This window comes from Aliiroseovarius halocynthiae, from assembly GCF_007004645.1.
Lineage (GTDB): Bacteria > Pseudomonadota > Alphaproteobacteria > Rhodobacterales > Rhodobacteraceae > Aliiroseovarius > Aliiroseovarius halocynthiae.
Window position 1 is genome coordinate 390,202 of sequence record NZ_ML660019.1, and the last position, 55,744, is coordinate 445,945.

At 56.5% G+C, this 55,744-nt stretch carries 57 protein-coding genes, 1 tRNA gene and 2 pseudogenes (2 of these 60 running past the window's edge); 30 read left to right on the top strand and 30 right to left on the bottom strand.

All coding sequences use genetic code 11. The features are described from left to right. Both FIL88_RS02050 and hisN read left to right on the top strand, forming a co-directional pair. On the top strand, positions 1-125 hold the end of the coding sequence (locus FIL88_RS02050) for a helix-turn-helix domain-containing protein (protein ID WP_142852150.1). 244 nt of this gene lie to the left of the window's left edge; the window shows 125 of its 369 coding nt (coding positions 245-369); its start codon lies off the left edge, out of view; it ends in the stop codon at positions 123-125. A 58-nt stretch (positions 126-183) separates the two neighbouring features. Further along, on the top strand, positions 184-987 hold the full coding sequence (gene hisN, locus FIL88_RS02055; RefSeq protein ID WP_142852151.1) for a histidinol-phosphatase: 804 nt from the start codon (positions 184-186) through the stop codon (positions 985-987). A 3-nt stretch (positions 988-990) separates the two neighbouring features. On the opposite strand, the gene guaD is transcribed toward hisN, so the two are convergent. Beyond that, positions 991-2,274, bottom strand: coding sequence for a guanine deaminase (gene guaD, locus FIL88_RS02060; RefSeq protein WP_142852152.1), 1,284 nt, complete (start codon positions 2,272-2,274; stop codon positions 991-993). A gap of 128 nt (positions 2,275-2,402) precedes the next feature. Between guaD and mgtE the strand changes: the two genes are divergently transcribed. Beyond that, entirely contained in the window at positions 2,403-3,788 is a 1,386-nt protein-coding gene (gene mgtE, locus FIL88_RS02065; protein ID WP_142852153.1) for a magnesium transporter, read from the top strand. Positions 3,789-3,809: 21 nt separating this feature from the next. Next, the gene (locus FIL88_RS02070) at positions 3,810-4,370 is read left to right on the top strand and encodes a 5-formyltetrahydrofolate cyclo-ligase (RefSeq protein WP_142852154.1); all 561 of its coding nucleotides are present in this window, start codon (positions 3,810-3,812) and stop codon (positions 4,368-4,370) included. 59 nt (positions 4,371-4,429) lie between these two features. Here FIL88_RS02070 and FIL88_RS02075 read toward each other — a convergent pair whose 3' ends face one another. Together FIL88_RS02075 and FIL88_RS02080 are read right to left on the bottom strand one after the other, a co-directional pair. Further along, positions 4,430-5,746, bottom strand: coding sequence for a PepSY-associated TM helix domain-containing protein (locus tag FIL88_RS02075; RefSeq protein ID WP_142852155.1), 1,317 nt, complete (start codon positions 5,744-5,746; stop codon positions 4,430-4,432). A gap of 35 nt (positions 5,747-5,781) precedes the next feature. Next, positions 5,782-6,150 (bottom strand): hypothetical protein, encoded by a 369-nt coding sequence (locus FIL88_RS02080; RefSeq protein WP_142852156.1) that lies wholly within the window; start codon positions 6,148-6,150, stop codon positions 5,782-5,784. Between the two features lie 100 nt (positions 6,151-6,250). Between FIL88_RS02080 and FIL88_RS02085 the strand changes: the two genes are divergently transcribed. Together FIL88_RS02085 and FIL88_RS02090 are read left to right on the top strand one after the other, a co-directional pair. Then, complete coding sequence (locus FIL88_RS02085; RefSeq protein WP_142852157.1) at positions 6,251-7,075, top strand: TIGR00282 family metallophosphoesterase; 825 nt, start codon at positions 6,251-6,253, stop codon at positions 7,073-7,075. An 83-nt stretch (positions 7,076-7,158) separates the two neighbouring features. Then, complete coding sequence (locus FIL88_RS02090; protein WP_142852158.1) at positions 7,159-8,937, top strand: SLC13 family permease; 1,779 nt, start codon at positions 7,159-7,161, stop codon at positions 8,935-8,937. Between the two features lie 64 nt (positions 8,938-9,001). On the opposite strand, the gene FIL88_RS02095 is transcribed toward FIL88_RS02090, so the two are convergent. Both FIL88_RS02095 and FIL88_RS02100 read right to left on the bottom strand, forming a co-directional pair. Continuing rightward, the gene (locus FIL88_RS02095) at positions 9,002-10,783 is read right to left on the bottom strand and encodes an SLC13 family permease (protein ID WP_142852159.1); all 1,782 of its coding nucleotides are present in this window, start codon (positions 10,781-10,783) and stop codon (positions 9,002-9,004) included. Positions 10,784-10,814: 31 nt separating this feature from the next. Beyond that, on the bottom strand, positions 10,815-11,408 hold the full coding sequence (locus FIL88_RS02100; RefSeq protein ID WP_142852160.1) for a LysE family translocator: 594 nt from the start codon (positions 11,406-11,408) through the stop codon (positions 10,815-10,817). A 72-nt stretch (positions 11,409-11,480) separates the two neighbouring features. Here FIL88_RS02100 and FIL88_RS02105 point away from each other — a divergent pair, with 72 nt between their 5' ends. From FIL88_RS02105 to FIL88_RS02115, 3 genes are all read left to right on the top strand, one after another. Continuing rightward, positions 11,481-11,933, top strand: a complete 453-nt coding sequence (locus FIL88_RS02105; RefSeq protein ID WP_142853417.1) for an Lrp/AsnC family transcriptional regulator — start codon at positions 11,481-11,483, stop codon at positions 11,931-11,933. 81 nt (positions 11,934-12,014) lie between these two features. Further along, on the top strand, positions 12,015-12,755 hold the full coding sequence (locus FIL88_RS02110; RefSeq protein WP_142852161.1) for a YebC/PmpR family DNA-binding transcriptional regulator: 741 nt from the start codon (positions 12,015-12,017) through the stop codon (positions 12,753-12,755). A gap of 91 nt (positions 12,756-12,846) precedes the next feature. Beyond that, positions 12,847-13,755, top strand: a complete 909-nt coding sequence (locus FIL88_RS02115; RefSeq protein WP_142852162.1) for a DMT family transporter — start codon at positions 12,847-12,849, stop codon at positions 13,753-13,755. Here the strand turns inward: FIL88_RS02115 and FIL88_RS02120 are convergent. Together FIL88_RS02120 and FIL88_RS02125 are read right to left on the bottom strand one after the other, a co-directional pair. Next, a complete protein-coding gene (locus FIL88_RS02120) occupies positions 13,745-14,488 on the bottom strand; it encodes a leucine-rich repeat domain-containing protein (RefSeq protein WP_142852163.1) in 744 nt (247 codons plus the stop codon). The genes FIL88_RS02115 and FIL88_RS02120 overlap by 11 nt on opposite strands. 62 nt (positions 14,489-14,550) lie before the next feature. Then, the gene (locus FIL88_RS02125) at positions 14,551-16,020 is read right to left on the bottom strand and encodes an ABC transporter substrate-binding protein (RefSeq protein WP_185960813.1); all 1,470 of its coding nucleotides are present in this window, start codon (positions 16,018-16,020) and stop codon (positions 14,551-14,553) included. Between the two features lie 153 nt (positions 16,021-16,173). Here FIL88_RS02125 and panB point away from each other — a divergent pair, with 153 nt between their 5' ends. Together panB and panC are read left to right on the top strand one after the other, a co-directional pair. Beyond that, positions 16,174-17,001: a 3-methyl-2-oxobutanoate hydroxymethyltransferase gene (gene panB / locus FIL88_RS02130; RefSeq protein WP_142852164.1), complete on the top strand. Its 828-nt coding sequence runs from the start codon at positions 16,174-16,176 to the stop codon at positions 16,999-17,001. Beyond that, positions 16,998-17,834 carry a pantoate--beta-alanine ligase gene (gene panC, locus FIL88_RS02135; protein WP_142852165.1) on the top strand — a complete coding sequence of 279 codons (837 nt, stop codon included), beginning with the start codon at positions 16,998-17,000 and terminating at the stop codon, positions 17,832-17,834. Before panB ends, panC begins: the two co-directional genes overlap by 4 nt. 9 nt (positions 17,835-17,843) lie before the next feature. On the opposite strand, the gene FIL88_RS02140 is transcribed toward panC, so the two are convergent. From FIL88_RS02140 to FIL88_RS02185, 11 genes are all read right to left on the bottom strand, one after another. Further along, complete coding sequence (locus FIL88_RS02140) at positions 17,844-18,305, bottom strand: DUF1203 domain-containing protein (protein WP_142852166.1); 462 nt, start codon at positions 18,303-18,305, stop codon at positions 17,844-17,846. Positions 18,306-18,430: 125 nt separating this feature from the next. Then, complete coding sequence (locus FIL88_RS02145; protein WP_142852167.1) at positions 18,431-19,147, bottom strand: ZIP family metal transporter; 717 nt, start codon at positions 19,145-19,147, stop codon at positions 18,431-18,433. Further along, positions 19,144-19,923: a succinate dehydrogenase iron-sulfur subunit gene (locus FIL88_RS02150; protein ID WP_142852168.1), complete on the bottom strand. Its 780-nt coding sequence runs from the start codon at positions 19,921-19,923 to the stop codon at positions 19,144-19,146. The genes FIL88_RS02145 and FIL88_RS02150 overlap by 4 nt, the downstream gene beginning before the upstream one ends. A gap of 9 nt (positions 19,924-19,932) precedes the next feature. Continuing rightward, positions 19,933-20,766 carry a glycosyltransferase family 32 protein gene (locus FIL88_RS02155; protein ID WP_142852169.1) on the bottom strand — a complete coding sequence of 278 codons (834 nt, stop codon included), beginning with the start codon at positions 20,764-20,766 and terminating at the stop codon, positions 19,933-19,935. A gap of 216 nt (positions 20,767-20,982) precedes the next feature. Next, on the bottom strand, positions 20,983-21,378 hold the full coding sequence (locus tag FIL88_RS16820) for a hypothetical protein (RefSeq protein ID WP_221931119.1): 396 nt from the start codon (positions 21,376-21,378) through the stop codon (positions 20,983-20,985). Beyond that, the gene (gene sdhA / locus FIL88_RS02160) at positions 21,378-23,183 is read right to left on the bottom strand and encodes a succinate dehydrogenase flavoprotein subunit (protein ID WP_142852170.1); all 1,806 of its coding nucleotides are present in this window, start codon (positions 23,181-23,183) and stop codon (positions 21,378-21,380) included. Before sdhA ends, FIL88_RS16820 begins: the two co-directional genes overlap by 1 nt. 18 nt (positions 23,184-23,201) lie before the next feature. Then, positions 23,202-23,573: a succinate dehydrogenase, hydrophobic membrane anchor protein gene (sdhD, locus tag FIL88_RS02165; protein WP_142852171.1), complete on the bottom strand. Its 372-nt coding sequence runs from the start codon at positions 23,571-23,573 to the stop codon at positions 23,202-23,204. A gap of 10 nt (positions 23,574-23,583) precedes the next feature. After that, positions 23,584-23,967, bottom strand: coding sequence for a succinate dehydrogenase, cytochrome b556 subunit (gene sdhC, locus FIL88_RS02170; protein WP_142852172.1), 384 nt, complete (start codon positions 23,965-23,967; stop codon positions 23,584-23,586). Positions 23,968-24,254: 287 nt separating this feature from the next. Next, positions 24,255-25,289: a MaoC family dehydratase gene (locus tag FIL88_RS02175; protein WP_142852173.1), complete on the bottom strand. Its 1,035-nt coding sequence runs from the start codon at positions 25,287-25,289 to the stop codon at positions 24,255-24,257. 86 nt (positions 25,290-25,375) lie between these two features. Beyond that, positions 25,376-25,924, bottom strand: coding sequence for an NnrU family protein (locus FIL88_RS02180; protein WP_142852174.1), 549 nt, complete (start codon positions 25,922-25,924; stop codon positions 25,376-25,378). A 23-nt stretch (positions 25,925-25,947) separates the two neighbouring features. Beyond that, complete coding sequence (locus tag FIL88_RS02185) at positions 25,948-26,796, bottom strand: HpcH/HpaI aldolase/citrate lyase family protein (protein ID WP_142852175.1); 849 nt, start codon at positions 26,794-26,796, stop codon at positions 25,948-25,950. 304 nt (positions 26,797-27,100) lie between these two features. Between FIL88_RS02185 and FIL88_RS02190 the strand changes: the two genes are divergently transcribed. After that, positions 27,101-27,424, top strand: coding sequence for a hypothetical protein (locus FIL88_RS02190; RefSeq protein WP_142852176.1), 324 nt, complete (start codon positions 27,101-27,103; stop codon positions 27,422-27,424). Between the two features lie 41 nt (positions 27,425-27,465). Here FIL88_RS02190 and FIL88_RS02195 read toward each other — a convergent pair whose 3' ends face one another. Both FIL88_RS02195 and FIL88_RS02200 read right to left on the bottom strand, forming a co-directional pair. After that, entirely contained in the window at positions 27,466-27,882 is a 417-nt protein-coding gene (locus FIL88_RS02195; RefSeq protein WP_142852177.1) for a DUF5360 family protein, read from the bottom strand. Between the two features lie 35 nt (positions 27,883-27,917). Beyond that, positions 27,918-28,676, bottom strand: a complete 759-nt coding sequence (locus FIL88_RS02200; protein ID WP_142852178.1) for a sulfite exporter TauE/SafE family protein — start codon at positions 28,674-28,676, stop codon at positions 27,918-27,920. 158 nt (positions 28,677-28,834) lie between these two features. Here FIL88_RS02200 and mdh point away from each other — a divergent pair, with 158 nt between their 5' ends. The 11 genes from mdh (at position 28,835) to FIL88_RS02255 (ending at position 40,594) form a co-directional block, all read left to right on the top strand. Continuing rightward, positions 28,835-29,797, top strand: a complete 963-nt coding sequence (mdh, locus tag FIL88_RS02205; RefSeq protein WP_142852179.1) for a malate dehydrogenase — start codon at positions 28,835-28,837, stop codon at positions 29,795-29,797. Positions 29,798-30,079: 282 nt separating this feature from the next. Then, positions 30,080-31,273 carry an ADP-forming succinate--CoA ligase subunit beta gene (gene sucC / locus FIL88_RS02210; protein WP_142852180.1) on the top strand — a complete coding sequence of 398 codons (1,194 nt, stop codon included), beginning with the start codon at positions 30,080-30,082 and terminating at the stop codon, positions 31,271-31,273. A 5-nt stretch (positions 31,274-31,278) separates the two neighbouring features. Then, entirely contained in the window at positions 31,279-31,758 is a 480-nt protein-coding gene (locus FIL88_RS02215; protein ID WP_142852181.1) for a hypothetical protein, read from the top strand. A gap of 12 nt (positions 31,759-31,770) precedes the next feature. After that, positions 31,771-32,652, top strand: a complete 882-nt coding sequence (sucD, locus tag FIL88_RS02220) for a succinate--CoA ligase subunit alpha (protein ID WP_142852182.1) — start codon at positions 31,771-31,773, stop codon at positions 32,650-32,652. A gap of 1 nt (position 32,653) precedes the next feature. Continuing rightward, the gene (locus FIL88_RS17085; protein ID WP_142852183.1) at positions 32,654-33,175 is read left to right on the top strand and encodes a DUF805 domain-containing protein; all 522 of its coding nucleotides are present in this window, start codon (positions 32,654-32,656) and stop codon (positions 33,173-33,175) included. Next, complete coding sequence (locus FIL88_RS02230) at positions 33,172-36,150, top strand: 2-oxoglutarate dehydrogenase E1 component (protein WP_142852184.1); 2,979 nt, start codon at positions 33,172-33,174, stop codon at positions 36,148-36,150. The genes FIL88_RS17085 and FIL88_RS02230 overlap by 4 nt, the downstream gene beginning before the upstream one ends. A 3-nt stretch (positions 36,151-36,153) precedes the next feature. Beyond that, entirely contained in the window at positions 36,154-37,644 is a 1,491-nt protein-coding gene (odhB, locus tag FIL88_RS02235; RefSeq protein WP_142852185.1) for a 2-oxoglutarate dehydrogenase complex dihydrolipoyllysine-residue succinyltransferase, read from the top strand. Positions 37,645-37,657: 13 nt separating this feature from the next. Beyond that, entirely contained in the window at positions 37,658-38,026 is a 369-nt protein-coding gene (locus FIL88_RS02240) for a hypothetical protein (protein WP_142852186.1), read from the top strand. 304 nt (positions 38,027-38,330) lie between these two features. Next, positions 38,331-38,630: a hypothetical protein gene (locus tag FIL88_RS02245; RefSeq protein ID WP_185960814.1), complete on the top strand. Its 300-nt coding sequence runs from the start codon at positions 38,331-38,333 to the stop codon at positions 38,628-38,630. A gap of 34 nt (positions 38,631-38,664) precedes the next feature. Continuing rightward, positions 38,665-40,050: a dihydrolipoyl dehydrogenase gene (gene lpdA / locus FIL88_RS02250; RefSeq protein WP_142852188.1), complete on the top strand. Its 1,386-nt coding sequence runs from the start codon at positions 38,665-38,667 to the stop codon at positions 40,048-40,050. A gap of 58 nt (positions 40,051-40,108) precedes the next feature. Next, positions 40,109-40,594: a GNAT family N-acetyltransferase gene (locus tag FIL88_RS02255; protein WP_142852189.1), complete on the top strand. Its 486-nt coding sequence runs from the start codon at positions 40,109-40,111 to the stop codon at positions 40,592-40,594. A 9-nt stretch (positions 40,595-40,603) separates the two neighbouring features. Here FIL88_RS02255 and FIL88_RS02260 read toward each other — a convergent pair whose 3' ends face one another. Together FIL88_RS02260 and FIL88_RS02265 are read right to left on the bottom strand one after the other, a co-directional pair. Beyond that, positions 40,604-41,254, bottom strand: coding sequence for a GntR family transcriptional regulator (locus tag FIL88_RS02260; protein ID WP_142853419.1), 651 nt, complete (start codon positions 41,252-41,254; stop codon positions 40,604-40,606). A gap of 32 nt (positions 41,255-41,286) precedes the next feature. Continuing rightward, positions 41,287-42,018: a M48 family metallopeptidase gene (locus tag FIL88_RS02265; protein ID WP_142852190.1), complete on the bottom strand. Its 732-nt coding sequence runs from the start codon at positions 42,016-42,018 to the stop codon at positions 41,287-41,289. A 126-nt stretch (positions 42,019-42,144) separates the two neighbouring features. On the opposite strand from FIL88_RS02265, the gene FIL88_RS02270 reads away from it, so the two are divergent. After that, entirely contained in the window at positions 42,145-42,465 is a 321-nt protein-coding gene (locus FIL88_RS02270; RefSeq protein WP_142852191.1) for a TIGR02300 family protein, read from the top strand. A gap of 98 nt (positions 42,466-42,563) precedes the next feature. Then, a tRNA-Ala gene (locus FIL88_RS02275) sits at positions 42,564-42,639 on the top strand. Between the two features lie 321 nt (positions 42,640-42,960). On the opposite strand, the pseudogene FIL88_RS02280 reads toward FIL88_RS02275, so the two are convergent. Together FIL88_RS02280 and FIL88_RS02285 are read right to left on the bottom strand one after the other, a co-directional pair. Next, positions 42,961-43,893, bottom strand: a pseudogene (locus FIL88_RS02280) (transposase); the annotation flags it as partial. A 65-nt stretch (positions 43,894-43,958) separates the two neighbouring features. Then, entirely contained in the window at positions 43,959-44,585 is a 627-nt protein-coding gene (locus FIL88_RS02285) for a hypothetical protein (protein WP_142852192.1), read from the bottom strand. Positions 44,586-44,684: 99 nt separating this feature from the next. On the opposite strand from FIL88_RS02285, the gene FIL88_RS17090 reads away from it, so the two are divergent. Together FIL88_RS17090 and FIL88_RS02295 are read left to right on the top strand one after the other, a co-directional pair. Beyond that, complete coding sequence (locus tag FIL88_RS17090) at positions 44,685-44,954, top strand: arginase family protein (RefSeq protein WP_142852193.1); 270 nt, start codon at positions 44,685-44,687, stop codon at positions 44,952-44,954. 435 nt (positions 44,955-45,389) lie between these two features. Then, positions 45,390-46,620, top strand: a pseudogene (locus FIL88_RS02295) (IS3 family transposase). Between the two features lie 5 nt (positions 46,621-46,625). Here FIL88_RS02295 and tnpB read toward each other — a convergent pair. The 4 genes from tnpB to FIL88_RS02315 form a co-directional block, all read right to left on the bottom strand. Next, positions 46,626-46,850, bottom strand: a complete 225-nt coding sequence (gene tnpB, locus FIL88_RS02300) for an IS66 family insertion sequence element accessory protein TnpB (RefSeq protein WP_142852194.1) — start codon at positions 46,848-46,850, stop codon at positions 46,626-46,628. Positions 46,851-46,901: 51 nt separating this feature from the next. Then, positions 46,902-47,279: a hypothetical protein gene (locus tag FIL88_RS02305; RefSeq protein WP_142852195.1), complete on the bottom strand. Its 378-nt coding sequence runs from the start codon at positions 47,277-47,279 to the stop codon at positions 46,902-46,904. 278 nt (positions 47,280-47,557) lie between these two features. Next, the gene (locus FIL88_RS02310) at positions 47,558-49,477 is read right to left on the bottom strand and encodes an ATP-binding protein (protein WP_142852196.1); all 1,920 of its coding nucleotides are present in this window, start codon (positions 49,475-49,477) and stop codon (positions 47,558-47,560) included. Beyond that, on the bottom strand, positions 49,458-50,297 hold the full coding sequence (locus tag FIL88_RS02315) for a phosphate/phosphite/phosphonate ABC transporter substrate-binding protein (protein WP_142852197.1): 840 nt from the start codon (positions 50,295-50,297) through the stop codon (positions 49,458-49,460). The genes FIL88_RS02310 and FIL88_RS02315 overlap by 20 nt, the downstream gene beginning before the upstream one ends. A 289-nt stretch (positions 50,298-50,586) precedes the next feature. Here FIL88_RS02315 and FIL88_RS02320 point away from each other — a divergent pair, with 289 nt between their 5' ends. Both FIL88_RS02320 and chrA read left to right on the top strand, forming a co-directional pair. After that, entirely contained in the window at positions 50,587-51,561 is a 975-nt protein-coding gene (locus tag FIL88_RS02320; protein ID WP_281281296.1) for a sulfotransferase family protein, read from the top strand. After that, a complete protein-coding gene (gene chrA, locus FIL88_RS02325; protein ID WP_142852199.1) occupies positions 51,551-52,771 on the top strand; it encodes a chromate efflux transporter in 1,221 nt (406 codons plus the stop codon). The genes FIL88_RS02320 and chrA overlap by 11 nt, the downstream gene beginning before the upstream one ends. A 181-nt stretch (positions 52,772-52,952) precedes the next feature. Here chrA and FIL88_RS02330 read toward each other — a convergent pair whose 3' ends face one another. Continuing rightward, positions 52,953-53,777: a LysR family transcriptional regulator gene (locus tag FIL88_RS02330; RefSeq protein WP_142852200.1), complete on the bottom strand. Its 825-nt coding sequence runs from the start codon at positions 53,775-53,777 to the stop codon at positions 52,953-52,955. 221 nt (positions 53,778-53,998) lie between these two features. Here FIL88_RS02330 and FIL88_RS02335 point away from each other — a divergent pair, with 221 nt between their 5' ends. Then, positions 53,999-54,817 carry a TlpA family protein disulfide reductase gene (locus FIL88_RS02335; RefSeq protein ID WP_142852201.1) on the top strand — a complete coding sequence of 273 codons (819 nt, stop codon included), beginning with the start codon at positions 53,999-54,001 and terminating at the stop codon, positions 54,815-54,817. A 481-nt stretch (positions 54,818-55,298) separates the two neighbouring features. Here FIL88_RS02335 and FIL88_RS02340 read toward each other — a convergent pair whose 3' ends face one another. Then, on the bottom strand, positions 55,299-55,744 hold the 3' portion of the coding sequence (locus FIL88_RS02340) for an ABC transporter permease (RefSeq protein ID WP_142852202.1). 289 nt of this gene lie beyond the right edge of the window; only the last 446 of its 735 coding nucleotides appear in the window; its start codon lies beyond the right edge, outside the window — the gene reads right to left on this strand; it ends in the stop codon at positions 55,299-55,301.

The window sequence follows — 55,744 nt, forward strand, 5'->3', positions numbered from 1 at the left end:
CTATTCCTGGTGATATTCTTGCGGATAAGGAAGCGCTTGAGCTGGTTCGAAGCTACTATGCCATCCCTGAAAACCAGCGCCGCCGTCTGTTTGAATTGGCGCGCGTGCTGTCCGATGTCGCCTGACGCTTGACGTAACTGACCCAACGCTGATACCGCGCTTTAGACAGCAGGGAGATCAGCGATGCAGGCGTTAAGCACAGAGACTAAGACCGAACTAATTCGCGTTGCGAACGTTTTGGCGGACGCGGCGCGAACTGCTGTGCTTCCACATTTTCGATCAGATGGTCTGACGGCGGATAACAAGCTGGATGAAGGGTTTGATCCCGTCACGGAAGGTGACCGCGCAGCCGAGAAAGCAATGCGCGCTCTGCTGGCAGAGATGCGCCCTGAGGATGCAATCGTCGGCGAAGAGTTTGGTGCGAAAGAGGGTGCAAGCGGTCTGACTTGGGTACTAGATCCGATCGACGGCACGCGCGGTTTTCTGTCCGGCACCCCCACATGGGGAGTGCTGATTGCCGTCGGACCTGAAACGGGCCCGCAGTTGGGCGTCATCGACCAACCCTACATCAAAGAGCGTTTTTTGGGCGGATTTGGTGAAGCTTGGGTGGACGGGCCAATGGGGCGACGCGAACTGAGAACGAGGGTGACCTCAGAACTGTCTGACGCGATCCTCTTTACGACGTTCCCGGAAGTCGGCACCTCTGCGGAAGGCGAGGCGTTTCATGCTGTGTCGCGCCAGACCAAGCTGACGCGCTATGGGATGGATTGTTATGCCTATGGGCTAGTCGCCGCAGGGCAGGTCGATTTGGTAATTGAAGCGGGTCTGCAATCCTATGACGTTCAGGCCCCGATTGCGGTGATCGAGGCAGCGGGTGGGATTGTCACCGACTGGCAGGGCGATCCAGTTCATCAGGGTGGCCGTGTCTTAGCTGCCGCGAATGCGAAACTGCATGCGCAGGCGCTTGAGATTTTGTCGCAGGTCTGACGGTTATTTGATCTTCTGACCGCCGGCCCAAACCGCCGAGATTGCGCGATCATCCCCCATCATGATGGTGGGAAAAAGGGCTTCCCAGATCGTCGCGGCCCGGTCCGTACGCTGTGCAATCGCTGGCGTCGATTTAAGGTCAACCGCAATGATGTCGGCCTCGTACCCTTTGGCCAGACGCCCGATCCGATCACCCATGTGGATGGTTTGTGCTGATCCGGCGGTTGCAAGCCACCACAGCTGCGCGGGGTGCAAAGCTTTGCCCGACAACTGTCCAACCTCATAGGCCGCTGCCATCGTGCGCAACATCGAGAAACTGGATCCGCCGCCGGTGTCCGTGGCCAGACCGATCCTGTGCCCCTGCGCCACCAACCCCTGCATGTCAAAAAGACCCGAGCCAATAAACATGTTCGACGTAGGGCAGTGGATCAAGCTTGCGTCCAGTTCGCGGATCCGGTCACGTTCGCGTTCCGTCAGGTGGATTGCGTGGCCCAGAAGCGCGCCTTTACCTACCAGACCGAACTGCTCGTAGACATACAGATAGTCCTCGGCGTCAGGAAAAAGGTCCGCGACCCATGCAATTTCCTCGTGTTGCTCGCTGATATGGGTTTGCATCAGAACGTCGGGATGTTCGGCCCAAAGCGCACCCAAGGCCTCCAGCTGTTCCGGGGTTGATGTCGGCGCAAAACGCGGCGTGATCACGTAAGATAGGCGGTCTTGCCCGTGCCAGCGATCCAGCAGCATCTTGCTGTCGTCATATGCAGATTGCGCTGTGTCGCGCAGGTTGTCCGGCGCGTTGCGATCCATGCAGGTCTTGCCGCCCAGAACACGAAGCCCACGTTTCTGCGCGGCCGTGAAATAGGCATCCACGCTTTCGGGATGGATGGTGCAATAGCTGACGGTCGTTGTCGTGCCCGCCGCTGTCACCAGATCGAAATAGGTTTCGGCAATTTGGGTCGCGTGATCTGCATCACCAAACCGGCTTTCTTCCGGGAACGTATAGCTGTTCAACCAGTCGATCAGTCGCTTGCCCCAAGATGCAATGATGGCTGTTTGCGGGTAATGCACATGCGTGTCGACGAAACCGGGGGACAGAAGGGCATCCCTCATATCGGTCACCTGCGCCGTGGGATACTGGGCGCGTAGGGTATCCGCGTCACCCACATCGGCAATTGTCCCATCGTGCACCAGAACCGCACCGTGGCGGATATGCGTGGCCGCATCCTCGGGCCGTCCGTCGAAAGGTGTGTTCGTAAACTGAAGCACTTGTCCCAAAATCAGTTCCATTGGCCTCTCCGTTTTTCGCCGTCGTTTAAGGTAGGCTGCGAAATTCACAGGTTCAATGTCTTTCTGCCGGTTCACTTGCCTGTCTGTCTGTCCTATTGTCGGGCCAAGAAACGGACGGAGGGCGCGCGATGCTGGATGACCAACAAATCGACGATACGCCCGAAGAAGGTGACTACGAGCTGGATCGCCAAACCTTTGGCCCGGTTCGTGATGCGCTGGTCGCCGAAGATGCCCTTGCGCTTCAGACCCTTTTGGATCCTCTGCACGCCGCAGACATTGCCGACCTTGTTGAACAGCTGCCCGAGGACGAGCGCGATACGTTCGTGCGTTTGTACGGCACCGAGTTTGACGGCGAGGTGTTGTCCGAACTGGACGAGGGTCTGCGCGAAGACGTGGTTGGCGCGATGGAGCCCGCCGTTCTGGCCGAGGCCGTGCGCGATCTGGAAACAGATGACGTTGTTGACCTGATCGAGGATTTGGACGACCCGCAGACCAAAGCTGTTCTGGATGCTCTGGATGATGATGACCGGGTGGTTGTCGAACAATCCCTGACTTATCCCGAGGAATCGGCAGGCCGTCTTATGCAGCGCGAACTTGTGGTCGCGCCGGATCACTGGAATGTCGGGCAGACCATCGATTTCTTAAGATCGCAAGACGATTTACCCGAGCAGTTCTATCACGTGATTTTGGTTGATCCACGCATGCGCCCGACCGGATACGTCACATTGGGCCGCTTGATGGGAAGCGCACGCGACATCGCGTTGACCGCGATTACCGAAGACAGCTTCCGCATCATTCCGGTTCTGCAGGACGAGGGCGAAGTGGCCTATGCCTTCAACCAGTACCACCTGATCTCGGCCCCCGTTGTGGACGCGGATGAACGTCTGGTTGGCGTCATTACCATCGACGATGCGATGGCCATTCTGGATGAAGAGCACGAAGAAGACATTCTGCGTCTGGCAGGTGTGGGTGAAGAAAGCTCTCTGTCGGATAAGGTTGTGGAAACCACCAAGCGCCGCTTTCCGTGGTTGGCCGTGAACCTTGTGACCTCGATCTTGGCGTCGCTGGTCATCGCCCAGTTTGACGCAGTGATTGCCCAGTTCGTGGCTTTGGCTGTCTTGATGCCGATCGTTGCTTCGATGGGCGGGAATGCAGGCACACAGTCCCTGACCGTGGCGGTGCGTGCGATTGCCACGAAAGACCTGACCTCGGCCAACTTGTGGCGCGTGATCTGGCGGGAAGCGGCCGTTGGGTTGGTGAACGGGATCATCTTTGCGGTGGTCATGGGGATTGTTGGTGTCATCTGGTTTGGCACGCCCCTTTTGGGTGTCGTGATCGGCGTGGCGATGGTCGTGAACCTTGTGATCGCAGGGCTTGCAGGCGTTATCATTCCAGTGGTGCTGGATCGGTTGGATATCGACCCGGCACTGGCCTCGGGCGCGTTCGTGACTACGGTCACGGATGTTGTGGGGTTCTTTGCCTTCCTTGGCCTTGCCGCCGTATTGCTGACTTGACCACCCTGACTGGATTTCGACATGACTGATCTGACTGCCGTGAAAGCGGCTGCCCGCAAAGCTGCCTTTGCCCGCCGAAAAGAGGCGCATTCTGAAGCGCGGTCTGCGCTGGGCGTGGCGCACTTGATTTCGGTTCTGAACGACCACAAAGGCAAAGCGATTGCTGGCTATATGCCGATCCGGACCGAGATCAATCCCTTGCCCGCGATGGCGGCGATGGCCGCGTGGTCCACAATCGGCGTGCCGTATATCGTGGGGGAAGGGCAGGCGCTGAACTTCGCCAATTGGCGCCCCGACAGTGACATGGTGGATGGCCCTTTTGGCGCACAAGTGCCCGCCGAGCTTGAGTTCATCACACCCGAGGTCGTTGTGGTCCCCTTGGTGGGCTTTGACCGAAACGGCGGGCGTCTGGGCTATGGCGGCGGTTTCTATGATCGTACGCTGGAAGGGCTGCGGGCCGCGCGTCCGACATTAGCAATCGGCTATGCCTACAGCGCACAAGAGGCAGAAGGGCTGCCGCTTGAACCCACTGACCAGCCCTTGGACGCGATTGTGACTGATGAAGGCGTGACTTGGTTCTAGCGCCCAACAGCAAACGGGCCCACTTTTGTCAGCGGGCCCGAAGGTTTTCAGATCAAGCTTTACTCGGCGGGCATCGGTTCGCGGTTGCGGAACCATCCCAATCGGCGAAACAACATCCAATCCAACAGCAATGCAAGGATCAGGCTAGCGCCCATCAACGGCAGCAGGATCATCAAAACAATTACGGTAAGGCCCATGCCCCAGCCTAGCTTGGCTTCGGGTGCACGTGGCACGCCCAGCTCGCCCTCTGGGCGGCGTTTCCACCACGCGACAAAACCGGACACGGCCAGCAAAACGCCCAAACCCGCGGCCAGCGTGTTCAGCGCAAGGTTAAGTGGGCCGAACAGCTCGCCCTGATGCAGGCTGATGCCGTAGGAGACGGTTCTGGCAATGATCGGATTGTCACTGAAGTCGATCCGTTTCAGGACGTCGCCAGAATACTGGTCCACCACAAGCTCTGTCTGCTCCGACCGGACGCGTGAGGCTGAGTGCATCCAATAAGACGCGTCGGGTTTGCGCGGTGGCTTGATCTCCATCGGGAAGGCCAGCCCTTGGTTGCGCCCGATTGCGACGATCTGTGCGATGGGCAGTGTCTCTCCGCTATCCATTGTGGATTTCGGCGCGCCCCCACCAAAGCGCAGCGACACGCTTTTCTGTCCGGTTTGTGTTTGCACATAGCTTAGCCCGCCGCCCCAGGCATCCGTCCATGGCAGGCCCGAAATCAGCAGCGGCGTGATCAGTAAGGCTGCAAGCATCCCTGTGAACATATGCGTCTCGCGCCACCATGCCCGACCGTTCGAGCGGGGCAGTGAAACCGCGTCGCGCAAGCTGCGCTTTCCACGTGGCCACCACAGGATGACGCCAGTGATCATTAAAACGATGGCCCAATGGGCGGCGAGTTCGACAAACTTGGTGCCGATCTTTCCGCCCAGAAGTTCTCCGTGGAACTTTTTGACCATGCGCATGAACAATTTGCCGCGCGGAACCGAGGCCAAGACCTCGCCCGTATATGGGTTCACCCATGCGACCGAGCGTACATTGTCGCCGGTGTTGTACTCGATCTGGGTGGATCGGGTCGGGTCCTCATACACGGTGATCAAGCGAAGGCGCTTCATGCCATGTGCATCGGTCAATGCATCGATTTGGTCGGCATAGCTCAGCTTTGGTCCGGTGATGTCGACATGGGTGCGGTCGGCGTAAAGCCAGCTTTCGATTTGAGGTTTGTAAAGATAAAGCCCGCCGGAAAGGGATAGGATCAGCATGAAGGGCAGCACATAAAGCGCAGCCAGAAAATGCCATTTCCATACGAGGCGATAGAAGGCGCCGCCCGATAGGCGCGCCTGTGCGACCGGGGCCGCAGTTTCCTGAAGTGTCATAGGTATATCCTTGAAAATCTGAGATGTGGTGTGTGTCAGACAGTCAGGATTGGAGGGGCACGCGCAGGTCTACGCCGCAAGTATGGGGGATCTGTCCGGGCGGTGTGTCGAAAAAGGCCCGCAACCTGTCCGTGGTTTCGCGACAGAGTTTGCCACAGGGGTACGGCGCGCGCGTCAGCTTGAAGGATGTCACCCATGATACAGGGTGCGCTGTTCGCGTCTTCGGCCGTTTCAACTGGGTTGCCTTGCGCGTCCAGCCTGATGGTCACAATCCCATCGCCGGTACACAGGACCACGACCTGAAGATCCCCAAGCAGCACCATTTGCACAGCCGATCCGACCTTGGGCAAGATAATCGCAAGGCTTAGGACAAGGACCAATATGATGCGGTGTGCTGCATTCATGGCGTGTATGTGCCCCAGCGCGATCGAAACCGCCAGAAGATTGTGCAGGGCCCCTGCTGGGTCTTGCCCTTTCGGGCCGAGCCGCCTAGGGCTGTTGGGTATGAAGATACTCTTTCTTGGCGATATTATGGGGCGTGCCGGGCGGCGCGCAGTGACGGAGCGGCTGAAGACGCTGCGTGAGGAATGGAAGCTCGATTTCGTGGTCGCGAATGGCGAAAATGCCACCAGCGGTCATGGGCTGAACGCGGGGCACGCGAAGACGCTGCTGGATGCAGGTGTGGATGTGATCACCCTTGGCGATCACGCGTTTGATCAGCGCGATATGCTAAGCTTTTGCGAGCAGGAAAAACGCATTATCCGCCCGTTGAATTTTGCCAAGGATTGTCCCGGAGTGGGCGCGCGTGTCTTCACAGATGTGCGTGGCCGCAAGATCCTTGTGACACAGGTTTTGGGGCAAGTCTTTATGAAGCGGGCTTATGATGATCCGTTCTCGGCCGTTGATCTGGTGTTGAAGCGGCACACGCTGGGCGGGGCTGTGCAGGCGTCTTTGGTGGATATCCACTGCGAAGCCACGTCCGAGAAGATGGGCGTGGGTCATTGGTGCGACGGACGCGCCAGTGTGGTAGTGGGCACGCATACCCACATCCCGACCGGCGACGCGCAAATCCTGCCCAAAGGCACTGCGTTTATGGCGGATGCTGGGATGTGCGGCGATTATGACAGTGTGATTGGCATGCAGAAGGAAGAGCCAATGCGCCGCTTTGTCACGGGCATGGCAAAAGGGCGTTTCACCCCAGCGGAAGGCGAGGCAACGCTGTCTGGCCTTTACATCGAAACGGATGACCGGACCGGCAAGGCCACGCGCGTTCAGATGGTGCGAAACGGGGGGCGTTTGGTGCCATCCTCGCCCTTGGATGCGGGCTGATTTCCCAACCGCCCTAAAACCGCGCTTGCCCCTGTGCATTCGGCAGGGCAAAACTGGTCCAAGTGATTAAATGGGGACAGTGCATGGGTTTATTCGAGTTCAGTGCCAACACGCAGGCTGTGATCGCCCTGATGACCGTGGCCGGGATGTTCGTGCTGTTTCTGCGCGAAAGCTTCCCAACTGAAGTTGTCGCCATTGGCGGTGTCTCGATCATGCTGGTCATGGGCATTCTGGACTATGAAAGCGCGCTTGAAGTGCTGTCAAACCCAGCTCCATGGACCATCGCCGCCATGTTTATCGTGATGGGCGCGCTGGTACGTACAGGCGCGCTTCAGTGGTTCACGCAGATTGCGGAAAAGAAAGCCGAGCACAGTCCAATGATGGCTCTGGCCGCGTTGATGGGATTCGTCGTAATCTCGTCTGCTGTGGTGTCGAACACACCTGTTGTTGTGGTGATGATCCCTGTTTTCATACAGCTTGCCAAGAAAATCGGACGTTCGGCGTCAAAGCTGCTGATCCCGCTGAGTTATGGGGCCATTTTAGGGGGCACGCTTACGCTGATCGGCACCTCGACCAACCTGCTTGTGGATGGTGTGGCGCGCGAAGGCGGGTTGGAGCCCTTCACGATTTTCGAGGTCACGCCCCTGGGCATCGTGCTGGTTGCGTGGGGCATGATTTACCTGCGTTTCATCGCGCCAAAGATCCTGCCAGATCGCGACAGTATGGCCACGCTGTTGACGGATAAGTCCCGCAAAAAGTTTTTTACCGAGGCCGTGATCCCGCCGGAAAGCAACCTGATTGGCCGCGAGGTGAACGGGGTGCAACTGTTCAAACGCGAAGGCGTCCGACTGGTCGACGTGGTGCGCGGTGATACCTCGCTGCGCCGTGATCTAACCGGTGTGACACTTCAGGTCGGCGACCGCGTTGTTTTGCGCACAGCAATGACCGAGCTTCTAAGCCTTCAGCGCGACAAAGGCCTGAAGCGCGTGGATCAGGTGTCGGCAGTCGAAACCACGACGGTCGAGGTTCTGATCTCGCCCGATTGCAAGATGGTGGGCAAGCGGTTGGGAAAAATGCGCCTGCGTCGGCGCTATGGTGTCTATCCGTTGGCGGTGCATCGCAAGAACCAGAATATTGGCCGACAGCTGGACGATCTGGTGGTCCGCGTCGGTGATACGCTTTTGCTGGAAGGGGCACCTGAAGATATCCAGCGCTTGGCGCAGGACATGGATCTGGTGGACGTCACCGCCCCATCGGATCGCGAATACCGTCGCGGTCACGCCCCTATTGCAGTGGCGGCGCTGATTGGGCTTGTCGCCTTGGCAGGGTTCGGGGTCGCTCCGATATTCCTGCTGGCTGTCTTGGCGGTGGCCGTTGTGCTGTTGACCCGCTGCATCGACGCGGACGAGGCTTTCGGGGCAGTGGATGGGCGCCTTTTGGTTCTTATTTTCTCGATGCTTGGAATTGGCGCCGCACTTGAAAGCTCGGGCGCAGTGGCGCTGATCGCGGAAGGGATTGCACCGATTTTGGGCAAGCTGCCACCCTTCCTGATTGTCTGGGCGATTTACCTGCTGACGTCTGTATTGACCGAACTGGTCTCGAACAATGCGGTCGCTGTGGTGGTCACGCCGATTGCCATTGGGTTGGCAACGGCACTGGGCCTTGATCCGCGCCCGTTGGTAGTGGCCGTGATGGTGGCCGCATCTGCCAGCTTTGCGACGCCGATTGGGTATCAGACGAACACGCTTGTTTACGGTCCGGGGGGCTATAAGTTTTCGGACTTCCTGAAGGTTGGTATCCCGTTGAACCTGTCCGTGGGCATTTTGGCGTCGGCTCTTATCCCGGTCTTCTGGCCGCTCTGATGACCTTTTTCTTGTCAGAAATATCCTGGGGTGAGCGCGGCAGGCGCGAGGGGCAAAGCCCCTTTTACAGCGGCCAGAACACCAAAATTGCCGGGATCGACACGGCCACAACCAAGATTTCAAGCGGCAGCCCCATACGCCAGTAGTCTCCGAACTTATAACCGCCGGGGCCAAGGATCAGAGTGTTGTTTTTGTGCCCAATGGGCGTCAGGAACGCACAAGATGCTGCGATTGCGACGGCCATAAGGAAGGGGTCCGGGTTTTTTCCAAGGGCTTGTGCCATCTGGATGCCAACCGGGGCTGCGACGATGGTGGTTGCGGTGTTGTTCAACACATCTGACAGGGTCATGGTCACGATCATCAACACGGTTAGGACGGCCCAGGCGGGAAGCCCCTGCGTGATCCCCACCAGTGTTCCGGCAATCAGCTCTGTCCCGCCCGAAGATTCCAATGCGGCACCCAATGGGATCATCGAGCCCAGAAGGACCACCACGGGCCATTCGATATGGGTATAAAGCTCGGAAAGCGGGACGATCTTGGCCAGCACATATCCAACCACAACAAGCCCAAGTGCGACGGGCAGATAGATCAGGCCAAGACTTGCGGCAGCAACGGCAGCAGCAAACAGTCCGATGGCCAGCCAGACTTTTTCGTCGCGCGTCACGGTCAATCCGCGTTCCGCCAAAGGCAGGCAGCCCAGCCATTCGGTGACGTCGGCCTCGGACCCTTGTGGCACCAGAAGTAGCAAAATGTCGCCCGGTTGGACTTCGGTCTTGCGAACCTGTTTGTTGATCTTTTTGCCCGCACGCGAAATGCCCATCAGGACCGAGCGTTGCCGCCAATTCAGCCCGATGGCCTGCGCGGTTTTCCCGGCGATGCGGGCGTTTTCTGGAACGACCACTTCAATCTTGGACAGGCCATCACCCTCGGCCTTCAGCTTTTCTTCGCGGGTTTCTTCCGCGAAAGCCAGACCGGTGGCGGCACGAAATTCATCCAGCGCCTCGGGCGTGGCTTCAAGCACCAGCGCGTCATCTGCCTGAAGTTTCGTTGCGCGCTGGGTGCCATAGCGGCGCGTACCACTGCGTACCAGTCCAAGGATCGCAACGTCGTTCTTTTCGGCGATTTCAAGCAGTTCTTTTACACGCTTGCCGATATGCTTTGAGCCCTCCGGAACGGTCAGTTCAGCAACATATTGGCCAAAGTCGTCCATCGGGTTGGACCCATTCTTGCCGGCATCAGGCTGTGGGATTAGCCGCCAGCCGATCAAAGCGACGAAAATCAGGCCCGCGATGGCTGTTACGCCGCCGACCGGCGCAAAATCGAACATCTTGAACGGCTCGCCCAATGCGTCCTCGCGGATCGAGGCGATGATGATGTTGGGGGGCGTCCCGATTAGTGTGACCATGCCACCAAGGATGGTAGCAAAGGACAACGGCATCAAACTGAGGCCCACGGGCCGCGCGGCCTTGCGCGCGGTCTGGATGTCGACGGGCATCAAAAGCGCCAGCGCGGCCACGTTGTTCATGAAGGCAGACAGGACCCCGCCAATGGCTCCCATCAAGGCGATATGTGCGCCCAGTGAGCGCGACGCGTCAACAAGTGTGCGGGTGATCAAAAATACCGCCCCTGACCGTACCAGCCCGGCAGACACGACCAGCACCAATGCCACAACCAGTGTGGCGGGGTGGCCGAAGCCGGAAAATGCCTCTTTCGTGGGGACAACGCCAAGCACGACCCCCAGCATCAGCGCAGAAAAGGCTACGATATCATAGCGAAAACGGCCCCAAAGAAGCAGGCCGAAGACGGCCCCGAAAAGCGAAAACAGGATGATCTGATCAGTTGTCATGCCCAAGGCTTACCGCGTGGACGTGGGCGCGTCACCCGTAGATTACGGGGAAAAGTGTGGCAACAAGCAGCAGGGCCATGGTGATGTTGAAGGCGCGCAGCCGTGTTGGGTTGGTCAGGATGACGCGTATTTTCTGGCCCAGAATCGTCCAGGTTGACACTGAAGGTAAGTTCACTGCTCCAAATATCAACGCCACCAGCACGACAGCCCCCAAATCGCGCGAGGGTGCATAGGCGCTGATTGCTGTAAGAGCCATGGCCCACGCTTTGGGGTTTACCCACTGAAAGGCTGAGGCCTGCAAAAACGTCATCGGTGTGCCGCCGGTTTTGCCCGTTCCTGGCTCGGAGGCGCGGGCGATTTTCCACGCAAGCCAAAGCAAATACAGCACACTGCCTGTCTTCAGTGCCAAATAGCTGACCGGGTAGGCGTCAAAAAGCTGCATCAGCCCCGCGCCCACAAGCACCACCATCAATGTAAAGCCAAGTCCGACGCCAAGCATATGCGGGATGGTGCGGATAAACCCGAAATTTGCCCCCGATGCCATGAGCATCAGATTGTTCGGTCCGGGCGTGATGGACGACACGAAGGCGAAGGTCACAAGGGCGAGGAGAAGGTCATATGTCATTGCCGGATTGTTGCTGATAGTTTGCGCTTGTGGATTGCAAAGTTGTGAAAAAATGACGTAGTAATGCAATTAATGGTGAAGATTGATCTAATAAATCAGCGAATATTGCGCGAATTGTCACGAGATGGGCGCCTTCCCAATACCGAATTGGCGGATCGGGTGGGGCTGTCGCCCTCGGCCTGTTTGCGTCGGGTGCAAGATCTTGAACGGCAAGGTGTCATCACGGGTTATCGCGCGGTTCTTGATCCGGCTGCGATGGGCGTGGGGTTTGTCGCCTATGTTACGGTCGGGCTTTCCGACCACACTAAGGCCGCTCAGGAAGGGTTCGAACGCGCCATTGCGTTGTTTGACGAAGTGCGCGAATGCCACAACATCACTGGCACGGTTGAATACCTTCTGCGTGTCGAAGCCGAGGATCTGGTTGCCTATAAGCGGTTCCATACGGACAAGCTGGGTACGCTGCCGCAGGTGCATCAGATCGTCACTCATGTGGTGATGGGATCGCCCAAAGACGATCGTGCCTAAAGCAATCGGGTAACGCCCCTTGCCCCTTGTCCGCCCCATGGGCTATTGAACCTCGAACGAAGAACTTAGTCGGAGGTCGCCATGGCTGGCCACTCAAAATGGGCAAACATCCAGCACCGCAAAGGTCGCCAGGATAAACTGCGCTCGAAGCTGTTTTCGAAGCTCGCAAAAGAGATCACCGTGGCTGCCAAAATGGGCGACCCGGATCCGGACAAGAACCCGCGTCTGCGTCTGGCGGTGAAAGAAGCCAAGTCGCAATCCGTACCGAAGGACGTGATCGAACGCGCGATTAAAAAGTCGCAAGGCGGGGACGCCGAAAACTATGACGAGATCCGGTACGAGGGCTATGGCCCGAATGGTGTCGCGATCATCGTCGAGACCATGACCGACAACAAGAACCGCACCGCATCAACCGTGCGCTCGACCTTTACCAAGAACGGCGGGAACCTGGGCGAAACCGGGTCGGTGGGTTTCATGTTCGACCGTAAGGGCGAAGTGATTTATGGCGCTGATGCTGGCGATGCCGACACCGTGATGGAAGCTGCGATCGAAGCCGGTGCCGAGGATTGCGAAAGCGACGAGAACGGCCACCGCATCGTTTGCGCAGACACCGATCTGAACGAAGTGTCGACAGCGTTGGAAGCTGCGTTGGGCGAGTCCGACTCGACCAAGTTGATCTGGCAGCCGAACATCACCACCGAGCTTGACCTTGAGAACATGCAAAAGCTGATGAAGCTTGTTGATGCGCTTGAGGATGATGACGATGTGCAGCGCGTCACCACCAATTTCGAAGCCTCGGACGAGGTGATGGCGCAGCTCTAAGCCCGCGCCTTGAAAAGATATCAGGCCCCGGTTCGGTTTTGCCGTGCCGGGGTCTCTTGTTTCTGAAGCTGATCCAGTGTCTTGTCGCCGCATGAGCAGTCCACACATCGAAAATCACCGCCCCGCGCATGGGATCGCATGGATGCTGGCCGCAGGGTTCCTGTTTGTCGGTCTGAACGTGCTGGTCAAATATGTGGGGCAGACAATGCCCTCGTCTCAGGCGGCGTTCTTGCGGTTCTTGTTTGGGCTTCTGTTCGTCATGCCCGCCCTTGTAAAACTGCCGCAAGCACAGTTTTCGCCGCTGGTCTGGCGGCTGTTTGTTGTGCGCGGCGTGGTGCATGTGGGGGCCGTGCTGTGCTGGTTTTATGCGATGACCCAAATCACCATCGCCGAGGTGACGGCGATGAATTACCTGAACCCGATCTATGTCATGCTGGGCGCGGCGCTCTTTCTGGGCGATACGTTTTCTACCCGTCGCATGATGGCCGTTGGCGTGGCGTTTCTGGGCGTGCTGATCGTTCTGCGCCCCGGCGTGCGCGAGCTGGGGGACGGACATCTGGCGATGGTGTTCACGGCGATCTTCCTTGGTGCGTCCTATTTGCTCGCGAAACGGTTGTCACAGGACGCAACGGCAGCGCAGATCGTGGCGATGATGTCGCTGACCGTGACCATTGGCTTGCTGCCCGTGGCGTGGTTTGTTTGGGAGCCGCTGACATTGGTACAAGCGGGCTGGCTTGTTCTGGTCGCATTCTTTGCAACGGCGGGCCACTACGCGATGACCCGCGCCTTTGCCGAGGCGCCGGTGTCCGTGACGCAACCCGTGACCTTCCTTCAGATCATATGGGCGTCGATGGTGGGCGTTCTCCTGTTTGCTGAACCGATCGACATGTGGGTTGTTGTCGGCGCAGGGATGATCATGGCCGCCGTCACCTACATCACATGGCGCGAGGCGGTGCTGAAACGCCGTGTGACGCCCAATCCGAATGCGCCTAAGGCATAATTGCTGGAATATTTTCAGTTACGCCGTCAATTACATCGATGCCTTTTGCAATCAACTTTTCTACCTCTGCTTCTCGGCCGTGGCCCACGGCGTCTATCAATCTGATTTCTTTTAATTTTGGCGCAGTGAATAACGGGGCAAAACTTTGAGGATATAGCTCCCACAACACAATACTTTCGAGTGAGGGGTGGTTCGCCACCGGAGTAAGATCAACTTCCTTAGTGCCTGTAGTGTAGTTTGTGATCTTGAGTTCACGTAGATGTCGAAGTTGTTTTACAGCTGCAATTGCACCAGATTGGTGATGATCAATTTCGAGCTTTTCAAGCTTTGTCAGGGCTGTGAGTGCAGAATAATCATCTATGGTAAGGCTGGAAATGTCGAGCTCTTTCAAGTTCTGTAGCGCTCTAATTGCTGATAAATCTCGAACCTCTGAGCCGCCAATAGATAATCTTTCAAGCCATGACATTTGACTAAGTAACGATAGGTCGTTGAAGTTGGTATAATTTAGACCGATCCCTCGCACATGTGCTAACTTGGCTAAATCCGCATTGTCGGCTAGCCCAACCTGACTTAGCCTTAAAAATGAGCATTTGGTCGCGGCACATTCGTCTACGATGCGGCGCCCTTTGATCGCGAGCAGGTGATCGCTCTGCTCGGGATTTTTGGTTGCCACGCATCCATGCACAAGCAGGGTGGAAACCAGTGCGAGGCAGCTCAAATGAAGATGCTTCATAAAATAATTCTCATCAAACATATCAGAAAGGACGGCACCCCTGGGGCTGCTGACCTTAAATATTACTCAGACCAGCTAACGCCCGTCAGGTCATTCGCCTGTGTCGGTGCGTTTTCCCACAGCCCGTTGATCTTGGCGTTCGCCACGCCGGTTTTCGCGAGTTGGAATAGGTATCCATTCACATAGTCCTCGGCGATGATCTGCTGCATTTCGGCGAGAAGGATTGCCCGCTGGGCCGGGTCCGAAGTGACCGAGAGGATGTCGTTCAACTCTTGGAACTCGCCACGGTCATACTGGAAGTAATAGTCCGGGCGGGCGTAGATGTTGATATCTGCGGGCTCGGTGTGGCTGACGATGGTTAGGTCGAAATCCTTGCCCTTAAAGACCTGTTCGATCCACTGGGCCCATTCCAGATTGCTGATCTCGGTGTTGATGCCGACATCGCGCAGTTGGGCAGCTATGATCTCGCCCCCGCGACGGGCATAGGCGGGTGGCGGCAGCATAAGGCGCAGGGTGATCCCCTCTTTGCCTGCGTCCTTCAGGATCTGGCGCGACAGCTCGGGATCGTAGGCAGAGTTGCCTGTCAGATCCATATAGTCCGGGTTGTGGGGGGCAAAATGGGTGCCGATGGGCGTTCCATAGCCAAACATGGCCCCGTCGATGATTGCCTGACGGTCGATGGCATGGGCGATGGCTTTGCGCACGCGGATGTCGTCAAGATGCTCGGCCGCGTTGTTGGTGGACAGGATGGTCTCGCCCTCGGTCGAGCCGACAATGACGTTGAACCGGGGATCGGCCTCGAACTGGGCCAGGGTCTCGGGCGCGGGGAAGTTCGGAAAGGCGTCAATGTCACCGGCCATCATGGCGGCAAACGCGGCGTTCGGGTCAGAGATAAACTTGAACGTGGCTTTGGCCAGAGCAGGCGCGTCGCCCCAATAGGCGTCATTGCGCGCCATGGTTACGTGATCACCCTTTGCCCATTCGACAAAGGTAAACGGGCCTGTGCCGACGGGCGCGGTTGCTGCGGTTTCGACGCTTTCAGGTGCGACGATCACTGCATCGCCCCACGCCATGTTGAAGGGGAAATTGCCATTGGGGGCAGACAGTTTCACTGCGACCGAGGTGGGGCTGACGGCCGTGACGCTTTCGATACCTGCGAACAGGGCTTTCTGTGCGTTGGTGGAGTCCTCGGCCCGCGCACGATCCAGCGAGAAGACCACATCCTCGGCATCCATCGTGGTGCCGTCATGGAAGGTCACGCCGTCGCGCAGTGTAAAGGTATAGATCAGACCATCTTCGCTAATGCTCCAATCGCTGGCCAATGCGGGCAGGACTGCACCATCCGGGCCAAATCGGGTCAGCCCTTCGAAGATGTTGGCATATACCACTTCGTCAATCGCGGCAGCGGCCCCGCCTGTGGGGTCAAGATTTGGCGGCTCAAGCACCATGCCCAGAGTGATTGCGTCATTGCCGGCCAAGGCGGTTGTCGCCATCAGTGCCCAAGCACTTGCAGTAAGTTTCAGGTTGGTCATCTTGATCCTCCTTACCCGTTCAGCGGGATATACCCCCATGAAACGCGGGTTTTCGGGCCAAGGCAAGGGAAAGACGTTCCGTCATTCCCCTTTGATTTTCTGCGTCGCAGCATTATAGTTTCTGCCACTGAAGAGGATCAGGGAGGGGAAACCATGAGCGCCTCGGCCAAAATCAAGACACTGACACCATCGGAAGTGCGTGCCCGAAAAGGGGATACGCCGCTGGTCGTGCTGACCGCATATGCCACGCCGACCGCACAAATGATGGACGCGCATTGCGACATCGTGCTGGTGGGCGACAGTGTGGGCATGGTGGTCCACGGGCTGCCCGACACGCTGGGTGTGACGATGGAGATGATGTGCCTGCACGGTGCAGCGGTGAAACGCGGTCTTAAGCAGGCCATGATGGTCGTTGACATGCCGTTTGGGTCGTATGAAGAAAGCCCGGAACAGGCCTTCCGCAACGCCGCCCGCCTGATGCGCGAAACCGGCGCTGCCGCTGTAAAGCTGGAAGGGGGTGTCTCGATGGAGGACACCATCCGTTTCCTGACCAGCCGGTCAATTCCCGTCATGGCGCATATTGGCCTGACCCCTCAGGCGATTAACACGCTGGGTGGCTATAAGGTTCAGGGCCGCGGTGAAGACCGCGACCGCGTGATGGTCGATGCGAAGGCGGTGGAAGCGGCACGCGCGTTCTCGGTCGTGCTGGAGAAAGTTCCGGAAAGTCTGGCCAATGAGATTACCGACGCGGTATCGATCCCGACTATCGGTATCGGCGCTTCGGCGCAATGTGACGGGCAGGTTCTGGTGGTCGATGATATGCTGGGTCTGTTCACCGCCTTCAAACCTAAATTTGCCAAACGCTATGCGACGCTGGGTGAAGACGGCGAGAAAGCCATTGCCAAATATGCCCAAGAGGTGCGAGACCGCAGTTTCCCTGCGCTTGAGCACGTCTTTGCAGATGAGGTCAAAAAGAAATGAAGATCATCCGTTCTAAGGACGCGTTGCGCACCCTGCGGCGCAGCTGGATTTTCAACGGCGAGCGCGTGGCCGTGGTGCCTACGATGGGCGCGTTGCATGCTGGCCATCTGTCTTTGGTGGAAGAGGCAAAAAAGCAAGCGGACCGTGTTATTGTCACGATCTTCGTGAACCCAAAACAGTTCAACAATCCGGGCGATTTGGATAACTATCCCCGGACTGAAGAAGATGATGCAGAAAAATTGGCACCCTATGGCGTCGACGCGCTGTATGCTCCAACGCCGGATCAGATTTATCCCGAAGGCTTCGCGACCAATGTGCGTGTGTCGGGCCTGACCGAAGATCTGGAAGGCGCACATCGACCCGGCCATTTCGATGGCGTGGCGACCGTGGTGTCGAAGCTGTTTTTACAATCACGCGCCGATGTGGCCTGTTTTGGTGAAAAAGACTATCAGCAGATGCTTCTGGTGCGTCGCTTGTCCAAAGATCTGGACATCGAGACCGAGGTGATCGGCTGCCCCACAGTGCGCGAAGAGGATGGCTTGGCCATGTCCTCGCGCAACGTACGCCTGACGCCGGAAGAACGCGCCATCGCACCGGCTTTGAAGGCTGAAATGGACCGCGCCGCCGACGCTATTCGCCGCGGCGCTGAACCACGCGTGGTGCTGGACAGCGCCAAAGCTCAGATCGAGCGGGCGGGGTATGACGCGGTCGAGTATCTGGAGATGCGAGACGCAGAGACGCTTGCACCTGTCAAAGACCTGACCCGTCCCGCCCGCTTGTTGGCAGCAGCGATGCTGGGCGATGTTCGTCTGATCGACAATATCGCGATCTAGTCACCCGCGTTATGCCTTGTGCAACCGCGCTTGCCAGCAATTGTTGGTGGCAGAGCGCAAATCGACAAATGCGATATCCTGCCGGTCCAACAGCGCATCCGCATAGCTTGCAAGGTTATCTTTCGGGACAATGCGACCTGTTCCATAGACCAGCCGCGCGTCCGCGTCATAGCCCTTCAGCAGATAGTTTGGCGACACGACGACCTGCGGAAGGTCGGGGGATGCGGTAACCGCGTGACAATGATCAGCACATAGAAAAACGGGCCCGGTTTCCGCATAGGGCTGCGGCGCATCAAAGGGACGATGTGCGAATACCAGCATGTCTCGTCCTTCTTTGATAAGGTTCAAGCAGCACCGGCAGGGCGCGGTCCCGTCGCTTGTTTGGCGTTCTGGCAGGTTACCGTAAGCATCCGGTGCGCCTGCGCGCAGAGCATCGGCGTGGTCTTGGGAAATTCCTGAGAAAAGTGGCATTGGATGTGGTCTCCTTCGTTTTGAAAGAGCATCACAGCCCGCTCAGGCTTGGGCGATCCGAAACTTGCGGATAATCTGACCAAAGCTGGGCTGATCTGGTGCCCGTGACGCCTTGGCACATCCCGTCATACGGTCAGGATATGCCCGGCCAAACCAAGCGCGAAACCAAGGATCGCGCCAAGTGGTGGGGACCAGCTGCGTTTGATCCGCAGTTCCGGCGCGATGTCCTGAAACATCAGGTACAGGATGCCTCCTGCCGAGAACAGCATCAACCAACCTAGGATCGCGGGGGCGGTTGACAGCATCGTTACGCCAACCACCGCTGCAACTGGCCCCAAAGGCACAAGCGAGGCGAAAAGGGCCAATCGTTTGCCGCGTGGCATCTGGCTGCCGACCTCCAGCTCTCTGTCCGCGTTGAACCCTTCGGGCAGGTTTTGCGCCCCGATCAGGGCAGCCAAAAGGACGGCGAGCCGGGGCTCCGCTGTGATCACGGCACCTAAGGCAATGGTTTCCGGGATGAAATCCATCAGCATGGCCATGAATTGTGCCTTAGATCCACCTTGCCGCGACAATGCCATGTCAACGGCGAGGGTGGCGAGGGCACCAAGAATAAGCGGGATCAGGGCAGACAGGCCCGGAACACGATCTAGCCCCTCGGGGATCAGAACAAGGGCGACGGCGGACAAGAGCGCGCCGGCACCAAAAGCCATGATCCAGTGATTGGCCTGATCCCGTAGCGGGCCGGGAAACAGGCGACCAAATCTAGCAAGCCATGCCCCAAATGGAATGGCCGCCCCTGCAAGGGCGGCCAACAGAATTGCATCTTGCAGATCTGCGATCAAAGCTGGCGCTCGACCATCATTTTCTTGATCGAGGCAATCGCCTTGGCCGGGTTCAGGCCTTTCGGGCAAGTCTTCGAGCAGTTCATGATCGTGTGGCAGCGATACAGCTTGAAGGGATCTTCAAGCTCGTCCAGACGCTCGCCCGTGGCTTCATCGCGTGAATCAATGATCCAGCGATAGGCATGCAGCAGAGCGGCTGGTCCAAGATAGCGATCACCGTTCCACCAATAGCTCGGGCACGAGGTCGAGCAGCTGGCGCACATAACGCATTCATAGAGACCATCCAGCTTTTTGCGGTCTTCGATGGACTGCTTCCACTCTTTCGCGGGGCGGTTGGTCTTGGTTTCCAGCCACGGCATGATCGACGCATGCTGCGCATAGAAATGCGTCAGGTCCGGGATCAGGTCTTTCACCACCGGCATGTGCGGCAGCGGATAGATCTTCACATCGCCCTTGATCTCGTCCATGCCATAGATACAGGCCAGCGTGTTGATCCCGTCGATGTTCATCGCACAGGACCCACAGATGCCTTCACGGCACGAACGGCGGAAGGTCAGGGTCGGATCAATCTCGTTCTTGATCTTGATCAGCGCGTCCAGAACCATCGGGCCGCACTTGTCCATGTCCAGAAAATAGGTATCAACCCGCGGGTTTTCACCATCATCCGGGTTCCAGCGATAGATCTGGAACTTGCGCACATTGGTAGCACCTTCTGGCTTTGGCCATGTCTTCCCGACGCGAACGGTCGAGTTCTTGGGGAGCTTGAATTGTACCATACCAATTTCCTACGTTTGTTTGGGTGAGCGCGGATCGGGAAGATCATCGGCTGCCTGGGTCGTCGAGGGGCGTGCATCTGCGATCCATCTCTGAGCACGCTCGAAATAGTCTACCTTCTCGAGTTTCCGGCGCTGTTTCCGGAACTTTTGTCGATTAAGTTGCATGCGGATTTTCTCGAGAATGGGTACCCCCTTGCTTGGGGTCTTCTGATCCTTGCCATATGATCCATGTGTGGTCCCGAACAGCTGAATCGCATAGACTTTTTCGTTGCCTTCATAGGTTACGCCCGTGAAATGAACGGGGATCATCGTATGTGATGGCCAGATGGTGATTGGGGGGGACAGCTCACGAATCGCGCGCGCTAGGAAGAGGTTTCCGGTTGTCGCCCACGCTGACTTCAGTTGGTCGATTGACAATTTGCTCAGGCGATCAATCAATGTGTCTAGGAACGGGTTTCCGGGTTCACAGGCTTGGATCGGTGATACAAGCTTACCTCGCACAAACTCGTTCTCATAAATTGTATGCGCGTGTGGACCCTGAAACAGCTCATCAATCGGGTGCAGGCAAATCGAATCCGCACCCGCGATATATCCTCCGAAGGCATGCAAGACCTCATAGCGGATAAGATCGGCTGCCCCAGCATATTCACCAACCTTAATGTAATAGTCGATCAGATGTTTGGCGCGAAAGTTGAAGGTCTCTAAGATGTCATTGCCGTAAAGTGTATACTCCCAATCGGGATGCAACTCTTGCCATGATGACATCCAATGGGTCGGCGCCGGTTTCGGCCCGATCCAGATATGCCCCATTCGCTTAGGGATGCCATTAATGCTGTCAGCCATGTGTTTTCCTTAAAGCGTACAAGCCGTGGGTGTGAGGATCCTAAACTCAGTACTGCCGATATTCAGTAACACTGCATTGCATGTATCGGTTAGCCATCCGTTGGGCGGTATGAACTGTACCATTTTTCCTCACGCTCATTCGTGAGCGCCCAGTCGGACTGCAGAGTAATTCAATGTGCAGCCCGAGGCGCTTATGCCATCTACCTAACGGCGTGGTCAGTAGGTTACGACCTTGCCGTTGACACAATAGCTGCCCGCGCCAACCAAGCCACTAACAGGGCAATCGCGGACGCCCGCAGTGATGGGCGACGAATCGTCAAATACACCTGGCTTCCCAGTACCAGAGACGGCCTGTTTTGAACGAAGGCATGTATTAATCACCGTAGCGCTTGCTGGGGGAGTGCCCTTCGCTGCGACCACCGAGAAACGGCCTTGGCTATCAGGTGCGTTGTGGCGGAAGCTGCCATGAGCACCGGTTTCGACAGCGCACTGCTTTACGAGATCGCGTTGCTGTTTGATCTGGGCTTGGCTTGTGCCCAGACACCCCGATAGACCAAATGCAGCGATGCAAGAGACTGCACCTGAAATTCTTATAACTCGTTGTTTCATCATCAGAAAGTCCTAGCTTTAGGTGCAATTTTCTTCAATGCAATGCCGCCTTCATCTTCGGTGGTCAGCGGATCTACGACGACCGGACGATAGGACAGGTCGACTCTGTTTCCATCTACGCGGCTGACCGTATGAACACGCCACTTCTTGTCGTCACGGTCTGGGAAGTCCTCGTGTGCATGTGCACCGCGGCTTTCTTCGCGGGCTTCTGCGCCGTGGATCGTGGCCAAGGCATTCGGCATCAGGTTTGCCAGTTCCAGCGTTTCCATCAGGTCCGAGTTCCAGATCAGCGAGCGATCGGTGACAGCCAGATCGTCCATTTTGGCGGCCACGGCGGTCATCTTCTCGCCGCCTTCTTTCATGGTCTTGGCGGTACGGAACACGGCAGCATCTGCCTGCATCGTCTTCTGCATTTCCAGACGCAAATCAGCGGTCGGGACGGCACCTTTGGCATGGCGCAGGCCATCCAGACGATCAAATGCCGCATCCACCGACGCTTGGTTCAGAACCGGGTTGGCGCTGTCTGCGTCCACAACTTTGCCAGCGCGGATCGCGGCGGCGCGACCGAAGACCACAAGGTCAATCAACGAGTTCGAACCCAGACGGTTCGCGCCGTGCACCGACGCACAACCTGCTTCACCAACAGCCATCAGACCGGGCACAACAGCCGTTGGGTCCTTGGCGGTTGGGTTCAGCACTTCGCCCCAATAGTTGGTTGGAATGCCGCCCATATTGTAGTGAACGGTCGGCAGAACCGGGATCGGTTCCTTGTTCACGTCAACACCGGCAAAGATCTTGGCGCTTTCCGAGATACCCGGCAGGCGCTCGGCCAAGGCTTCGGCGGGCAGGTGGTCAAGGTGCAAGAAGATGTGGTCACCATCAGCGCCGACACCGCGGCCTTCGCGGATTTCCATCGTCATCGAACGAGATACATAATCGCGCGGGGCAAGGTCTTTATACTGGGGCGCATAACGCTCCATGAAACGCTCGCCTTCCGAGTTGACCAGATAGCCACCTTCGCCACGTGCACCTTCAGTGATCAGACAGCCCGAGCCGTAGATGCCGGTCGGGTGGAATTGAACGAACTCCATATCCTGCAGGGCCAGACCCGCACGGGCCACCATGCCGCCACCGTCGCCGGTGCAGGTGTGGGCCGAGGTGGCCGAGAAATACGCACGGCCATAGCCGCCCGTCGCCAGCACAACCATCTTCGCGTTGAAGACGTGCATGGTACCGTCATCCAGCTTCCAGCAGACAACGCCCTGACATTGACCGTCTTCCGACATGATCAGGTCGATGGCGAAGTATTCAACGTAGAATTCAGCGTTGTTCTTCAGCGACTGGCCGTAAAGCGTGTGCAGGATCGCGTGACCGGTCCGGTCAGCAGCGGCGCAGGTACGCTGTACCGCAGGGCCTTCACCGAATTCGGTGGTGTGGCCGCCAAAGGGGCGCTGATAAATCTTGCCTTCTTCGGTACGCGAGAAGGGAACGCCATAATGCTCCAGCTCGTACACCGCTTTAGGTGCCTCGCGGGCCAGGTATTCCATTGCATCCGTGTCGCCCAGCCAGTCCGAGCCCTTCACGGTGTCGTACATGTGCCACTGCCAGTTGTCTGGGCCCATGTTGGACAGGGACGCGGCAATGCCGCCCTGCGCCGCAACAGTGTGCGAGCGGGTCGGGAAAACTTTGGTTACACACGCGGTGCGCAGACCCTGTTCGGCCATGCCAAGCGTGGCCCGCAGACCAGCGCCACCAGCGCCGACCACGACCACGTCATAGTCGTGCGTTTCGTATTCGTAAGCTGCCATTTTGGTTGCTCTCCGGTCTTAAAAAGCGATGCGGCCGAGGCCATAGAGGCCAACTGCCAGAACGGTGTAGGCCAGTGCGGTACAAGCGATTACCAGAACCTTCTTGGTAACGCCGCGCGAATAATCCTCGATCACGACCTGAATGCCGTGACGGAAGTGAACCATCGACACGACGAATGTCATGGCTGCGATGATCGCGGGGAAGGGGCGCTGGTAATAGGCGATAGCCTCGTCATAGGGCAGGCCAAGGGCGCAGCCGAAGGTCAGGGCAAACAGCGGCATCAGGATCAGAAGACCAACGGCCGAAATGGCCTGTCCCCAGAAATGTTCCGTGCCAGAACCCGAAGAGCCTTTGCCCACGGCGCGTTTGCGGTCAGTCATATATTGCATAGCGGGTTCCTTACACGATCAAGGCGACAAGGATCGCCAGAACGACGGACCCGATGATGACACCAATGCCCATCTTCTCGGCGGTTTCGACGTCAAGGCCGATGCCGATGTCCCAGATCAGGTGACGCAGGCCGGATAGTGCGTGATAGCAAAGCGCCCAGAGTGCCAGGAACATGATCACGTCTCCAACGAACGAGGTCATAAGACCGTTCACGACATTGTAGTATCCAACACCCATTGATGCGGCGAAGAACCACCAAGCCACCAAGATCGCAGCACCCAGCAGGGCAACTCCGGTGACCCGGGCGAAGATCGAGGTGATGGAGGTCAGCTGCGGGCGGTATACTTGCAGATGCGGAGAAAGAGGGCGGTCGCCTCTGTTCACGTCGGCCATGGCGGCCTCCTTCTGTCTATTTCGGCTTTGCGACAGGAATAACGCCTTTTGCGGCACCGAGTCACGCAAGAAGCGACCGGAAAGTCGGGAATTTTGCGCTAACAGAGGGGTTTTGGTATCCTTGTGATCACAGTTTTCGAAGTTGTGATCACATAATTGTATGCCCGTGTATTCTGACTTTATTAGTCGGGAAATAGGCCGCGCTTTGGGGAATCCAACCCGAACTGGCGATCAAACTACGCGTAGAGTTGGTGCGAGGTGATCTTCAGTCGTCTCGCACCAGAGCCTTACTTCGGCATCAGCGCCCAGTAATCTAGATCCAGCATAACCTCGGGCAGGTACTTGCCGTCTTCGCCCTTTAGGGCAAATTCAGGCGCACCGTGTTTGACGGCGACCAAACGTAGGCGCACCGCGCCGACACCGGGGGCATCGGTGTCGGCTTTGTCCAGCACCTCGGACCATGCGCGGATCGTGTCGCCCGAGAAACAGGGGTTCGCATGTGCCCCGCCGTTCAGACCCACGATCATCTGCGCGTTGGCAAGGCCATTAAACGACAGCGCGCGCGCCATCGAGATTACGTGCCCGCCGTAGATCAAGCGCTGACCGTCCGGGCGGAAGGTGGCGTCGAAATGCACCTTTGCGGTGTTCTGCCACAGACGGGTCGCCATCATGTGCTCGGCTTCTTCGACGGTCACGCCATCCACGTGATCAATCTTCTCACCCACCTCATAGTCGCCCCAGCGATGCGGTTCGCCGGCAAGTGTGAAGTCGTATTCTGCGAAGGACAGACCTTCAGGGATCGACAGGTCCGACGCATCCAGAACGCCCTTCAGTGCAGGGATCACGGTGTCCGGCGCAGGCGCGGCCAGATCGCCTTTGCGCACCATGACCCAGCGCACATATTCCATCACAGGTTCATCCATCTGGTTGAACCCGCGCGTGCGGACCCAGACCACGCCCGACTTCCCGTTCGAGTTCTGCTTCAACCCGATCACCTCGGATTGTGAGCGTAGCGTGTCGCCGGGATAGACGGGTTTCAGCCAGCGGCCTTCCGCATAACCAAGGTTGGCCACAGCGTTCAGCGAGATGTCAGGAACGGTTTTGCCAAACACCACGTGGAATGCGATCAGATCGTCGATGGGCGAGCCTTCCAGCCCACACGCCCCGGCAAATTCGTCCGACGAATACAAAGCATGGCGTGCCGGATACAGCGCATGGTACAATGCGCGTTCGCCTTCGGCCACAGTGCGCGGCACCGCGTGGTCGATCACATCGCCCAGATTATAGTCCTCAAAGAAACGTCCGGGATTGGTCTTGGCCATCATAGCTCTCCAATTGTCAGGTCGGGGCGGACATTCAGGGTCCGCCCGTCAAAGGTGTCATTGTCCGCCGGGGCGGACGCGTGGGGTTAGGCACCAAAAGGCGCGGGGCCGACCAGCCCGTGGATGTACCCAATGACCGCCAGCAAGATAATAGACGCCACAAAGAACATCCCGTCTTTGGCGATCTTGCCCTTGGGGTTCGGCTGCCAATCAGGTTCGGATCGGTTGATGATGATGATTTCCAGAACGGCCCAGACCGTCAGCGCCCCGAACAGAATCATCGAAGCGAGATCCGGGTTCACAATCAAATGCGCGACGGTCCAGATGATAAAGCCGGTCAGCATGGGGTGGCGCATCTTGTAAAAAAGTGCGCCTTTCGACGGTCCGGGGCTCATGAAATAGATCGCGAACAAGACCATCAGGTTGTTTACGTGTCGCAGCGCTGGTGGATAAGCGTGCAGATCAAAGCTTTCTGTCGCGCGATATCCGATCACCATGAAGGCCACGCTGATCAGGATCAGGCTGGCTGATAACCCTTTGGCCCGTTCGGCCATGGCCGCGTGCTGCGCGGGCAGGGCGCGTTTCCAAAAATGTCCGACATACCAGAGGGCTAGACCGAGAATAAGAAGCGTCATGGCTACTGTCCTGTGTTGAGGCCTTAGCCCCCCATCGCAGCGATGATGTCAGCCTTGGCAAGAATGGATTTTGCTGTCTCAACATGCAGGTTTTCGACGATTTTACCATCCACAACTGCGACCCCCTGACCCGAGGCTTCAGCCGCTTCAAATGCAGCGATTTGACGTTTGGCCAGATCGATTTCAGCCTCGGAAGGGGCAAAGGCAGCGTTGGCGATGTCCAGCTGTGCAGGGTGGATCAGCGTTTTGCCATCCATGCCCATGTCGCGCCCCTGATCGCACTCGACTTTCAACCCGTCTTCGTCCTTGAACGCATTATAGACGCCATCGACGATCACGACGCCATGGGCCTTGGCTGCGATCAGACACATATGCAGCCCGCCCATCATCGGCAGACGGTCGGCGCGGAAACGGGTGTTCAGCTCTTTCGCCAGATCGTTTGTACCCATCACAAAGCCCCTCAGACGGGGGTGGGCCGCGATTTCGGCAGCGTTCAGCATGCCGATGGGGGTCTCCATCATCGCCCAGAGGTCGACGTCTGGGATCAGTGCGGCCAGTTCATCCAGCTGCGCGGCCGATCCGACTTTCGGCATCAGGATCGCGTCGATGTCCGCACCCACGAAGGCGGCCACATCGTCTTTGCCCCATTCCGTGTCAAACCCGTTGATCCGGACGATCTTGGCACGGTTGCCATAGCCGCCTTTGTTCAGTTCGGCTTTCAGGATCGCGCGAGCTTCAACCTTGGCGTCCGGGGCGACCGCGTCCTCTAGGTCGAAAATAATCGCGTCAGCGGCAAGGCCACGCGCCTTTTCCAAAGCGCGTTCTTTCGAGCCGGGAATGTAAAGGACGGAACGATAGGGGCGTGTGGGCATGATTCTGTATCTCCGCAATATTGTTGCGCAGGGGATCACATCTACGCACCAATCCGCAAGGCAAACTTTGCCGCGATGCAGAAAATTTACGTAGGGTTCATGGTTGCGCAGGGAATGGCGCGGCGCGTTAACCAGTTCTTTGGCCTCAAAGCGCAGGCTTGTTCCATAAGCGCCGAATGACGGGAGGGCCCACGGTTGGCCACTGATGCGACGGGATGCAGTTCGGCACCTAATGGAACAAGGCCTTGATGCCGCCGGTGCGCCGGTTGGCCCGGCAGAGCGGCCCAATTGAAAGGACAGATCCATGAAACAGGACATTCTGGCCCTTGGACTTGGTGTCGGTGCGATCCTTCTGTCAGCTGGACAATTGCAGGCGCAGGGTTCGGCTCGATGTGCCGAACGCGCGGCAGTGGTGCAGCGCTTGACCGATTCTTATGGTGAAACGCGCCAGTCGATCGGGCTGGCTTCGGATCGGCAGGTGGTCGAGGTCTTTGCCTCGCCCGAAACAGGCTCTTGGACGATCACGGTGACTATGGCGAATGGGATGACCTGCCTTGTCGCCGCAGGCCAGGGGTTCGAGCATCTGAACGAGGAATTGACGCCGGCACGTCTGGGTGATCCTGTCTAAGTGAAGGGGCGAAGCTTCGTCCCTGGCGTGGCGGAAAGAAGCTATGCTGGGGATGACAGCGCTGTTTTGCCTCCGACCCGCGTCGGGCAGGTCAAGTTCAGAATTCCAAGCACAATGAGCCACAGGTTGACCGCCCACCAAGTGACGTCAAACTCTTGCGTCATCACCCAGTAAGAAATTGCCATTCCGCCCGCACACAACATCAACGTTGCTGCAATTGCAGAAAGCCGTTCACGGAGTGCTGGCTTCAGGTCGGCGAAAGTCGCGGTAAGCCCAAGCAGCACAAAAGCTATGTCTATGGGGAAGAACGACCAATTCCACGCGACGACGCGTGGGTTCTCATAGTCAGAATACATCAGTGATGGATCGATGCTGATCAAGCCAAATGCCAAAAGGAACGCAAAGAGCCAATAAGAGGCCATAAGAATTTCGGTTAGCGTGGTCAGGTGTCGAAGCATTTGTTTGTCTTTCTGATCGAGATCGACGTCTAAGGCTATGTCAGGCCTTCCCAGATTAGCTTGGCCCCGGTCACGATCAAGAAAATATATGTCAGACCAAAGAACAGGCGTTCGGACATTTTGTGGTGCAGATGCACTCCGATCCAGACACCGATGACGGCAAAGGGGATAAGCATAAGATCTGCCTTTGCCGTTTGCCAAGTGAAGATCCCCAGCACGAAATAGGGCAGGAACTTCATCAGGTTGATCGCCCAAAAGACAATCACGGTGGTTGCTTGGAAGGTGGTTTTGTCCAGCTGGCGGGACAGAAGATAGACGGCTGCCGGGGGGCCACCAGCATGGCTGATGAAGCTGGTGAAGCCGGCAATCATCCCCCAGAACGCCCCCATCGGTCCGGGCATCGGGCGCGCCGCTTGCGGGATCATTCCATTCGAACGCGCCAGTTGGAACAGCACGAACCCGACTGCAATCAGCCCGATCAGAAGGCGAAACAGGTCAGGATCAGCGATGGAATACAGCGCCCCGCCGATGGCGACACCGGGAAGCGCCCCTAGGATCAGCGCCCACGCGGACGGAGAGTCCCACTTGCGCCAATAGGGCTTCAATGCCGTCACATCCATCAGCATCAACAGCGGTAACATCAGTCCGATAGCGGCCCCCGGCTCTAGAATCAAAGCCAGTAATGGGGTCGCCGCAAAAGCTGCCCCCGAGCCAAAGCCGCCTTTCGAAATCCCGGCAAAGATCACCGCCGGGATTGCAAAGGCGAAGAAAGTGAGGTCCAAAACCTCGGGCATTTTAGATCCTTCAAAAGTCTGGAAAATGGGCGCTTTAGCGCTATCGCGTGTCGCATTCATATGCAAGCCCGGCGTGATGCCGCGCTGCAGCGCCCTTGCGCGAAAGGCACTTTCAGACTAGGCATGCGCGCGAAACCAACTGATCGGAGATCATACTCATGGCCAGAACCAAGATTGCGCTTATCGGTAGCGGCATGATCGGTGGCACGCTTGCTCACCTCGCGGCACTGAAAGAAATGGGCGACGTTGTCCTGTTTGATATCGCGGACGGTATCCCACAGGGTAAAGCACTGGATATCGCTGAAAGCGGACCCGTCGAAGGGTTCGACGCAGCTTTGTCCGGCACCACGTCTTACGAAGATATTGCGGGCGCCGACGTCTGCATCGTCACCGCCGGTGTTCCGCGCAAGCCAGGCATGAGCCGCGATGACCTGCTGGGCATCAACCTGAAAGTCATGAAATCGGTCGGCGAAGGCATTAAAGAGCACGCCCCGGATGCATTCGTGATCTGCATTACCAACCCGCTGGACGCCATGGTTTGGGCGCTGCGCGAATTCTCGGGCCTGCCGCACAACAAAGTGGTCGGCATGGCTGGCGTTCTGGATTCGGCACGTTTCCGTCACTTCCTGTCGGTCGAATTCGACGTGTCCATGCGCGACGTCACCGCCTTCGTTCTGGGTGGCCACGGCGACACCATGGTTCCGCTGACCCGTTATTCGACCGTTGGCGGCATCCCGCTGCCGGATCTGGTGAAAATGGGCTGGACCAGTCAAGAGAAACTGGACGCCATCGTCCAGCGCACTCGTGACGGTGGCGCCGAGATCGTTGGGCTTCTGAAGACCGGTTCGGCATACTATGCCCCGGCTGCTTCGGCGATCGAAATGGCACAGGCTTACCTGAACGACCAGAAGCGTCTGCTGCCCTGTGCCGCATATGTTGACGGTGCCTATGGTTTGGATGGCTTCTATGTTGGTGTGCCCACCATCATCGGTGCGAACGGCATCGAGAAAGTCATCGACATCGAACTGAACAAAGACGAGCAAGCCATGTTCGACAAATCGGTCGACGCGGTGAAGGGTCTTGTTGAAGCTTGTAAAGGCATCGACAGCTCGCTGGCATAAGCTGCCTTAAAAGCAAATTGACAGAATGCGCCGTTCGCCAGAGCGGCGCATTTTTCGTTGCCTGTTATGTAGTCTGCGTGGTGTCGCTTGCGGCGAATTAAGATTCGTAAACGGCAGGAAATGCGCGGATCCGGGAATTTGTGATCACGCAATTTATGGTGTGATCACAAATTTGGCGACTTCATCGGAAATTTGACCGAAAATGCAAAAAATGCTTCGGTCTTCTGTTTCACCTGTGCATTTTATCCGGGACCCAATGGATCAACTGGATAGGATGATTTCATGAACATTCATGAATACCAGGCGAAGGCCCTTCTGAAATCCTACGGCGCACCCGTTTCCGACGGCCGCGTTGTATTGAAAGCAGAAGACGCCAAGACCGCCGCAGGTGAACTCGACGGACCGCTTTGGGTGGTCAAAGCTCAAATCCACGCAGGTGGCCGCGGCAAAGGTTCCTTCAAAGAAGCCGACGCTGGTGAAAAAGGCGGTGTGCGCTTGACCAAGTCGGTCGAGGAAGCCGCAGAAGAAGCCAAGAAAATGCTGGGCCGCACCCTTGTGACCCACCAGACCGGCCCGGCCGGCAAACAGGTGAACCGCATCTATATCGAAGCCGGTTCTGGCATCGAACGCGAACTGTACCTGGCTCTGCTGGTTGATCGCCAAACCTCGCGCATTTCCTTCGTTTGCTCGACCGAAGGCGGCATGGATATCGAGGAAGTGGCAGCCGCCACCCCTGAAAAGATCCTGAGCTTCTCGGTTGATCCGGCAACGGGTTACCAAGGTTTCCACGGCCGTCGCATCGCTTTTGCTCTGGGCCTGGAAGGCGCACAGATTAAGCAGTGTGTAGCTCTGATGGGCAAGCTCTATAAAGCCTTCACCGAGAAGGACATGGAGATGCTCGAGATCAACCCGTTGATCATCTCGGACAGCGGCGACATCAAAGTTCTGGACGCCAAAGTTGGCTTCGACGGCAATGCGATCTATCGCCACGCGGACATTGCCGAACTGCGCGACACCACCGAAGAAGACCCCAAAGAGCTGGAAGCGTCGAAATACGACCTGAACTACATCGCTCTGGACGGTGAAATCGGCTGCATGGTGAACGGTGCGGGTCTGGCAATGGCCACCATGGACATCATCAAGCTTTATGGCGCTGAGCCTGCCAACTTCCTTGACGTTGGTGGCGGTGCGACCAAAGAGAAAGTGACCGAAGCCTTCAAGATCATCACCTCGGACCCGAATGTGAAGGGCATCCTTGTGAACATCTTCGGCGGCATCATGCGCTGTGACGTCATCGCCGAGGGCGTGGTTGCAGCTGTGAAAGAAGTGGGCCTTCAGGTTCCGCTGGTCGTACGTCTGGAAGGCACCAACGTGGAAGCCGGCAAAGACATCATCAACAACTCGGACGTTGATGTGATCGCAGCCGACAACCTGTCGGACGGTGCAGAGAAAATCGTGAAAGCGGTGAAGGGGTAATTCGGGTGCGTATTCGTATTTTTCCTGTGGCAACGATTGTGGCTTTGGGGCTGGCGGCATGCCAGACCAGCAAAACGCCATTTGTGGCTGCGCAAACGCGGATAGCGGCCGCGCCCGATGGTGTTGCGCCGGCGGGTGTCGCCACTGTCCCGGCTAGCGCGGCTTCGAAACTCTTCAGGAAGATTTGCGTGGCCAATCGTGGTGATTTCTCGCGTGTCCATTCAACTGCCAAGTCTCTTGGATTTGTTGATAGCGGAGACGGGAACACGCTTGTGCATAGAAAATACGATATGTCGTTCGCGACGCCCCAAACTTCAACTGGAACAGTTTGTTCTGTGATTTTCGCTGGCAACACTAGACCTGAAAAGGACGTTGAGGAATTTGTGAAGGGCGTCACGGATGCCCAGAATTCAATCGTTTTTGTCAGTGTGATGCCCGGAAATGGCGGCAAATTCTACATAAACGCTCAAGTAGCGTCCAAATGAGGAGACTACCACATGGCAGTCCTTATCGACGAAAACACCAAGGTTATCTGTCAGGGCTTCACTGGCTCGCAGGGGACCTTTCACTCGGAACAGGCCATTGCGTATGGCACTAAGATGGTCGGCGGTGTAACGCCGGGCAAAGGTGGACAGACGCATCTGGACCTTCCGGTCTTCAACTCGGTGCACGAGGCAAAGCACGTCACTGAAGCCAACGCTTCCGTGATCTATGTGCCGCCGCCCTTCGCAGCGGACTCGATCCTTGAAGCGATCGACGCTGAGATGGAACTGATCGTTTGCATCACCGAAGGCATTCCGGTGCTGGATATGATGCGCGTTCAGCGCGCGCTGGAAGGCACGGCTTCGCGTCTCGTGGGCCCGAACTGCCCCGGCGTGATCACCCCCGGCGCCTGTAAAATCGGCATCATGCCCGGCCACATCCACAAACGCGGCAGCGTTGGTGTTGTGTCGCGCTCGGGTACGCTGACCTATGAGGCTGTGAAACAGACCACCGATATCGGTCTGGGCCAGTCGACAGCTGTTGGCATCGGCGGCGACCCCATCAAGGGCACCGAGCACATCGACGTGTTGGACATGTTCCTGGACGACGACGAGACCCAGTCGATCATCATGATCGGCGAGATCGGTGGTTCGGCAGAAGAAGAAGCTGCTGAATTCCTTGCCGAACAGAAGAAGAAAGGCCGCTGGAAGCCGGTTGCTGGCTTCATCGCTGGCCGTACGGCTCCTCCGGGCCGCCGCATGGGCCACGCTGGTGCCATCGTTGCCGGTGGTAAAGGCGGCGCAGAAGACAAGATCGAAGCCATGCGCGCGGCTGGCATTGTGGTGGCAGACAGCCCCGCAACGCTGGGCGAGGCCGTGCTGGAAGCGATCGGCTGAGATGTCTCCCGTAAAGGCGATATCGACCTGTTTTTCTAAGGTCTTTAACTACTCGGGGCGGGCTTCTCGCTCCGAGTTCTGGTGGTTCTTCGTATTTGTAGGGGCTGCCACCTATCTTGTCAGTTTTCTTGACGAACGCATGTTTCCCGATACTTGGTACGGGATGGTTTTCTCCCATAACACAGAAAACGTGGGGACCATGCTGACCTTTGGCGGTACGCCCATGCAACTCGTTGTGACTGCTATCCTGGCGTTTCCATTGCTGGCCGCAGCGTGGAGGCGCCTTCAGGACACAGGGCAAAGCGGTTGGATATCGCTTTTGCCGCTAGCGGGTTTAGTGCTTGCCGCGCTGGTTCTGACCTTGGCCTCGAAGATCGAGGCAGGTTCAACAAGCGCTGCCCCAGGCTTTATAGCGATGTTGCTAATGTTTGGCTCCGTCGTAATTTGCGTGTCCTCATTGGCACGTCGAAGCGTACCCGGTAACAATTCTTATGGTCCCAGCCCACTTGAGGTTACACAATGAATGACCAATCCCCCAACGACATCTTCCACGCATCAAGCTTCATGCAAGGCCACAATGCCGAGTATCTGGAGCAGCTTTACGCTCAGTATGTGAAGGATCCCAATGCGGTTGACGCCGCATGGCATGCGTTTTTCGCAGAGCTTGGGGATGATGCCCGTGACGTCACCGCCGAGGCCGCTGGCCCCAGCTGGGCGCGCGGTGACTGGCCTCCGATGCCGGAAGGGGATCGGGTGCATGCGCTGGACGGTCAGTGGCCGGAAGCGCCTGCTGAAGAAGGCAAAGCAGCCGCCAAGAAGATCGAGGCAAAGGCCGCCGAGAAGGGCGTGACCTTGTCTGACGATCAGGTCAAACGCGCCGTTCTGGATTCGATCCGGGCACTGATGATCATTCGCGCCTACCGGATCCGTGGCCATTTGGCTGCAGATCTTGATCCGCTGGGCATGCAGGCACCCACACCGCATCCCGAGCTGGATCCCGCGTCTTATGGCTTCTCGGAAGCCGACATGGATCGTCCGATCTTTATCGACAATGTGCTGGGTCTTGAGGTTGCCTCGATCCGTCAGATCCTTGAGATCGTGAAACGCACTTATTGTGGCACATTTGCGCTGCAATACATGCATATCTCGAACCCGGAAGAAGCGGGTTGGTTGAAGGAACGCATCGAAGGGTTCGACAAGGAAATCCGCTTTACGCAGGAAGGCCGTAAGGCGATCCTGAACAAACTGGTCGAGGCTGAGGGCTTTGAGAAATTCCTGCACGTCAAATACATGGGCACCAAGCGTTTCGGCCTTGATGGCGGTGAAGCGCTGATCCCCGCGATGGAACAGATCATCAAGCGCGGCGGGCAGCTGGGCCTGAAAGACGTGGTAATCGGCATGCCGCACCGTGGCCGCCTGTCGGTTCTGGCAAACGTGATGCAGAAACCGTACCGCGCGATTTTCAACGAATTCCAGGGCGGCAGCTTCAAACCCGAAGATGTTGATGGATCGGGTGATGTGAAATACCACCTTGGTGCCTCGTCGGACCGTGAATTTGATGACAACAAGGTCCACCTGTCGCTGACCGCAAACCCGTCCCACCTTGAGGCGGTGAACCCGGTCGTGCTGGGCAAGGTGCGCGCCAAGCAAGAACAGATGAACGATGTGAACCGCGATCAGGTTCTGCCCATCCTTCTGCACGGCGATGCGGCGTTTGCCGGGCAAGGTGTCGTAGCCGAAGGCTTCGGCCTGTCGGGGCTGGTCGGTCACAAAACCGGCGGCACGATGCATATCGTGGTGAACAACCAGATCGGCTTCACCACCGCGCCGCATTTCTCGCGCTCCTCGCCCTATCCCACGGATATCGCCTTGATGGTGGAAGCCCCGATTTTCCACGTGAACGGTGATGACCCGGAAGCCGTGGTGCACGCTGCCCGCGTGGCCACTGAATTCCGCCAGAAGTTCCACAAAGACGTGGTGCTGGACATCTTCTGCTATCGCCGGTTTGGTCACAACGAAGGTGACGAGCCGATGTTCACCAACCCGATGATGTACAAGCAGATCAAGAAGCACAAAACGACGCTTCAGCTGTATACAGAGCGTTTGGTGAAGGACGGCTTGATCCCCGAAGGCGAAATCGAGGACATGAAGGCTGCGTTCCAGGCGCATATGAACGAAGAGTTCGAGGCCGGGAAAGATTATAAGCCCAACAAGGCCGACTGGCTGGACGGGCGCTGGTCGCATCTGGATACCAACAGCGACGAATATCAGCGCGGCAAGACCGAGATTTCGACCGATACCTTCAACGAGGTTGGCAAAGCGCTGTCGACTGCGCCGGACAATTTCCCGATGCACAAAACGGTTGGGCGTCTTTTGGACACCAAGGCGAAGATGTTCGAGAATGGTTCTGGTTTTGACTGGGCCACGGCCGAAGCGCTGGCCTTTGGTTCGCTTCTGACCGAAGGTTTCCCAGTGCGCCTGTCCGGTCAGGACTGTACGCGCGGCACGTTTAGCCAGCGCCACTCGGGTCTGATCAACCAAGAAAATGAAGAGCGTTACTATCCGCTGAACAACATCCGCGAGGGGCAGGCCCATTACGAGGTCATCGACTCGATGCTGTCGGAATATGCGGTGCTGGGTTTTGAATATGGCTACTCGTTGGCTGAACCCAACGCGCTGGTGATGTGGGAAGCTCAGTTTGGCGATTTTGCCAATGGTGCGCAGATCATGTTCGACCAGTTCATCTCGTCCGGTGAATCGAAATGGCTGCGCATGTCCGGTCTGACCGTCCTTCTGCCACATGGTTTCGAAGGGCAGGGACCGGAACACAGCTCGGCCCGATTGGAGCGTTTCTTGCAAATGTGTGGTGGGGACAACTGGATCGTGGCGAACTGCTCGACCCCAGCCAACTATTTCCACATCCTGCGCCGTCAGCTGCACCGCGGTTATCGTAAACCACTGATCCTGATGACGCCGAAATCGCTTCTGCGCCACAAGCTTTGCGTGTCGGATGCCAAAGACTTCACCGAAGGCTCCAGCTTCCACCGCGTGTTGTGGGATGATGGCGATCGCGACAACGGCACGGGCCGTTCAGACGCCAAGCTGGTGAAAGACGACAAGATCAAGCGCGTCGTCATGTGCTCGGGCAAAGTTTACTATGACCTGCTGGAAGAGCGCGACAAGCGTGGCATCGAAGACATCTATATCCTGCGACTTGAGCAGTTTTATCCCTTCCCGGCCATGTCCTGTGTGAAGGAACTGGAACGCTTCAAACAGGCGGAAATCGTCTGGTGTCAGGAAGAGCCGAAGAACCAAGGCCCCTGGTCTTTCGTTGAACCGAATATCGAATGGGTCCTGACCCGCATCGGCGCAAAACACACGCGTCCGATTTATGCCGGTCGCGCTGCCGCCGCATCGCCCGCAACGGGCTTGGCATCGACCCACAAAGCACAACAAGAAGCGCTGGTGGATGCTGCGCTGACGATGGAAGGGAAATAAACCATGAGCATTGAAGTACGTGTCCCCACGCTGGGCGAAAGCGTGACCGAAGCCACGGTCGCAACATGGTTCAAGAAACCCGGCGACGCTGTTGCCGTTGACGAAATGCTGTGCGAGCTGGAAACCGACAAGGTCACCGTCGAAGTGCCGTCACCAGCCGCTGGTACGCTGGGCGAAATCGTCGCCGCCGAAGGTGAAACCGTTGGTGTTGACGCGCTGCTGGCCATGATCGGTGAAGGCGAGGGGGCGGCTCCTGCGCCGGCTGCTGCCGCAGCTGCGCCTGCCGCTGCACCTGCTGGTGAGGCAGGTCAGGCCGTGGACGTGATGGTCCCTGCGCTGGGCGAAAGCGTGTCAGAAGCGACTGTTTCGACTTGGTTCAAGCAAGTTGGCGATACTGTCGCGCAGGACGAGATGCTGTGCGAGCTGGAAACTGACAAGGTTTCCGTCGAAGTGCCCGCACCTGCCGCAGGCGTCCTGGCTGAGATCCTGGCCCCGGAAGGCACCACCGTTGACGCGTCGGCCAAACTGGCTGTCTTGTCTTCCGGCGGTGCGGTGGCCGCCGCGCCGGCCTCTGCTTCTGCCGCGACTGCTGCACCTGCGGCGGCTGGCAAGGATGTGGAAGACGCACCCTCGGCCAAGAAAGCCATGGCGGAAGCTGGCCTGAACCCGGCTGACGTGCAAGGCACAGGCCGCGATGGCCGCGTGATGAAGCATGACGTTGCTGCCGCCTTGGCCGCGCCGAAAGCTGCCGCGCCTGCCGCAGCCCCGGCTGCCGCTCGAGCTGCCGGTGACGCATCGCGCGAAGAACGCGTGAAGATGACGCGCCTGCGTCAGACCATCGCGCGCCGCCTGAAAGACAGCCAGAATACTGCTGCCATGCTGACCACCTATAACGAGGTCGACATGACCGAGGTGATGGCGCTGCGCAACGAATACAAAGCCGAGTTCGAAAAGAAGCACGGCGTGCGTCTGGGCTTCATGTCCTTCTTCACCAAGGCTTGCTGTCACGCGCTGAAGGAAGTGCCCGAGGTGAATGCCGAAATCGACGGCACCGACATCGTGTACAAGAACTATGTGAACATGGGCGTTGCCGCGGGCACTCCCACAGGGCTTGTCGTGCCGGTCATCAACGATGCGGACGCCATGTCCTTTGCCGCGATCGAAAAAGCGATTGCCGAGAAGGGGCGCCGCGCCCGTGACGGCAAGCTGTCGATGGACGAAATGCAGGGCGGCACCTTCACCATCTCGAACGGTGGTGTCTATGGCTCGCTGATGTCCTCGCCAATCCTAAACCCGCCGCAATCGGGTATCCTTGGCATGCACAAAATCCAAGACCGCCCGATGGCGATCAACGGTGAGGTCGTCATCCGCCCGATGATGTATCTGGCGCTAAGCTATGACCACCGTATCGTTGACGGTAAAGGTGCCGTGACCTTCCTTGTGCGCGTGAAAGAAGCACTGGAAGATCCGCGCCGGTTGTTGATGGATCTGTAAGACGGGTGTCGTGATGTCTGAAGGTTCGAAACCTGGCAATGATCTAAGCGATGAAGAGGTCGTTGACCGTGTCCGAGATGATGCGGTCAACGAGATAGATCAGATCGGTCGCACGCTGCCGTCGCTGAAGGGGCAACTTGTCAAATGGGCCGTCAGATCCGTGATTGCCTATGGTTTAGCACACGCCATATTGGCTTGGCGGGGTGGGCCAGAGTGGCTTTTGCCGGTCACGTATCTGTATATCGGCATCTCGCTTGTGTTGTTGTTGGTGATCTGGTGGATTTCTTGCAGGATGATCGAGAAGTCTCGCCGCGCAGTTGATCAGAAAGCCGAGGATCTGCGCGCAACGCTTGACCAGCTGGATGCAGATGACGGCCATTAGATGGTGATGGGCAGTTGCCCGCGAAGTAAAGGAACAGGAAATATGGCAGACTATTACCAGATCAGCGGTGTGAAGCGCGCGGTGCCCTTCCTTGTGCGTGTGAAAAAAGTGCTGGAAGATCCGCGCCGGTTGTCGATGGATTTGTAATGAACCAAGGTAGCGTCGCACCCCAAGCTTTTGGCGTTGCCGGAAAAGTAGCTGGAGCAGGTTTCTAATGACGGCGAAACGCCTAACCTTGATCGCGACCCTTCCTTTGATCGCAGTATTGGCTGTGGAGGTTTGGCCGTTCATTAGGGCCGTTGGCATGACAAAGGGTTGGTCCCAATATGTTGAGCTGGTTGGATACATAGGATCACCCCTGTCGGTCTTGACCGTGATTGGAATGCTGGTCGCGTTTAGGTGGTCGAAAACTATCGTTGCTACTATGTCAGCAATGTTCGGCGTAGCTGTCGGTGCCGACATGGCGAGGTATGGCGTGGATTTTTCAAAATCTTATATGTTTCAGGATCTGTTCTTGACCGCCAGCTTCAGTCTGGCCGCAATCTTGTTAGTTTTGGCGCTTTTGGTAGAGCGGAAACATCAGAAATCTGTTCCTGCACATTAGCATGTATATGCCCAAGAGGGGCGAGGAGAACGAAATGGCAGACTATGACGTAATCGTAATTGGCGGTGGCCCGGGCGGCTATGTATGCGCCATTCGCTGTGCCCAGTTGGGCCTGAAAACTGCATGTGTTGAAGGGCGCGAGACGCTGGGTGGTACATGTCTGAACGTGGGCTGTATCCCCTCGAAAGCGCTGCTGCATGCCAGCCACAGCCTGCACGAGGCAGAGCATAACTTCGCCAAGATGGGCCTGAAGGGCAAAAGCCCCTCGGTCGATTGGAAAGAGATGCTGGCCTATAAGGACGACGTCATTGGTCAAAACACCAAGGGCATCGAGTTCCTGTTCAAGAAGAACAAGGTGGACTGGCTGAAGGGCTGGGGATCGATCCCCGCTGCCGGTCAGGTCAAGGTCGGCGACGAGGTGCACAATGCCAAGCACATCGTGATTGCGTCAGGGTCCGAGCCGTCCAGCCTGCCGGGTGTTGAGGTGGACGAGAAAGTCGTCGTGACCTCGACCGGCGCACTTGAGCTGTCGAAGATCCCGCGCAAGATGATCGTTATCGGTGCGGGTGTGATTGGCCTTGAAATGGGTTCGGTTTATGCGCGTCTGGGGTCAGAAGTGACCGTGGTTGAGTTCCTCGACGACATTACGCCGGGCATGGACAAGGACATCCAGAAGACCTTCCAGCGTACGCTTAAAAAGCAGGGCCTGAACTTCATCATGGGGGCCGCCGTTCAGAACGTGGATGCCAAAAAGACCAAGGCGACCGTGAACTACAAGCTGCGCAAAGATGACAGCGAGCATGCGATCGACGCCGATGTGGTGCTGGTTGCCACAGGTCGCCGTCCGTTCGTGGATGGTCTGGGGCTGGAAGCCGCTGGCGTGAAAATGACCGAGCGCGGCCAGATCGCCACGGACCACTGGAAGACGTCAGTGCCCGGCATCTGGGCCATTGGCGACGTGACCGAAGGCCCGATGCTGGCCCACAAGGCTGAAGACGAAGGCATGGCGGCTGCAGAAAGCATCGCTGGTCAAGCTGGCCACGTGAACTATGACGTGATCCCCGGCGTCATCTACACCTCACCCGAGGTCGCATCGGTTGGCAAGACCGAGCAAGAGCTGAAAGAGGCTGGCGTCGATTATAAGGTCGGCAAGTTCAGCTTCATGGGCAATGGCCGCGCTAAAGCCGTGTTCCAAGGCGACGGATTTGTGAAAATTCTGGCCGACAAGGCCACCGACCGCGTGTTGGGCGTGCACATCATGGGCCCGGCAGCTGGCGAGCTGATCCACGAAGCCTGTGTGCTGATGGAATACGGTGGATCGGCCGAAGATCTGGCCCGCACCTGCCACGCTCACCCGACCTTCTCGGAAGCGGTGCGTGAGGCGGCATTGGCCTGTGGGGACGGTGCGATTCACGCTTGAGCAAGCACAACTAAGGGGCGCGGCTATGGCCGCGCCTTGTCCCATGAGGCATTGATAGATGAGACTTGATCCAATCACTCTGCCTCAACGACCTGCATTGGAGCAGCTATTTCAGCTGTATTTGCACGACATGTCAGAATTTCTGGGATGGCCCGTGGCAGATTCAGGTCGGTATGAGCTGCCAGGTGGTCTGCTGGATCCCTATTGGTATGACAGCGATCATTGGCCCTATTTCGTGCTTATCGAGAACGAATTGGCCGGGTTCTCATTGGTCCGAAAAGCACCCGGAGCGAGTGATCGCTTTGACATGGGGCAGTTCTTTATTTTGCGCAAGTTTCGTCAAGGAAATGCCGCCCAATCCGCCTTTGCCCTCAGTGCCGAGCGCCACCGAGGTGCGTGGCAAGTGCGGGTTCTTCCGGATAATACTCGGGCTGTCCGTTTCTGGCGCAAAGCGACCAAAGCACTTGCTCGGAATGGTCAGGTTGAGGAACAGTTGTTGCTCTATGGTCATAACCAGATGCATCATCTGTTGTTCCAAGTCTGACAGTCGCTGTTACCCCACCAGCATCTTTAGTCCTTGCGTCACATCTGTGCGAACGGCCAATCGCAAGGCTGGCTCGTCACCTGCAGACAAAGCCGACAGGATCATGCGGTGGTGGCGTTGTAGGTCCGTGCGTTGGCCGCTGGCATAGAGTGCACGCATGGTGGGGCCAAGTTGCAGCCAGACGGTCTCGGCCATGGCAAGGATTGCCGGGGCCTGCGCACGCAAATAGATCGTGCGGTGAAATTCCAAATTGGTGCGCAGATAGCCGACAGCATCTTGATTGGCGACACATTCCGACACGCGCGCGTTTATAGCACGCAGGCGGTCGATCAGGGTCATATGGGCGCGGGGCAGGGCGCGGGCGGCCAGTTCGGGTTCCAGAAGGGCGCGCAGGGCTGTCAGCTCTTCAATGCGCTCTGCCGTCAGATCTGGGGCCGTGACCCGACCCGAGCTGGACAGAGTCAGCGCACCTTCGGCTGCCAGCCTGCGCACAGCTTCGCGCGCAGGGGTCATCGAGACGTCATAGTCAGCACCGATGCCACGGATGGTCAGGCTTTCACCCGGATCTAGCTCTCCATGCATGATACGGGTGCGCAGATGACGATAGACACGTTCATGTGCGCTGGTGGTGTCTGCGGTGGAGCGGGCTTGGCTTTGCATGTGATTAATTGTGATCACAAATGCCTTGGGCGTCAATCGCGAAAGCGATAGCGATGCAGCTGTGTCCCGTGATCCTTTAGCCATTTGCGTGGTGTCCGATAGGTTGGGCAAATCGCTTCAACCTGCGCCCAGAAGGCGCGTGAGTGGTCCATGTGCACCAGATGCGACACCTCATGCGCGGCGACATAGTCCAGCACCTCGGGTGGGGCCATGATCAGGCGCCAGGAATAGCTAAGGTTGCCGCGCGAACTGCATGACCCCCAGCGAGAGCGCGTGTCGCGCAAGGTAATCCGCCCATAGGGTCGACTGACCATTGCAGCATACCGATCGCTGGCGTCCACAAGGGCGGCACGTGCGGCCTCTTTCAGGAAAGCTTCCACGCGGATGGTGTCGCGTTTTGAAGAATGTGGGGGCAACAGCATTTTGCCGCCTGCGACCTCGACCACCCGCGACTGGCCGCGTGCGAGTGTCAGCTTGTTGCCCCGAAATGGCAGTGTAGACCCAATTACCGGGATCTCGCTTGGGGCGGTTTGAGCAAGATGGCCGCGGATCCAGTCCAACCGTTCGGTCGCAAACTGAATGGCTTCGTCCTTGTTGGCCCCGAAAGGGGCTGTCAGCGTCACGCGCCCATCCAGCCGAGAGACCCGCAATGACAGTCTGCGTGCGCGTTTTGACGCCCGAAGTTCGATCTCTAACGGATCTGGTGCGCCCAATGACAAGGTCGTGTTTTCTGTCAGGCGATTGCGTGATTTTCGAAACAACATACCCCTCAATGCGGTCTGAATCCGTCCAACGTCAACCCTTCGCGGCAAAAGGCTTTGACACCCTTCCCGCATTGTGGCAGTTGCCTGAAATCTCAGACGAGTCAGTATGAACGGAAAGGGTTTCAAATGCCCAAAGCTGAATGGGGCGTCAAACGTGTATGCCCGACGACCGGAAAACGCTTTTACGACCTGAACGCCAATCCGGTGGTCAGTCCCTATACGGGTGAAGTCGTGAACTTCGAGACCGGCAAAGGGTCGCGCACGATGGTTGCCGACAAAGAAGACAAAGCGGTTATGAAGGACGATCTGGTCGAAGACGCAGATGCAGTTCTGGAAGATGACGACGCATCCGATGTTGATCTGGGCGATGATGTTCTGGACGACGATGATGACGAAGAAGTGTCGCTGGACGAAATCGCGGACATGCCCGCGAATGACGACGACTAAGCGTCAAAGATTTTTGCAAAGGCGCGTTTTTTGGGGTTGAACCCCCCAGCGCCTTTGCATAAATACCGCGCACAGGCAGCGACTTGGCTGTCACGGATGGGGCCTTAGCTCAGTTGGTAGAGCGCTTGCATGGCATGCAAGAGGTCAGCGGTTCGACCCCGCTAGGCTCCACCACTATATCATATGTAAGTGTGCACAAAGTTTGACCCCTGTGGACGCACTTTGCCCCCTATGACCACATAGATTGACTTTTTAGGCATCATCATTGACCCTTTCGGGTAAAGCGGGCCCTCGGCCAACGCGCGGCGAAGGTGTCACGAGAGACCAGACCAACTGATGCTGCACTGTGCTCGTACGGCCGCTATTGTGGTTTGGCTCAGTTATGGCCAGTTTAACACTATGCAACCTCAAGCACTCAAAAACCTGGAACTCAGGAAGCTATTTGCGGCTCAGCTTCCGGCAGACTTCGCAGACTGGCTTGATTTTGTAGCCGTTGGCGCGCTGCTGGGGCTTGCCTGAGTCGATATGTGCCAATCCTCGCCGCGCGTTGGCCCATTACAGGATCGCGCGACTGGTGAACTCTGTCCCGTTATCACTGACAATGCTAGCCGGTTTGCCATAGAGCCGGACGAGCGCATCAAGCTCTTGCGCCACCCGCGCACCCGAGATGCTGGTGTCGGCCATCAGGCAGAGGTTTTCGCGGCTGCAATCATCGTTCACCGCCAGAATGCGGAACCGGTGCGAGGCCCTGAATGTGTCAGACAGGAAGTCGAGCGACCAGCGTTCGCCAGGCCACAGTGCCTCTGGCATCGGTGCTCGCGATCTATGCGCCCGTTTGCACCTCCGGACCACAAGCTTCTCTTCTGTGTAAAGCCGATACAGCGCTATCGGAGCTTTCGCCGCCCTACTGGGGCGACGGTCCCCTCAAACTGTAGCTCATGATCATTCCAGTGCAATCCAGCATCACCCCGATCCGCCGATAGCCAAACCTGTGATGCTTGGCCGCGATGGCCCTCATTTCTTTGCGTATCTCCGGATTATTCGGCGGGCGTTCACGCCGGACAGTTTTGGGGCCGACACCAACGAGCTTGCAGGCCCGGCGGTGCGAGATGTCGTGATCCCGCATCGCCCGAAGCGCTGCATCCCGCCGTTCGCTTGGCGTCGTCAGCTCTCTCCCAGCAGGTCCTTCAGAACGACATTGTCCAGCATCGTATCGGCCAACAGCCGTTTGAGCCCCGCATTCTCGTCTTCCAACGACCTCACCTTGGCAACGTCGGAAACCTCCATGCCGCCGCACTTCGATTTGTACTCGTAGAACGTGCCCTGGCTGAGACCGTGCTTGCGACACACTTCCACCGTCGGCATTCCGGCTTCCTGCTCTTTGATCATCCCGATGATTTGGGCTTTCGTGAATCGGCCCTTTCGCATTCATTTGCTCCTTCAAAAGGTTGAGCAAATTTCACATTAAGGCGAGGGAAGTCTCGGGAGGCAGGTCAAAATCCGAACGCATCAACTTTGTCTTCGAGCACGCAAATCACGATTGCCAATGCCTTGCGACGTTCCATCAGATGATAGATGCGAAATGGTTGCGCTAATTGACGGATTGAGAAGCCCAACTTGGCAGGTGATGTAAAACACGCGCTGTCGAGCATTTCAACTGGACGCAGGTCATTTGGCTTCTCGGCACCGAGCAGAAGATTGAGTAGACCGTGGATTTCGGTGAAGAGGTGTTGTTTCTCGGATCGCCCTGCCCTCTGCCTCATCGCGTTCAGGGAGAACTGTTCGTAGGTGATGATCTGATCCCAAACCAACTGGATCGTTGCGTCGTCATTCCAGCCTTGGGCATGCAGATTGGCGACGAAATTATATCCCAAACGAGCGTCAAGCGGCGTAAAGCAGTGCGGACAGATCAGCGCCACCTGATCGCGATATAGGGCGTAATCCGAGTTTCCCACGAAATGAAAACAGTTTTGGCAGCGTGCAATCAGCGGTCGCTTTTGGGTCGGCATATCGCCCGCCTGCGTCGGAAAGCTTCGTACCAATGGACTACAGGCCGACAATGCACGAACAATTAAAACGGACCACCTGATGGGGGTACGCCACTGTGCCTGCTGGATCATAGGCGTCATCACGCTGGAATTCTGGATTTAGATATTCATCACAGGAATGGAACTCAGGAACTTTTTATGACCGATCTGATGTAGTATTTGCATCGATGCATGGGATCCCGAAAACCATTATCCTTTTTTACTGACTACTCCAATGAGGCCGGTGTCGGAGTGGGGGTAGGCGCAAATTTGAACATACCCTTGCCGACAGGCACTAGGTCGGAGGAATGGATGCTAAACTGCGCTAACGCGATAGGTTTTCTGCTGAAAGCTGGGATTGACGCGCTGGTGATTACCATTGGCTTTGATGTTTCCAAAGACGACCCGCTCGGAGATTTTCACGTAGATGGGGCAGCATTTACAAAATCGGGAACCAGATAGCAGAGTTGGACCTGCCGACAGTTTATGTTTTGGAAGGTGGATACGCCACGGATCAACTGGAGGAAAATTCCGCCGGTTTCTTGACGGGGTCTGTCGATAAAGCGACCGTCCCAACTGCTGGGCCATTTGTGTGAGCTTTGGATTGTGCCAGCAAAAGCTGCATGTTCGCAAGGTTGCTTTGTCCGCATCCTACCGGTTCGACAGGCTTATGACGAAAGTCCAGTTTTCTTAGTGCCAAGCTCAAACTAAGGACGACCGTTTGACCTGTCGCGACGCGACCCGTTTCCAATCAAGTCATTCGAACAAGGCTTCGAATTGCGCTTTGCTAAGGGAAATTACACCGTCTCGCATTTGCGGCCACTCAAACCCTTTTGGACCTATCGCGTTTTGATGCCGATCCTTTGATAGCATTTACTGCAGCAAAGGAGATGAGCTATGGGATTGAAGCGAACGGGCGAGTTCCGCCAAGATGCGGTGCGTATTGCGCTGACGAGCGGGCTGACAAGGCAGCAGGTAGCGTCGGATCTGGGTGTTGGCTTGTCCACCTTGAACACGTGGGTCACGGCGCATCGGGATACGGATGTGGTTTCGAAAGAGGATTTGGACCTCGCCAAAGAGAACGATCGGCTTCGACGTGAAGTCCGGATTCTTAAGGAGGAGAGGGAAATCTTAAACAAGGCCACCCAGTTCTTCGCGGCCTAAGGCAATGAGATTTAGGTTTGTCGAGGAACACGGGAACCATTTCTCAGCCAACCGTTTGTGCAGTGTCGTTGGTGTCAGTACACGTGGTTTGCGGGCCTTTCGGAACTGCCCTGCCAGTCGCAGACAACGATCTGATATGGTCACGCTTGCACACATCAAAGAGCAGCCCCGCCTGAGCCTTGGTTGCTACGGTAGGCCGCGAATGGCCGAAGAGTTGAAGGAGATCGGCCTGGACGTCGGTCATCGCCGTGTGGGCCGTTTGATGCGCCAGAACGGCATATCTGTCGTCAGAACTCGCAAATACAAGGCAACGACCGATAGCGATCACATCCCTCTCGCACATGTAAACATGTGCTGCTGGTCGACGGTTCAACATCGCGCCCAACCTACTGGGCCGGGACTTCTGCGCCGACAAGCCTAATCAAAAATGGGCTGGCCCTTCTCGGGACATTTGCTTCGCAAATACCCTGTCAGGCAATGGACATCAGCTATGTCTGGACCCGCGAGGGGGGGGGCTTTATCTCGCGGTAATCCTGGCCTGTATTCCCGTTGCGTCATTGGCTGGGCTGTAAGCAACCGGATGAAACGTGACGTGGCGATCAGAGCTTTGAAGATGGCCATAGCGTTCCGGCAGCCGCCCAAAGGCTGCATTCATCACACAGATCGCGGGTCGCAATACTGTTCCCACGACTATCGGAAAATCCTACGCCAGCAAGGCTTCAAGGTCTCGATGAGTGGCAAGGGTGATTGTTACGACAATGCCGCCGTCGAAACGTTCTTCAAAACCATCAAGGCTGAGCAGATCTGGCGGCATTCTTGGGACGCCAGAGGACAGGCTGAGATGGCAATCTTTGAATGCATCAATGGCTTACGTCGTCGCCACTCAGCATTGGGCTGGAAAAGCCCGGTCGCTTTTGAGCGAAAGGTGGCTTACACGAGTACTGGGGGCGGCACAAAAGCGTGACAGGTTCATTTGCCTTCTATCCGTTTGTAGACCAAGATCTGCCCGGTGCCGTCCCAGATGGTCAGTTTCATCCTATCTGCCCGCTTGGAGTGGAAAATGAAGATCGCCCCGCTCAACGGATCGAGATCAAACTCTTTTTCCACGATTGTGGCCAACCCATCCATGCCTTTGCGGAAGTCCACCGGTTTGGTTGCCACATAAAGCTTAAAGTTGCCTGTAGGAGAGATCATGACCTGTACTCAAATGCGCTGATCAGTTGCACCAGACGATCTACTGGATAATCAAGCGGCAGTAGCAATTCGCACCCGGAGCGTCTGAACACCACTTGAGGCACCGAGTCCAGTGAAATTGTCCGAGGGGCTTTCAACTTTGACCTCTGTAGAGTTCGGAGCAAGATTCTTGGTCTGTTTTGGTGCCGCTGCGGCACCTCGACCATGCTTTTTCCAGTTGTAGGCAGTAGAATCAGAAACACGGCACGTCTTCCGAACTTCACCAACGGACAATGTCCCGGATCTCATACCTTGCCCCATTTCGCGCTTGAGCTTCGTCGACCACAGACGACCACCGTCTTTGGCAACGGGAATGGAGTAGCCATAGACATGAAATACTTTGTCGATTTTCTGGTTACTTGCGAGTTCACCTAAGTTTTGAGAGCTCATGGTGCCTGTATCCTTTTTGAAGGCATCATAAGCTAACCGCGTTGACCAAATCAGGTGCTGAATGCGGGGCTACATGCAGCGCTTACGAAGAATGAGCAAACTCTGCATCAGAACGAGGGAAGTTTCGGTGGGCGGGTCAGTCATGAATGAGGGAGCGCGGGGGGGGAGGTTAACGGATGTACATGTTACCGGAAAGCACATCATGGGAAACCTCACGGCGGTTTGACGCTACGTGTTCTCAGGGGTGGAGGGCCCTCAGAAGTGATGGCTGGCAGCCCTCAATCGCCTCCAGTATGATCAAGATGTTCAGACAGAGTGGCAACCAGATCGGATTTCGATATTGGCTTGGCCAGGAAGCCGTTCATTCCAGCCTCTAAGCAGTTTTCTATGTCTTCGGCGAAAGCACTTGCGCTCAGGCCAATAATTGGTGTGTGGGTCATTCGGGGTGATCCTCGCCGAATGCGTCGCGTTGTTTCCATCCCATCTATACCGGGCATGTTGACATCCATAAGGACTAGGTCAAATTGATGTTCTTTCAGCCGATTGATTGCAATTTCCCCACTTTCAGCGGTCGTCACCTGATGTTTGAGAGAACGTAGAATGACTTTGGCGATCTTCAAGTTTGTTTTGCTGTCGTCCACTACCAGAATGTCGGCTGGCTTTGATTTTAGTTGACGGTGCAATGCGGCATCGGTTGGGTTGAACTCATGGTTCTCATTGTTTTTTTCCTCGATTTTTCCACGCGCGAACGGCAGCGAAAAGTAAAAGCAGCTGCCCTCTCCTTCGCGACTTTCCACTGATAGGTCGCCACCCATTGCGGCGACCAACATGTTGCAGATAGACAAGCCCAAGCCCGTACCCTGATACTCGCGGTTGCTGCGATTATCCACCTGAACAAAGCGTTCGAAGACATGCACCTGATCTTTCTTCGAGATCCCGATCCCTGTATCAGAGACTTCAAAGCGCAGGGTGCAATTTTCAGGATCTGTTGGGTCAATCAACGTCACGCGCAAGTCAATGCCGCCTTCCGACGTAAACTTGAGGGCATTCCCAACGAGATTGATCAACACCTGTCTTAACCTGTTAGCATCGCCCATAACAGCCGCCGGGCATGAGTTGTCGACAGAGTATTCAAGCGAGATATCCTTGTTGCGTGCTGATACTTGAAACATGCCGACAACATTCTGAACCAAGCTGTTGACTGAAAATTCATCGCTGTGAATGACGAATTTCCCCTCGTCCAGCTTGGTAATGTCGAGGATGTCATCAATGATCGATTTAAGCGCCTTTCCAGATTCCTGAATTGTTTCAATCAGCTGCGCCTGCTCTTTTGGCAGATCTTGCTCTAGCAAAAGCTCGGCGATTGGAATAACTCCATTCAGGGGCGTGCGGATTTCGTGGCTCATCGTCGCTAAAAAACGCGATTTCGCTTCGGCTGCGGCATGCGCTTCATCCCGTGATGCGATTAGGCTTTGCTCGTTTTCTTTGATGGTTGTCCGCATCGTTGAAAAACTGTTGGTGAGATCACCAATTTCGTCTTTTGAACTCGGAGGAATTTTCGCTTGATAATTTCCGCGCGACAATTGCCGAGCAGCCGAGGCAAGCAGGGATGCGCGTTTCACAACCCAACGATCCAGGAGAACACCAACGACCAGAAGCGCTCCAAGGAAGAAAACGGCAATCAAGACAGTAAGGAACCGAACCTGTCGACGGATTTGCCCTAGATCATCCGAAATATCGACCCGAACAGACAGAACAGCCAGTTCTTTACCCTCAAAGGAAATTGTCCGTGAGGTCTGGATTATGTCCGGCTTGGTTACCGGAGCGGCTGCCGACAAAGGATAAAGCCGCGTGCCATCGGGTGTCGACAGAACAACCGTTTCCCAACTCCGGTATCGCCTTTGCATGCTGCTGAGGGTCTCGAATACGGCACCAATTTGGTTTTGCAGAAGAAATGGAATGAGGGCATCGGATAGAATCTCGACATTTTGATCCAGATTTCGAACCTGTGAATCCGTCATCTCTCGCGTCAGGCGCGGCTCCCAAATATATGACAGCCCCAGCACACAAATACACATCATACACGCCAGCAATGCGACAAACCGGCTGCGCAGCTTAAATCGAACGCCGGCGAAAACCGAAGTGATTGCGGATTGCGCCGACGTTATGATGGGTGCGTCACTTAACAAAGAACTCATCCAGCCCCATTTCTTGCAGCTCTGAATAGTCGTCCAGGCTGGCTTCCATCACTTCGCGGATGGGAACGCGCTCAAGCAACTCGCGGCCATAGCCGGTTTTCCACAGATCGAGAAAGGCCTGCGTCACCTTCTTCTGAACGTCTTCCGGCACACGAGGATGCGCGGCAATGGGATGGGGCGGGACGCGAGTGGTTTTGTAAAGGACGCGGAGTTGTTCCGAAATTTCAATCGGCTGTGACCGAAAAGTTCCCATTACCCCGCCCGCTGCCGCGGCTTGGTTAAGAATGACGTTCAGGTATGCCGACCCATGCGTCGACACATACATAGGGGAAAAGTCGACGTTGCGCTGATTTGCTAGGTCAGAGCGGATCAGCAGCGAAGCACCAAGCGCATTTGGCGCAGGAAATGCAATAGTGTGACCTTCTAGGTCTTCGACCGATTGAAAGTCACTGTCGTCGCGAACAACCAGAATACCGAACAGTTCGCGGCCGCCATCCCGAAGAAGCGGTTGGTAGCCCTGTGTTTGTGCCGCGATGATCGAGTGGTACGGATTCATATAGGCAAAATCAAATTCGCCATTCATGAAGCTCGTCTCAAACTCGGGAATTCGTGGCGACCCCACAATCTTAAAATCATAGCCAGTGCGTTTTTCAATTTCATCGATGATGGGCTCCCAAATTCGCGCGAGCTTTCGCGCTTCGAACTGAGGAACGACGCCGAAAGTGTAGGTCTGCGCCAAAAGAGGTCCAGCAGTAATGCCCAGCGCGACAAGGATGCAAAAAATGCTGCTAAAGGTTGAGCGTAGTATGTTTCTGATCATGTGTTTCCCTATTGGCGCCATCGAATTTCATTCGGCAACCTTGCCGACGTGTTTGTAGGTTTGCTCCTTGAGGTTGGGGCAGATTGGTTAATATTTTCACCATCGAGGAAGCTTTTTTGTGGAATTGCCTTCGCGCAGACGTGGCAGCGGCCAGAGTTAACGCCCCCTTCATCTGCATTAACGAAACGTAAATATATTTCGCGTTTTAGTGGTGCATCGAAGTTGCCGCCCACCTCTGACCTCAAGAGATGGCGGCCCAAAAAACGGAGCGCCATTAATGCCATACTTTATGATTGGGACGCAGAGATCGGGGTCAAACCTACTGCGTATCATGCTGAATCAATCACCCGAGATTGTCGCCCCACACCCCCCCCATATAATGGAACGTCTGTGGCCATTACTGGAAGAGTATGGCGACTTAGAGAACCCTCAGGCATTCTCGCGTTTGGTTGATGATGTTTGCCTTCTTGTCGAGACGAATCCGGTTAGTTGGAAGCTTGGCCAGATTGATCGGGCTGCTTTGGAAGAGGCCTGCCCTGAAAAGTCGCTCGTCGCGGTCTATTTCGAGATCCATAACCTGCTGGTGCGCCAAAACTTAGCACGTGACTGGGTGTGCAAATCCCTTGCGAATGTGCATTTCGCGGATGAGCTTGACCGCTTTGGCGGCGAGAACGCCAAGTTCATTCACTTGCATCGCGACGGCCGCGATGCTGCCCTGTCTTTCCGAAAAGCCATAGTGGGTGAGAAATCATTCTATCACATCGCGAAGCAATGGCGAGCAGAACAAGAAAAGGCATTGGAACTTGGCCAGAAACTACCGGCCGACCGTTTCATCTCGGTCGCCTATTCTGACCTCATCACGCACCCAGAAACCGAGCTTCGCCGCTTATGTGATTTTATGAGCGTCCAGTTCTATCCTGATATGTTAGAGTTCCATAAATCCCGCGAAGCCGCGAGCACGTCAGTGGCCGGGAAGATGTGGTCCAATGTGCAAAAACCCGTCATGTCGCAAAACACAAACAAATTCATGCGCGAAATGAGCCCGCACGACATCGCCGTATTCGAAGCCGTTGCGGGGGACACGTTGAGCAAGATGGGATATCCGTTGATGTCCGATTTCGACGAAGAAAACCAACGCCTTAAGGCGCAAGCTCTTGAAACCGCAAATCCGGATGATCTGCAAAAACGAAAGGCTCAGGCGTCAGTGATGCAAGAGATCAAGGAACGTCTCGCCAACAGCGAAAACAAGCGCCATGTCGCATAAATCTGCCAGCACGTATGCCGAGGGGACATCGCTCGCCCAATTGTTTCTAATTTTCTTCAAAATTGGGTGCATTTCATGGGGCGGATATATGGCGCTGATCTCGGTCGTTCGCTCCGAGATCGTAGAAAAGCACCGTCTGATTGATGATGATGACATCATGGACGGTGTTGCTCTGGCGATGCTGCTTCCCGGGCCGGTTGCGGTGAACGTCGTCGCATATGTCGGCGACAAGATCCGAGGCCCGCTTGGCGGTGCGGTGTGCGCTGCGGCGGTGATCTTGCCATCGTTCTTTTTGATGGTAGGATTCGCGGCTCTATACCTATCTTGGGGAGCGATGGTCGTCGCTGACAAGGCGCTTGCAGGTGTTCTGCCTGCGATTGCCGCCATAATCCTGAATGCTGGTCTGAAAATGCGGGAAAAGGCGCTTCGGGGGCCAATCGACATCGCCATTGCACTGATCGCCGCGACCTTGCTTTTGACAGTTGGGGGCATTTGGACCGTCATTTGTATTTTCGCAACCGCGGCCGTGGTGGGGATCTTGCGGCATCAGTCGGATGATGCAGGTGTGCCCGTCGAAGCAATTGGGCAGCACCCGACATTTGGGATCGGATCATGTGTTGTCACTGTATTCCTGGCGACCTGTATCGGGCTGTTCCTGTTCCTGCCTCAGCTGACTGTCACCTCAATCCTCGTGCAGCTATTCTCGGTTTTCTCGGGCATGAGCTTACTGCTTTTTGGTGGCGGATATATCTTCATTCCCATGATCCAAGAGGCGGTCGTGAATGCCCATGGATGGCTGTCACTCGAGGATTTTGCAGCAAGCATTGCGCTTGGGCAGGTCACCCCTGGACCTATTCTGATCAGCGCTACATTCATCGGGTATAAGGTAGCGGGCTTGGCTGGTGCGGTGATTGCAACGATTGCGATCTTCATGCCGCCAGCAGCCTTGATCATTCTGGCCTCTCGTCAGCTAGAGCGCTTCAGTCACATGGCACGTTTCAAAGCTGCACAGGCGGGCATTCGATCTGCAGTTTTCGGAATGATCATCGCGGCCGCACTGTCATTACTCATAGGCATCGCCGGTGAGGCAACAAACCTTCTGGCGCCAACCGTGATCTTCGCCCTGTCATGTTTCGTGTTGATGTATCTGAAGAAGGGAGAGATCTGGACCGTGCTGATCGCGGCGGTATTGGGGCTGCTCGTGTTCTAGTGGGAGTCAAACATTGGTGGTCGGGAGAAAATTCTAGAACTGTACAAGAAACATCATTGGGCCTGTCTATATGGGCCCGGTGATTGTATCGGCGGTTATGGCAGAGATGGGCAAGGGCTGCGGCCCAAATCCAAGCCAGTACGCCTCGTAAGGCTGTGCGATGTTGCCTGTTGGAGTGCCGTCAACTCGAAAGGCAGTTGAATAGTGCCCGAACACGTGCGGTATGGCGCAGCTCTTTAGGCGCAAGCAACCAGATATCAAGAGAGAATGCAGTGCTTTCACTCACCCGTCTGAGGCCTTTTTGTATTTCGACGATTTGCGTGGGCAGCAGACCTTCACCCAGTCCAGCCTGAATGGCCTGCATCATGATTAATGGGCTGCTGACATAGGAATGTGGCTCGACACCGGGCAAATAGGTCTTTAGCCACTCAGTCGAGCGATTGGCACACGCCTGACCTGAGTATTCAAGCCAAACCATACGGCTGCTCTGTGGCGGGGTATCAAAGGCAGGCGCATAGTGTGCAAAATCGCAACGTCCGATTTTTTTACCGTACAAATATGGTTCTGGCTCGTTCGTGAACCTAAGCGCGACCTCGGCATCGCGGCGTGATAAACTACGCACCGTTGTTTCAGCGTCGATGTCCAAAGTGATGTCCGGATGGTGAGATATGAATTGCTTTAACTTCGGCATGTAGTGCCAAGCAAGAATGTCAACTGTGGTGAGGATGATATGACCGAACAAACCCGCGTCTCTTCCCTCGATACGTCTTTCCAATCTGTCCATTTCGTCACGGATTTGGCGGGCGGCGTCCACTGCAGCTTCACCTTCGCGGGTCATGGTGATCCGGTCGCCGACACGTTCAATAAGCCGGGCACCGAAATGGGTTTCCAAATCGCGGATTTTTCGCGCCACCGTGGTGTGTGACACGTCCAACTCAATCGCCGCCGCCGAATAGGTCTCGGCGCGACTTAGAGCCTCGAGGACTAAAAGATCACCTGGCTTCATCGGGAGGCGCGCCAACGGCTAAATTAATTCTGAACATTTTTGCACATAAGACTCCAGTTATTGCGAGTTGATTGTCCAGCTATGCACTTCCATTTGTCAACTACTCAGCATGGCGCGGCAAAGGAAGATTTGTGAGTCTGAACATTGAGCGGCTCTTTCACAATAGTAGCGCGCGCGTTTGACCCACCCACGCCTTGCTACCAAACACTAAGGAGCCTTCTATGACAAACATTACCGATGTCTCGCGCATGTCCGGAACCTCTCGCGATACCTATACCTATGATACGTTCACCACGGGTCTTATTCTTGAGGATCTGCGCTTCAAGTCTACGGACCCAGCGCCTGGCGATCGTGTGCCAGATTTTGACCTTGAGTTTATCAATGGTGCGCGACTTCGAAGTGATAACTTAGGGGGCAAGCCCCTGCTGCTCGTTTTTGGGTCACGAACCTGCCCTGTTACGGTCAGCGCGCGCCAGCCATTAGCGGACTTGCATCACAAATTTGGCGATAGGGTTCGTTTTGTGTTGGTCAATACCCGCGAGGCGCATCCAGGCGAGCACATTCCACAGCCAAAGACCTCGAGCCAGAAACGCGAGCATGCAACAAAACTGGCAGCGTTCATGGGTGCGCATTTCGAGGTTGCGCTGGATGACATCAATGGGACATTTCATCAGGCAATGGGACCAAAGCCAAATTCCGCCTACATCCTTTCGCCAGATGGTGTGATCCTGTTTCGCGCACATTGGGCCAATGATACGGCAAGCTTGGCCCCTGCGCTGCAAGCGGCTGTCGATGGTACGCAGCTGAGAAGTGGAAAAAGCCGAAGGCTTGTTCGTCCCTTGCTAAATGCAATCGGGTTTCTGCCCGGCGTGGTACGTGACGGCGGAGGTAAGGTTGAACGCGACGTCTGGCGGGCGGTGCCCCCATTTGCGGTCCTTGGTCACTTGTCACGCCTGTTCTTTTTTCTACCGACACGAAGCCGGGGCCCTGCGGTAGCAATTACGCTCGCCATCGCAATTATAGCTGCGATTTGGGCATGAACTGTGGCTGACACTGTTTTTCGAGTTACATAAGGGCAGATGCGGATCTAGGTGTGACTATCTGAGGATCCGCATCATTGAGCGACGCCCAATCGACGTTTGAACTTGGGCATCGGATGCAGGTATCCGTGGACTGGCGGCAAGAGGGTCACGACCAGTGGCACAGGCCTAACGAGCGGTCCCGAAGATTTGGCTGGATTACGGAAATAGGTGGGGCGGTGACCGTTTCATCGTCGCTATGCTGTTGAGGATTAAGGCAAGTGCCTATTGCCACCTGTACTGCGTCAACGCAGTGCCCTCAGGTTTAAGCGTTGCCCGATTCACTAAGGACAAACACTCTGTCATGCATGCGCCGTGGAGTGGAAAGAATATCATCACATTTCTGTCTGTGATGGTCTAGGAATTCGTATCACGAAAGCGGTAACTATGATGTTAGAAAAAGTGTGGGCACGATTGGGCTGTGTCTGTGCATATTCCGGCCTTAACAGCTGTCCTTGTCCAGATTGCGGGTTAGGTACGCGACCACAAGGTGAAGCAGGATCGAGAACACGCCCAGGGTCAGCATCGCGGCAAACATTAGGTCGGTTTTCGCGCGCCCGTTTGCCATAAGCATCAGGTATCCCAACCCACGCGACGCGCCGACCCATTCTCCGATCACCGCGCCAATAGGGGCGTAGACCGCCGCAAGCCGCAGTCCCGACGCGAGCGCGGGAAGGGCCGCGGGCACCCGGATATGCCACAGGATACGGGCAGGGCTAGCCTGCATGGTTCGCGCCAAATCAAGATAGCCCTGAGGCGTTCGCATCAACCCGTCAAAAAAGGCTGATGTGACCGGAAAATAGATGATCAGCACGGCCATCGCGACCTTGGACCACAGCCCGTATCCCAGCCACAGCGTCAGAATCGGGGCCAGCGCGAAGACCGGCA

Coding starts and splice junctions, on each gene's coding strand:
- sdhD (WP_142852171.1), bottom strand. CDS start 23,573: ATGCAATATATGACTGACCGCAAACGCGCCGTGGGCAAAGGCTCTTCG.
- FIL88_RS02150 (WP_142852168.1), bottom strand. CDS start 19,923: ATGGTACAATTCAAGCTCCCCAAGAACTCGACCGTTCGCGTCGGGAAG.
- FIL88_RS02315 (WP_142852197.1), bottom strand. CDS start 50,297: ATGATCAGAAACATACTACGCTCAACCTTTAGCAGCATTTTTTGCATC.
- FIL88_RS02075 (WP_142852155.1), bottom strand. CDS start 5,746: ATGACACTTCAGGAAACTGCGGCCCCGGTCGCACAGGCGCGCCTATCG.
- FIL88_RS17085 (WP_142852183.1), top strand. CDS start 32,654: ATGTCTCCCGTAAAGGCGATATCGACCTGTTTTTCTAAGGTCTTTAAC.
- FIL88_RS02335 (WP_142852201.1), top strand. CDS start 53,999: ATGACAAACATTACCGATGTCTCGCGCATGTCCGGAACCTCTCGCGAT.
- FIL88_RS02185 (WP_142852175.1), bottom strand. CDS start 26,796: ATGCCCACACGCCCCTATCGTTCCGTCCTTTACATTCCCGGCTCGAAA.
- FIL88_RS02285 (WP_142852192.1), bottom strand. CDS start 44,585: ATGATCCAGCAGGCACAGTGGCGTACCCCCATCAGGTGGTCCGTTTTA.
- mdh (WP_142852179.1), top strand. CDS start 28,835: ATGGCCAGAACCAAGATTGCGCTTATCGGTAGCGGCATGATCGGTGGC.
- chrA (WP_142852199.1), top strand. CDS start 51,551: ATGTCGCATAAATCTGCCAGCACGTATGCCGAGGGGACATCGCTCGCC.
- sucD (WP_142852182.1), top strand. CDS start 31,771: ATGGCAGTCCTTATCGACGAAAACACCAAGGTTATCTGTCAGGGCTTC.
- lpdA (WP_142852188.1), top strand. CDS start 38,665: ATGGCAGACTATGACGTAATCGTAATTGGCGGTGGCCCGGGCGGCTAT.
- FIL88_RS02255 (WP_142852189.1), top strand. CDS start 40,109: ATGAGACTTGATCCAATCACTCTGCCTCAACGACCTGCATTGGAGCAG.
- FIL88_RS02100 (WP_142852160.1), bottom strand. CDS start 11,408: ATGACATATGACCTTCTCCTCGCCCTTGTGACCTTCGCCTTCGTGTCG.
- FIL88_RS02120 (WP_142852163.1), bottom strand. CDS start 14,488: ATGAAGCATCTTCATTTGAGCTGCCTCGCACTGGTTTCCACCCTGCTT.
- sdhA (WP_142852170.1), bottom strand. CDS start 23,183: ATGGCAGCTTACGAATACGAAACGCACGACTATGACGTGGTCGTGGTC.
- FIL88_RS02195 (WP_142852177.1), bottom strand. CDS start 27,882: ATGCTTCGACACCTGACCACGCTAACCGAAATTCTTATGGCCTCTTAT.
- FIL88_RS02155 (WP_142852169.1), bottom strand. CDS start 20,766: ATGGCTGACAGCATTAATGGCATCCCTAAGCGAATGGGGCATATCTGG.
- odhB (WP_142852185.1), top strand. CDS start 36,154: ATGAGCATTGAAGTACGTGTCCCCACGCTGGGCGAAAGCGTGACCGAA.
- FIL88_RS02090 (WP_142852158.1), top strand. CDS start 7,159: ATGGGTTTATTCGAGTTCAGTGCCAACACGCAGGCTGTGATCGCCCTG.
- panC (WP_142852165.1), top strand. CDS start 16,998: ATGAAGATCATCCGTTCTAAGGACGCGTTGCGCACCCTGCGGCGCAGC.
- FIL88_RS02125 (WP_185960813.1), bottom strand. CDS start 16,020: ATGACCAACCTGAAACTTACTGCAAGTGCTTGGGCACTGATGGCGACA.
- FIL88_RS02270 (WP_142852191.1), top strand. CDS start 42,145: ATGCCCAAAGCTGAATGGGGCGTCAAACGTGTATGCCCGACGACCGGA.
- panB (WP_142852164.1), top strand. CDS start 16,174: ATGAGCGCCTCGGCCAAAATCAAGACACTGACACCATCGGAAGTGCGT.
- FIL88_RS16820 (WP_221931119.1), bottom strand. CDS start 21,378: ATGATGAAACAACGAGTTATAAGAATTTCAGGTGCAGTCTCTTGCATC.
- FIL88_RS02260 (WP_142853419.1), bottom strand. CDS start 41,254: ATGCAAAGCCAAGCCCGCTCCACCGCAGACACCACCAGCGCACATGAA.
- FIL88_RS02310 (WP_142852196.1), bottom strand. CDS start 49,477: ATGAGTTCTTTGTTAAGTGACGCACCCATCATAACGTCGGCGCAATCC.
- FIL88_RS02085 (WP_142852157.1), top strand. CDS start 6,251: ATGAAGATACTCTTTCTTGGCGATATTATGGGGCGTGCCGGGCGGCGC.
- FIL88_RS02080 (WP_142852156.1), bottom strand. CDS start 6,150: ATGAATGCAGCACACCGCATCATATTGGTCCTTGTCCTAAGCCTTGCG.
- FIL88_RS02240 (WP_142852186.1), top strand. CDS start 37,658: ATGTCTGAAGGTTCGAAACCTGGCAATGATCTAAGCGATGAAGAGGTC.
- mgtE (WP_142852153.1), top strand. CDS start 2,403: ATGCTGGATGACCAACAAATCGACGATACGCCCGAAGAAGGTGACTAC.
- FIL88_RS02200 (WP_142852178.1), bottom strand. CDS start 28,676: ATGCCCGAGGTTTTGGACCTCACTTTCTTCGCCTTTGCAATCCCGGCG.
- FIL88_RS02190 (WP_142852176.1), top strand. CDS start 27,101: ATGAAACAGGACATTCTGGCCCTTGGACTTGGTGTCGGTGCGATCCTT.
- sucC (WP_142852180.1), top strand. CDS start 30,080: ATGAACATTCATGAATACCAGGCGAAGGCCCTTCTGAAATCCTACGGC.
- FIL88_RS02105 (WP_142853417.1), top strand. CDS start 11,481: ATGGTGAAGATTGATCTAATAAATCAGCGAATATTGCGCGAATTGTCA.
- FIL88_RS02320 (WP_281281296.1), top strand. CDS start 50,587: ATGATTGGGACGCAGAGATCGGGGTCAAACCTACTGCGTATCATGCTG.
- FIL88_RS02230 (WP_142852184.1), top strand. CDS start 33,172: ATGAATGACCAATCCCCCAACGACATCTTCCACGCATCAAGCTTCATG.
- FIL88_RS02110 (WP_142852161.1), top strand. CDS start 12,015: ATGGCTGGCCACTCAAAATGGGCAAACATCCAGCACCGCAAAGGTCGC.
- FIL88_RS02245 (WP_185960814.1), top strand. CDS start 38,331: ATGACAAAGGGTTGGTCCCAATATGTTGAGCTGGTTGGATACATAGGA.
- FIL88_RS02140 (WP_142852166.1), bottom strand. CDS start 18,305: ATGCCACTTTTCTCAGGAATTTCCCAAGACCACGCCGATGCTCTGCGC.
- tnpB (WP_142852194.1), bottom strand. CDS start 46,850: ATGATCTCTCCTACAGGCAACTTTAAGCTTTATGTGGCAACCAAACCG.
- hisN (WP_142852151.1), top strand. CDS start 184: ATGCAGGCGTTAAGCACAGAGACTAAGACCGAACTAATTCGCGTTGCG.
- FIL88_RS02180 (WP_142852174.1), bottom strand. CDS start 25,924: ATGACGCTTCTTATTCTCGGTCTAGCCCTCTGGTATGTCGGACATTTT.
- FIL88_RS02095 (WP_142852159.1), bottom strand. CDS start 10,783: ATGACAACTGATCAGATCATCCTGTTTTCGCTTTTCGGGGCCGTCTTC.
- sdhC (WP_142852172.1), bottom strand. CDS start 23,967: ATGGCCGACGTGAACAGAGGCGACCGCCCTCTTTCTCCGCATCTGCAA.
- FIL88_RS02305 (WP_142852195.1), bottom strand. CDS start 47,279: ATGAGCTCTCAAAACTTAGGTGAACTCGCAAGTAACCAGAAAATCGAC.
- FIL88_RS02115 (WP_142852162.1), top strand. CDS start 12,847: ATGAGCAGTCCACACATCGAAAATCACCGCCCCGCGCATGGGATCGCA.
- FIL88_RS17090 (WP_142852193.1), top strand. CDS start 44,685: ATGGGATCCCGAAAACCATTATCCTTTTTTACTGACTACTCCAATGAG.
- FIL88_RS02175 (WP_142852173.1), bottom strand. CDS start 25,289: ATGGCCAAGACCAATCCCGGACGTTTCTTTGAGGACTATAATCTGGGC.
- FIL88_RS02330 (WP_142852200.1), bottom strand. CDS start 53,777: ATGAAGCCAGGTGATCTTTTAGTCCTCGAGGCTCTAAGTCGCGCCGAG.
- FIL88_RS02070 (WP_142852154.1), top strand. CDS start 3,810: ATGACTGATCTGACTGCCGTGAAAGCGGCTGCCCGCAAAGCTGCCTTT.
- guaD (WP_142852152.1), bottom strand. CDS start 2,274: ATGGAACTGATTTTGGGACAAGTGCTTCAGTTTACGAACACACCTTTC.
- FIL88_RS02265 (WP_142852190.1), bottom strand. CDS start 42,018: ATGTTGTTTCGAAAATCACGCAATCGCCTGACAGAAAACACGACCTTG.